Source organism: Arthrobacter sp. zg-Y238 (assembly GCF_024385525.1).
Classification (GTDB): domain Bacteria; phylum Actinomycetota; class Actinomycetes; order Actinomycetales; family Micrococcaceae; genus Arthrobacter_B; species Arthrobacter_B jinronghuae.
On the sequence record NZ_JANFLU010000010.1, the window covers coordinates 396,659 to 454,329 of the forward strand.

The window sequence follows — 57,671 nt, forward strand, 5'->3', positions numbered from 1 at the left end:
ATCTGTCGCTTCAGGCTGAGATTCAAGATCGAGAGGCCGATACGGCCCGTAGGCCGGAGCTCCCGGCGCAGCAGCAGAGCACCCCGCAGCCCGTTTCGGTCTAGAGATCTCTCAGCCTTCCCCGGGCATTGTTTTCCGGCTGTAACAGCAGCCTCTGAACACAAAACGTCCCGGCACCCAACGCGTATGCGTCGAGTGCCGGGACGGCTTAGTTATTGGCGCGGGCCTAGCGGCGTACCTGGTTGCCCTTGCCGCGGCCGGCAACACCCTCGGCGACGCCGATCAGCAGGACGGCGGCGACAACGGACACGATGAAGCCAAGGATGTTGAGCTCCCAAATGTCGCCGGTGCCCAGCAGGCTGGCGATGACTCCGCCGATGACGGAGCCGACGAGGCCGAGAAGGAGGGTCGCAACAATTCCCAGGTTCTGCCGGCCCGGCTTGATCAGCCGCGCGAGGGCTCCGATAACAAGCCCTGCAATGATGAATCCGATCATGGTTCTGGTCCCTTCGTAGCGGTACATGCAACGGGGGCGGGAACTCCCGCAAATCCGTTCTGCCATCAATCTTAGACAAGACCCACCGGATTTCCTAAGCGTACTGTCTATTTCCGCCCGGCGTCCGGCTATTCGAAGACAGGCACCCCGTTGCGCACCAGTCGCCAGTTGTTCTCCGCGAAATCAGCCGGATCCACCGTCCCCTGGGCCACCACATAGTCGATGAGCAGCTGGCGGATTTCCGTCTGCTGGTTCACCAGCACCGGAGCCGTGGAAATGTGCGGGAAGTTCCCGCCGCCGGACTGCCGGTAGTTGTTGGTTGCCACGGCAAACCGTTGGGCCGGATCCACCGGCGCCCCGTTGAAGCTCAGATTGACGATGCGCTCCCCCACCGGACGGCTGATGTCGATGTCATAGTCGACGCCGGACATCATGTCGTAGTTGTAGTCGGGGGTGCCGTCTGCGTTGGTCAGCGCGGCGGGATCCACCGGTACGCCGGGGGCGGTCTGGGTGAAGTACTTCGCCGAGTACTCCAGGTACTCCTTGACCTGGGCGCCGGTCAGCTCCACGCCGAACAGAGTGTTCGGGAAGACGTACAAACCGGCCAGGTCGCGGATGGTGACCGGACCGGCGGGAATTTCCGCTGTGCGGCTGAAGGGTGCCACCAACGAGAGCACCGGCAGGTCGGCGTTGGGGCCGCCGTCGAGCGCCCGGTCCACGGCCTGGGCCTGGACGAAATTCACGAAGTCCATCACGGCCGTGTCGCGGTACCGGGACTCCTCCGCGGGCATCGACTCGGTGGCATTGCCGACGGGCGTGTTCACGTAGTCGATCACCCGCTGATGCTGTTCGGCCACCAGCTTGGACACCACGGGGTCCGCCTCGACAGTGTTGGCGTTCAACAGGGACGCCGACGCCGACGTCACGTCCCACTGCCCCCGCACCTTCGTCAATTCGAAGTCCATTACGGACAGGCGCATACCCCAGTTCAGCGGCTCGGTCAGCAGCACCTTCTCACCGGTGGTCTTGTTGGCCACGAAGCGTTCCGGGATTTCCTGATGGGCATGCCCCACCAGAATGGCGTCAATGCCGGGCACGGTTTCCGCCAGCTGGGTGGAGGCGTTTTCCAGCGGCAGATCGTCGCCGTAGGAGGAGGTGCCGGAGGTTCCGGAGTGCGAGCTGACCACCACGACGTCGGCACCGCGGGCCTTCATCTCCGGGACGTATTTCTGTGCCTGCTCCACAATGCCCGGAAATTCCAGCTTGCCGTCAACGTTGTTCTTGTCCCAGATGGCCACTCCGGGATTGGTGAGCCCCAGGATCCCGACCTTCACGGGTTTGTTGCCCTTGGTTTTGACCGTCTTGATGATGTACGGGGTGAAGGCAGGTTTGTCCGTTGCTGTGTCCACCGCGTTTGCGCCGAGCAGCGGGAAGTTCAGCTGGCCTTCAAACTCGCGCAGCAATTCGAGGCCGTAGTTGAATTCATGGTTACCCAGCGCCGCGGCGTCGTAGTCCATCGAATTCATTGCCGCCGCCATGGGATGGATTTCCCCGGTTTCGGTAATCGGTTCCGTGTTGGCGAAATAGTCGGTCAGGGAGGTGCCCTGGATGGTGTCGCCTGCATCTATCAGCATGGTGGATTCCACACCGCGGTCTGCGCGGACCGAGTCCACCAGCGTGGAGACCTTAGCCAATCCGACGTCGTTGTGGGCGGCGTCGTCGTATTCGCCGTCCTTGAAATAGTCCCAGTTCTCGACATAGCCATGCATGTCGGAGGTTCCCATAACCGTGACACTGGTTTTCTGGTCCTTGCCGGCATGCTCCGGCGGCGCCGCTGCTGCAGGTGTCATCGACACGAGTGTAACTGCCACGGCCGCGGTGACTGCGGTGGCAGCACCCCGGCGACGGGCGAATGAATGCATCAAATTAAACAACTCCTCATAGTGCGTACAAATGTCCCCTTAGGCACCGTTACAGGCAAAAGCTCCATTCTGGAAGACCCCGGTGTTCTGTTGCTTCGTCCTTGGGTCGTTAATCCGCTGCTGGGGCGTCGTCCCAGAGTTCTTCGCCGTCGGCGTCGAAATGGCCGGATGGAGTGAGGCCCAGGTGGCGGGCGACGGAGGATGAGGCGGTGTTTTCCGGATGGATGGATGCCGTGATCCGGACCGGCGGTTGTCGGCGGCGCAGCCAGGTGACCATGGCGCGGGCGGCCTCGGTGGCAGCACCCCTCCCCTGGAACGCCTCGCCCACCACCCACGCGACGTCCGACGTCGGCCCGTCCGCCTCCACTGTGGCCTGGACAAATCCAATGCTTCTGCCCTGTTCACGGATAATCCAGTTGAGCCAGGTTTCACGGCCGTCCGGCGACGATCCAACCGATTGGGCGGCATACCGGTTCGCCAGCTCCTGCGCTGTCGGTGCCTGGCCGCCGATGTATTTGTAGATGGCAGTACCGGCCAGCACCTTCGTCATTTCTGCTGCGTGGTGCACACCCAAAGGCTCCAGCGTAAAGCGATCAGTGGTAATCAGCTCGGCCCGGAGCATACCCGTCATCGCCTCCGCCTAAAGAATCCGCTGGAAGAGCAGATGGTCCCGCCACTCTCCGGCAATTCGGAGGTAGTCCGGCGCCATGCCGATCCGCTCAAACCCGGAGCGGGCCAGGACTTTCTGCGACGCAGCGTTGTCCAGCAGGGTGGCCGCCTGGACCCGGTGCAGCCCCAGCCCGCTTCGGCTAAGTTCGACGACGGCCTCCACCGCCGCGGTGCCGATCCCCCGTCCGGCATAGTCGCCGTCGACCCAGTAGCCGAGGTTGCCCGACTGGAAGGAACCCCCGACGATCCCAGTGAGCGTAATGGTGCCGACGATCCGCTCGTGATGGACCAGGACCCAGGGAACCTCCGTACCCGCGGCATGCTGGACCAGCTTGGACCTCAAGACCGTACGTTGGCCGGCCGGGGTGAAGAACGTGTCCTCCCTGAGCGGTTCAAAGGGCGCCAGATAACTCCGGTTCCGCTGATAGGCAGCGGCGAGTTCTTCGGCATCGGACAGATCCGCAACCCGGAGCTGAATACCGTGCAGTAACTGTGGGGCGGGAAGAGGTTCGCTAAGCACACTTCAGCGTAGCTCGCGTGTTCCCGGTCACTGTGTAAAGCGCATACGGCCGCGCGTCGACTCTGGATTCCGGCCGGCAGGACTACCCGGACGCCGGGCGTAGGCGCCGTCCGGATCCAGGTCCGGGTCGAAGGGCTACTTCTGCGTCCACGGTGTGCCGCCCTCCGGCCAACGGGAGCGGTACAGTTTCCAACGCGGCCAACTCGCAGGTTGGTGTGGAAAGGTGGCCCAATGAACAGAACGGAACGGATTCCAGCGTGGCTGCGCCGCACCGGCATTGAGGTGGCCGGATGGTCTCTGGTGGTTCTGGGCGTGGCTGCCCTGGTGCTCCCCGGACCAGGGCTGCTCATGGTGGTTGCCGGTCTCGCTGTCCTGTCCCTGCGTTATGCGTGGGCCCACCGCTGGCTGCATCCGGTGAAAGAGCGTGCTTTCCGTGCGGCCGCACAGGGGGTGCAGACCACGCCGCGGATATTCGTAGCTGTCAGCGGCGGGCTGGCAGTCATGGCCGCCGGCGTGATCTGGGGGCTCTGGCGGCAGGTACCGCACTGGTGGCCGCTGGGGGATTCCTGGTGGCTGCCCGGCGGGTGGGTAACAGGCGGAACCCTGATTGCGTCGGGCGTCCTCGGCCTGGCCCTGATTGTTTACAGCTATGTGCGCTTCCGCCATTCGGGGTCATCCCGCAAGTAGGCCATCGGCAGGAAAACAGCCGTACACGCCAGATTACTCTTGTCCGAGCCTTCTCCGTCCGCCATGCTCTCCCCCCGGAACTACAGGGGCAGACCCGCAGTACGTGGCGGGAACCGCCACCACAGCGTTTGGGGGCAACGAATGGACATCGGCACTTTGAATGCGCCGGACGGGCTGGACTTGGCCGACCCGTCGCCATCCGGCGGAGACGGGCGGGAGGGGCTCCGCGTACTGCAGCGCGTGGTGCTCCCGGCCGCGAGGGACATTGGTGCCCTGTCGTTGTACATCGATCCGGATACCGGAGGCGGCGGCGGATCTTCGACCCAAGCAGGACGCACCGCACCGGTCGGCTGGATCCATCCCGATGACATCCTGGGCCGCTCGTCCGTTCGTGTGCGGGCCGGGGAGCGGTTGTCCTTCGGCTCCTACTTCAATGCCTTTCCTGCCAGTTACTGGCGGCGGTGGACGACGGTCGAAGCCGTTATCCTGCAGGTCCGGACAGAAGGTTCCGGCTTCGTCCTGCTCTACTGCTCCAACGACGTCGGGTCTCCCCGGCGCTTGGAAATCAGGCAGGTACACGGCAGCCAGCACTCTGTCTTCGAGATTCCGCTCACCGCGTTCGGTGACGGCGGCTGGTGCTGGTTCGATCTAGTGGCCGGGGGCAGCGGCATGGAACTTGCCTCGGCGAGGTGGTGCGCGGCGTCGGACGTTCCTGCGGGCAAGGCAACGTTGGGGATCACCACTTTCAACCGTGCCGAATACTGCCTCGACACAATAGGTGCCATCGAGGCTGATCCCGAGGTCCGGAAAGCCATCCATGAACTGATCGTGGTTGACCAGGGAAACAGGAAGGTCCAAGACCAGGCCGGATACCCGGACCTGGCCCGGGCGATGGGCGGGCAGCTGCGGGTCATCAATCAGGGCAACCTGGGCGGCTCGGGCGGTTTTGCCCGGGTCATGAGCGAAACGGCGCAGTCCGGGACCTCGATATACGCAATCCTCCTCGACGACGACATTGTCCTCGAGCCCGAGGGCATCCTGCGGGCCATTGCCTTCGCGGACCTCTGCCGCATCCCCACGATCGTCGGCGGACACATGTTCGACATGTACAACAAGTCCGTCTTGAATGCCTTCGCGGAGATGGTGGACCCCTACCGGTTCCTCTGGGGTCCCGGCAAGGGTCTGGGCCCCCATGACTTCGCGGTCTCCGGACTGCGTTCATCCTCGATCCTGCACCGGCGCTGGGATGCAGATTACAACGGCTGGTGGATGTGCCTGATCCCGGTCCGGATCATCCACGAAGCCGGGCTGCCCCTTCCGATCTTCATCAAGTGGGACGACGCCGAATACTCGCTGCGGGCCCGCAAGCTCGGCTTCCCCACGGTGTCCCTGCCCGGGGCGGCGGTATGGCACGTTTCCTGGGCGGACAAAGACGATGCCGTGGACTGGCAGGCATATTTCCACGAGCGGAACCGCCTGATCGCAGCCCTCCTCCACTCACCGTATGCCAAGGGCGGCCGCGTCCTGCGGGAAAGCCTCGACACCGACTTCCGGCACTTGTTTTCCATGCAGTACTACCCCGAAACGATTCGGCTCATGGCACTTCGGGATGTCCTGCAGGGACCCGCCGGACTGCATGCAGCACTGAAGAACACCCTCCCCCGGCTGCAGGCGCTGCGGGCGGACTATTCCGATGCCGTACTCGACCACGAACCTGGTGCCCTTCCGTCGGGACACACCGGCAAGGGACTCTCCAAGCCGCTGGGCCGGCGGTCCGGTGACGCGCCCCGATGGGGGGCATGGACTCTCAAAGCGGCACTTAAACACACGGCGCAGCCGGTGAGCCGGCGGATGGTGGCCGCCGTATCCCATCAAGACAGCAAATGGTGGACCCTGTCCAGGCTCGACGAAGCGGTGGTCACCAACGCGGAAGGTACCGGAGCCGCCCGCTACCAACGGGATCCCCGTCAAGTCCGGAAGATGCTGGCCGAAACGGCGGCATTGAAGGCAAGGCTCCTGGCCGAGTGGGAGTCGTTGCGTGCCGCTTACCGCGAGGCGCTCCCGGGCATCACCTCGATGGAGGCCTGGGAGGGGACATTCCGGGCAGATTGATCGCTTGCCTGCGGCCTGAACCTTCGCGCGCCGTCTATTTGGGCAGGGAGCCAGGTTCAACGGAACTGCGCCAGCGACTTCGTGCAGGCGACCGGGAGCGCGGCCAGCCCGGCCAGCAGTGCCCACACCCAGAGCACCGGCCCGGTGCCCGCTGCAGCTGCCGCCATCCCCGCAAGCAGTGCAGCCACGGGCATCACGCCGAGGGTCAGCGTCCGTTGTGCAGCACCCACCGTAGCCAGCTCATTCTGCGGGACCGTCCGGGGCAGCACTTCCGTCCCTGCGACGCCGGACAGGGCCACGAGGAAGCCCCAGGCCAGGGTCGAACCCGCCAGCCACACCAGATCCGGCCCGGGAAGGATCGAGCAGAAGACTGCCAGCAGGACCGCGGGCACCGACACCAGGGCGGCACCGGCCCTGAGCGCTCTGAGCCCCATCCGGCCGCTGAGGTACGGCGCGGCCGCAGCACCGGAAACTGCTCCGAAAGCGGACAGAACGCCCAGTGCCGCAAAGGCCGACGGCGCAACGGCCAGGTCGCGCAGCAGATAGACCGGCAGGACGGTGTTGCCGACCATGGCGCCGGCATTCGTCAGGCAGGCGGACAGGGTCAATGCCCGCAGCGCCGGGGTGCAGCGCAGCGTGGCGAATCCACGGCGGGCCCGGCCACGTGCAGGGCGCCCGGGAACCGGTGCAGCCGCAGGCAACCGGATTCCGTGTTGAAGCAGCCAGGACGAGGCGTAGGCGGCAGCTCCGGTGAGGAGCAGCACCGGCATCCCCAGCAGGCCCAGAACGGTGCCCGCGGCAGCAGCGCCGCCGGCCGTCGTCGTCTGGTTGACCATGGCCAGCCGGGAATAGGCCCGCTTCATTCCCTGCGGTCCGGACACCGCCGGCACAACGGTGGAATGGGCGGTGGTGAAGAGGAGGTCCGAAATGCCGATCAGCACGGCCGCGGCGAACAGCCCGGTTCCGGAGAGCCACCCCTGCCAGACACCGCCGGCGAGGAACAGCAGGACACCGCACCGCAGCAGGGAAGCCGCACCCATCGCAAGCAGTGGTTTGCCGATGCGGTCCACGATCACTCCGGCGCTCACGCCCAGCAGCAGGAAGGCTGCAATTCCGGTGGCGTTGAGAATACCCACGAAGCCCGGTCCCAGTCCCAGCACCGCAACCGCGAGGATGGGCAGGACCGTGCGGGTCAGGGCGTCAGCGAACCCCTCCGCCGCGGCGGTGGACGCGAGGAAACGGAAAGAACGTCCGCCCCGGATCCGGACCGCCGCCGATTCCGGAAGTTGTGCAGTTGCCACGCGGCTCCCCCTCGATGTTGTCAGGTAATGCCTGACATCCTGTCAGGGGTTACCTGACAGCACAAGAGGATCGGTGCGACGGATCGCTGGCTAGACTGGGGCCATGCCTTCTGAGCTGAGCGGCACGGACCGTGATCACCGGGGAAACGCGCCCTTCATGTGTTCGTTCTGTCTGCGGCCGCGGCAGGAAACCGGAGTATTGGCGGCGGCCCCCACTGCCGCCATCTGCCGGGACTGCGCGGAAGGGGCCCTGAAACTGCTGGAAGCCCCCCGCCCGGCGGATCCCGATCCGCTTCCTGCCACTCCCTGGGAGGCGCTGAGCAATGACGAGTTATTGGAACGGCTCCCCCGGGTGGCGCAGGCACGGGACCAAGTGGAGGAGCATCTTCGACGCTGGGTGACAGCGGCCCGGGATAGGAACATCAGCTGGGCCGTCATCGGCGCATCGCTGGGGATGTCGCGCCAATCCGCATGGGAGCGTTTCCGCACCACGCCTTAGGTCCGCGTTCCACACGGGCCTAAGGCGTGGTGCTGCCCGGCACGGGCCGGCTTACGGGAGCAGCTTGAGCGCCGCCGACAGGTAGGGTGCCGTCCGGCTGGCGTCGCACGCCGCGACGTCGTCGGCAGTGCCGGCGCAGATGATCCGGCCGCCTTCCTCGCCGCCGGAGGGGCCCATGTCGATGACCCAGTCCGCGGACGCCACCACATTCATGGAGTGCTCCACCACCACCACGGTGTTGCCGGCGTCGACCAGCCGGTTGAGCTGGCGCAGCAGCAGCTGGACGTCCTGCGGGTGCAGGCCGGTGGTGGGCTCGTCGAGCAGGAACAGCGTGTGGCCGCGGCGGGCGCGCTGCAGTTCGGTGGCGAGCTTGATCCGCTGGGCTTCGCCGCCGGAGAGTTCGGTGGCGGGCTGGCCCAGGCGCAGGTAGCCCAGGCCGACGTCGAGCAGCGTCCGCAGGCTCCGGGCTGCGGCGGGCACGTCAGCCAGGAACTCGGCGGCGGTTTCCACCCGCATCGCCAGCACGTCGGCGATGCTCTTGCCGCGGTAGGTGACCTGCAGGGTTTCCTCGTTGTAGCGGGCGCCGTGGCAGACCGGGCAGGGACCGTAGGTGCCGGGCAGGAACAGCAGCTCGACTGCGAGGAAGCCTTCGCCCTGGCAGGTCTCGCAGCGTCCTCCCGCTACGTTGAAGGAAAAGCGTCCGGCGTTGTAGCCGCGGGCGCGGGCTTCCTCGGTGCCGGCGTAAAGTTTCCGCACCGCGTCGAAGAGGCCGGTGTAGGTGGCCAGGTTGGAGCGCGGGGTGCGGCCGATGGGCCGCTGGTCCACCCGCACCAGCCGGTCCAGGTGCTCCAGTCCGGCGATGCTGCGCACGTGCGCCCCCGGATCCTGTTCTTCCGGAGCCTCCGGGTCCTCGGGTTCGGTCGGCACGCCGTTGACCTGGCGGCCCACTGTTTCGGCCAGGACCTGGCTGACCAGGGTGGATTTGCCGGAACCCGAAACACCGGTAACCGCGGTGAACACGCCCAGCGGAACCTCGGCGTCCAGGCCCTGCAGGTTGTGCCGGGTGATTCCCTTCAGGCTCAGCCACTGGTCCGGAGTGCGGCGGGCCGGCTTTGCGGTTTCGGCCTCCCCGAACAGGAAGGGACGTGTGGCGCTCTCCTCAACTTCTGCCAGTCCGTCCACGGGGCCGCTGTAGAGCACGGTTCCGCCGCCGTCGCCGGCCTGCGGACCTACATCCACAATCCATTCGGCGCTGCGCACCACGTCCATGTTGTGCTCGACGACGAACACCGAGTTCCCGGCATCCTTGAGTTCCTGCAGCACGGTCAGCAGCGGCTCGGCGTCCGCCGGGTGCAGTCCAGCGGAGGGTTCGTCCAGGACATAGATGACCCCGAAAAGACCCGAGCGCAGCTGGGTGGCGATCCGCAGGCGCTGCATTTCACCGGGTGAAAGGGTGGGGGTGGCGCGGGAGAGGCTGAGATAACCGAGGCCCAGGCCGATCAGCACCTCCAACCGGCCCAGCAGGTCCCGGGTGATGGTCACGGCAACTTCGGTGTCTTCATTGGAGGCCGCAGCACGGGAGGCGGTGCCCGCGGACTTCAGTTCCGCCGTCGGCCGGATGATTTCGGCCAGCTCCGCCAGCGTGGCGCCGTTCAACTCGGCAATGTTCCGGCCGGCGAACGTAACGGCGAGCGCCTCGGGACGCAGGCCCGCTCCGCCGCAGACCGGGCAGGGACCGGACACCATGTAGGCCAGGACCCGTTCGCGCATCTGGGCGCTGCCGGAATCCGCCAGGGTGTGCATCACGTAGCTCTTGGCGCTCCAGAACCGCCCCTTGTACGGTTTGGCCACACGGTCGCGCTGCGGGGTGATCATCACCACCGGCTGTTCTTCGGTGAACAGGATCCAGTCGCGGTCCTTCTTCGGCAGCCGGTTCCAGGGCACGTCGACGTCGTAGCCGAGCTGGATGAGGATGTCCCGCAGGTTCTTGCCCTGCCAGGCGCCGGGCCAGGCAGCAATCGCGCCGTCCCGGATGCTGAGGTTGGGGTCCGGAACCAGGGAGTCCTCGGTGACGGTGTGCGCAATGCCCAGTCCGGAGCACTCCCGGCAGGCACCGGCCGCCGTGTTGGGCGAGAAGGCGTCAGAGTCGAGGCTGCCGGGTTCGGCGTTTGCCGGATAGGTGCCGCCGCGGGAGAACAGCATGCGCATGGAGTTGGAGAGCGTGGTGAGGGTGCCGACGGTAGAGCGCGAGCTGGGCGCTCCGCGGCGCTGCTGCAGGGCGACGGCGGGCGGCAGCCCGGCGATTTCCTCGACCTTGGGGTTATGCCCCTGGGCAAGCAGGCGGCGCGCATAGGGGGCCACCGACTCGAAGTAGCGCCGCTGCGCCTCGGCGTAGATGGTGCCGAAGGCCAGGGAGGACTTACCCGAACCTGAAACGCCGGTGAAGGCGACAATCGCGTCGCGCGGGATGTCGACGTCGACATTGCGCAGGTTGTTCTCCTGCGCTCCGCGCACGCGCACCATGCCGCTGGCGTCGCTGGAGGAGTTCTGGCTGGCTGCTGGAATAGGGGTGCTCACCATTCGACATTACCGAGCCTCGTGCCGGGGTTCGAATCGGGAGCCGCCCGGCTATCGGAGTTCCGCTCAGGGCGCACGCACCGGCCCCGAAGCGTTGCCGCGGCAGCTTAGGCGGCGCGGGTATGCTCTCCGGTTAGTACGAAAAGTCCGGATGGTGTTCCGGGCGCAGACGCGATTCCATTGGGGGAACCATGAGCAATAGCCAGCAGTCACCCGAGCCGTGGCACGCGCCGATCGGCGGCCAGCACCCCGGCCAGCAGCAGCCGTACCCGGGCGCATCCGCGTACCCTGGGCAGCAGCAGTACACCGGCCAACAGTCGTATCCCGGACCTCCCCCGTACCCGGGCCAGCAGCAGTACCCCGGCCAACAGCCGTATCCCCAGCCGGTGCGGCAGACGGGTAAACGTGTTATCAGCATGGTTCTACTGGTTATCGGCTATGTGCTGGGTGGACTGATCCTGCTGTCCGTGCCCTCGGTCCTGCTCGGGGTGTTAGCAGACGCCCGGACGGAAAGCCCCGGTTATACGCTGGGTGGGATCATCGGCACACTGATTATCCCCTGCGCCTTCGCAGCCCTCGTGACCTTCATGCACCGCTGGCGCTCACGGATCAAGCGCGACGAGCTCCGACAGCCGAAATACTGACGAGTCAGTACCTTGCGACCGGCGAGCAATTCCCGGCCGCCGTCAATACCCTGCCGTAGCGGCCCAGCAGTTCGTCGCCGGCAAGCCGTGCCGCCGGCGAGACCGCATCCAGCGTCAGGAACCCGTGAACGAGCCCGGCATGCGGCACATACTCGACATCGGCTCCTGCCGCCCTGAGCCTCCCGGCCAGCAGCTCCCCTTCGTCCCGGAGCGGATCATGCTCAGCGGTGGCAAGGACGGTGCGTGCCCGCATGCCCGGTCCGGGGAGGGGGAAGCCATGGACGGGACTGAATTCCGCAAGGGTCTTGGGTGAAGCGTTCGGAACCCACTGCGAAATGTAGAAAGCCAGGTCCCGGACCGATAGACCCCATCCTTCTCCCTTCCCCCGGATACCGGGAGCACTGAGAGTCAGGTCCGCATTCGGATAGGCCAGGAAGAGGACGGCCGGCCCGGCGGACGTGCCTGCCAGCCTGCGCGCGGCGAGGAACGCGATAAGCCCGCCCGCACTGTCCCCAGCCAATCCGACGCCGGGCAGTACCGCTCCGAGCTCCTCCGGAACCCGCCCCGCCCGTCCCCCGGCCGCCCACGCCAGCACCAACGCGACGTCGTCCACCGCCGCCGGGGCCGGATGCTCGGGTGCCAGCCGGTAGTCCACCGCCAGGACCGCTGTTCCGGCCAGCAGCACCAGCCGCCGGCACAGGCGGTCGTGCGCTTCCAGTCCCCCGAACACGAAGCCGCCTCCATGGACAAAGACCGTCAAGGGCTGGGCCGCCGCACCGGACCGGTACAGCCGGGCGGGCACCGGCACGGATCCGGGAATCTCCAGGTCCCTTACCTCGACCACCTCGGGTCCGGCCGGACGCTCCCTCGGCGCGCGCAGCTGCCGGATCTGCTCCAGGGATGCGTCCACCTGCGCAGCACCCCGGATCTCCTGCAGCCAGGCGGCCAGAGCGGGGTCGGCTACGGAATCCATCGGGCCAACGTAACACCGGGTTTCTCGAACGGCGGTATGTGGGTAGGGTCGATTCGGGACCGGCGTGATCCACGCCATAACGGATCAGTCCACGGCTGTCCGTCAGCATCCTTGCAGCCTATGTTACTCATGAGTAACATAGGCTCGGACGTTGTTCCGTTTCATATCTCAAAGAGGAGTAAGTACGTGAGCCCACAAAGCCGATCACGGCAGATCAGGGACGTAGTTTTCGTTGACGGAGTGCGGACCCCGTTCGGCAAAGCAGGCGAAAAAGGTATCTACGCCGGCATGCGGGCTGATGACCTGGTGGTCAAGTGCATCCGCGAACTGATGCGCCGCAACCCCTCCCTTCCTCCGGAACGCATCGACGAAGTTGCCATTGCAGCCACCACCCAGTCCGGTGACCAGGGCATGACCATCGGGCGCACCGCCGCGCTCCTGGCCGGCCTGCCGCGCACCGTCCCGGGCTTCGCCATTGACCGCATGTGCGCCGGCGCCATGACGGCCGTGACCACCACCGCGTCCGGCATCGGCTTCGGCGCCTACGACGTCGTCATTGCCGGCGGCGTAGAGCACATGGGCAACCACCCGATGGGTAAGGACGCCGATCCGAACCCGCGCTTCATGACCGAGCGGCTGGTGGACCCCGCCGCCCTGAACATGGGCAACACTGCGGAGAACCTGCATGACCGCTTCCCGCACATCACCAAGGACCGCACCGACGCGTACGCCGCCGCCAGCCAGGAGAAGCTTGCCAAGGCCTACGCCGGCAACTCCATCCAGCCGGACCTGGTTCCCGTCGCCACGAAGAAACCCGGCACCGGCTGGACCCTGAACACCGTGGACGAACCGCCGCGCCCGGGCACCACCGTGGAAGACCTCGCCGCCCTGCGCACCCCGTTCCGTGCCCACGGCCGGGTCACCGCCGGCAACGCCGCCGGCCTGAACGACGGCGCCACCACCGCCCTGCTGGCCTCCGCGGAAGCTGCCGAAGAACTCGGCTTGGGCGTCAAGATGCGCCTGGTCGGCTACGCCTTCGCCGGCGTCGAGCCCGAGGTCATGGGCTACGGTCCGGTCCCCGCCACCGAAAAGGTGCTGGAGCAGACCGGCCTGTCCATCGAGGACATCGGCCTGTTCGAGATCAACGAGGCCTTCGCCATCCAGGTGCTGGCCTTCCTGGACCACTTCGGCATCGCCGACGACGATCCCCGCGTGAACCGCTACGGCGGCGCCATCGCCGTCGGCCACCCGCTGGCCTCCTCGGGCGTGCGCCTGATGAACCAGCTGGCCCGCCAGTTCGAGGAAGACCCGAGCGTGCGTTACGGCATGACAACCATGTGCATCGGCCTGGGCATGGGCGCGACCGTGATCTGGGAAAACCCGAACCACCCCGAATACAACACCGATTCCACGGAGGCCACGAAGTAATGTCTGCTCCTGACTACCAGCGCCTCGCGGGACTGTTCCCCACCGAGGTTGTCACCCACTCCTACGTCTCCGACATCCAGCTGCCGGGCAACCAGGGCACCTTCGCCCTGATCACCCTGGACAACGACGTCGACCACTCACGTCCCACCACACTCGGCCCGAACACCCTGCTTGAGCTGGGCGCGAAGCTGGACGAGCTCAAGGCCCGTGCGGACAAGGGCGAGATTGTCGGTGTCGGTGTCACCGGCAAGCCGTTCTACCTCGTCGCCGGCGCCGACCTGTCGGCCGTGAAGTCCATCTCCGAATATGAAGACGGCGCGGCCATGGCCCACCTGGGCCACGACGTCTACGCCAAGCTCGGCAACCTGGGCGTGCCCAGCTTCGCCTTCATCAACGGCGTTGCCCTCGGCGGCGGCCTGGAGATCGCCCTGCAGTCCGATTACCGTACGGTCTCCACCGGCGCCGGCGCACTGTCGCTGCCGGAGGCCTTCATCGGTCTGGTTCCCGGCTGGGGCGGCGTCTACCTGCTGCCGCGCCTGATCGGACCCGAGAACGCCGTGAAGGTGATGATCGAGAACCCGCTCAGCAACAACCGCACCCTCTCCGGGGCGGCCGCCTACAAGCTGGGCATTGCCGACGCCCTGTTCGAGCCGGCGGACTTCCTCGAGCAGTCACTGGCCTGGGCCTCCCGCGTGATCAGCGGCGAGGAGCAGGTTTCCCGGCCCAACGCCGTCGAACCCGCCGACGCCGGGGACGCGTGGGATGCCGCCGTCGCCAAGGGACGTGCCTTTGTGGAGGCCAAGACCTCCAACGCAGCCCCCGCACCGGCGCTGGTCCTGGACCTGCTCGAAGCCGGCAAGACCTGGACACGGGAGGAATCCCGCGAGGCCGAGTGCAATGCCCTGGCCGAACTGATGCAGACCCCGCAGTTCCGCTCCACCGTCTATGCGTTCCTGGACCTGGTCCAGAAGCGCGGCAAGCGCCCCGCCGGTGCACCGGACAAGAAGCTGGCCCGCCCGGTCACCAAGGTGGGCGTGGTCGGCGCAGGCCTGATGGCCAGCCAGCTCGCCCTGCTCTTCGCCCGCCAGCTCAAGGTGCCCGTGGTCATGACGGACATCGACCAGGCGCGCGTGGACAAGGGCGTGGGCTACGTGCACGCCGAGGTGGACAAGCTCCTGGCCAAGAAGCGCATCTCCCCCGACGCCGCCAACCGCACCAAGGGCCTGGTCACGGGTTCGGTCTCGAAGGAGGCGTTCTCCGACGCCGACTTCGTCATCGAGGCTGTCTTCGAAGAACTCTCCGTGAAGAAGCAGGTGTTCGCCGAGGTGGAGGCCGTGGTCTCCCCCGAATGCATCCTGGCCACCAACACCTCCTCGCTCTCCGTGACGGAAATGGCCGCGGACCTGCAGCACCCCGAGCGCGTAGTCGGCTTCCACTTCTTCAACCCGGTCGCCGTCATGCCGTTGCTGGAAATCGTGCGCGCACCCAAGACCGACGACGCCGTGCTGGCCACCGCCTTTGTCCTGGCCAAGCAGCTGAAGAAAACCGCCGTGCTGGTCAAGGATGCCGCCGCCTTCGTGGTGAACCGCATCCTGGGCCGCATGTTCGGCGAGATCACCATGGTCTTCGACGAGGGCACCGACGCCGCCACCGCGGACAACGCGCTGCGCCCGATGGGCCTGCCGATGTCGCCGTTCACCCTGCTCGCCCTCGTGGGCCTGCCGGTGGGACAGCATGTGCAGGAATCGCTGCACTCGGCCTTCGGTGAGCGCTTCTGGCTCTCGAAGAACTCGCAGAAGCTCATCGACGCCGGCATCAAGTCCCTGTGGCAGAAGGACGAGGACGGCAACGCCTACATCCCCGAGGAAACCTTGGCGATGCTGGACTTCGGCACCACGCCTTCCACCTCCGAGGAAGTCCTGCGCCGCACGCAGGATGCCCTGGCCGAGGAAATCGGACTCATGCTCGAAGAGGGCGTCGTCGCAGCTCCGGAGGACATCGACCTGTGCATGATCCTCGGAGCCGGCTGGCCGATGCACCTGGGCGGCATCACGCCGTACCTGGACCGTGTCGGTGCGTCCGAGCGCGTGAACGGCAAGAAGTTCCATGAGGCGGCTGCTGCCTAGCCTGTAGCCCTAGGTATCGCCCGCGCCGGGCGGACCGGAACGGCGGCAACGAAAATCCTCGCTGGCAGGGCTCGCAAGGATTGTTAAAGCCGCCTAACCCGGTCCGTCCGGCGCTTTTGCGTGTCCGTCACGGTGCAGTTCAGGTGGTCTCTGGTGAGGAGTAGTCGCCGCGCCAGCTCCCTAGATGAGTCAGGACCGCAAGGCTCCCCCTCTACTGGAGCTTGTGGCTTGGGACGTCACTGATTCTCCGTTGGTTGCAAACACCAAAACCACCAATGAGCCATACCCGACCGCGGTTCGAAGTATCGGAACGGTAGACTCTGAGCCTGGGTAGTCCACGGTCGTTGCCCTATAGATCGGGTTCCACCCCAAGCCATGGTGGCGTTTGCGCCCCCGGATGGACGTATGCGTCCACGCTACGTCACCTACGGCGTGGCCCCAGCCTGAGACTGCCTACCCTGCGGTCAGCGATAAGCAGTAGTCAAGGCGTAGTCAAGGAGCTGCACCGCCAATGGCTTCCGGCATACATCGGGATGTGTGGGTGGTGAAGTGTTTCCGGCTGGTCTTGGTGACCACCAGTGCGAATACTCATCTCCGGCCGAAGCCATCCCGTCACCGAAGGAGGTCAACTCGCGCTGAATCGACCGCAGCCGACGAGAAACAGAGCACCGTATCTATGGGTGTCCGTCTCTACCTATAAAGTCGGTTCCTCGTGTCTCTGGTCAGGGTGCAGCTCCGGCACTAGCCTTTTCTGCATGGAAGCAGGTTGGGAGCGCGACCATATTCGGCAAATGGTCGCCGTGATGCTGAGTACGTTCGTTACTCTCTGGCTGCTCCTCCTGTTGCCGTTCGATGAGCCCTGGAACTGGCTGATGGTGTGCCTTGTCCTTGCGCTTACTGCCGCTTCCCTCAGGATGCTGGCACAGCTCGTCCGCCGGAGGCGGGAGGAGTATTGGCATGAACGGGAAAAGGAGAACTAGATGTCTTTCCAGGCCTACCTCGACGCCGTTGAAGAAAAAACAGGACTAACGCCCCGCCAGCTCGTGGATATCGCCGCAACGAAAGGATTCAGCGGTGGAAACGTCAAGGCCGGCGAGATCCTCGAATGGCTCAAGACCGATTACGGAATCGGACGCGGTCACGGGATGGCACTCGTCCACGTCATCAAAAACGGTGCCCAAATAGATCAGAAACATGTCGGCACCACGGGAACGCACCGGGACGACTCAGAAACCCTCTGGCTCGACGGCAAGGCAACCAACCCCGCCTGAGCCTCGGTACCGACCCACCCAGGATTGCGTCCCATTAGAGCGGCAAATCTTCGCTCGTATGTTTGACTATTGCGCGTGAGCACACGTATGAACTCCGGGACGTTACTGACGGTCGGTGTTATTTGCCTGATGCTGACGGGTTTTTCTACATTCGCGGCGTTCGCATACGAATTCGAAATGGATCCCGATCACAGCGCCTGCTATTACCGGCGGCAGATCCCACGGCGCCAGTGGGTGTTGGCAGCCTCATTGGTACTACCGGCCGTCGCTGCCGCGGCGGGCACGGTGGCTTTGATCCTCCGCCCTCGGCAACGGGAAAGAATCGCCCCGTCCCTGACGGTCGTGGCGGCGGCAGGTCTGGCCATCTGGATCAATTGGGCCATCGGCATAGATGCGATAGAACACTCACAGCGGCTTGCCGGTACTCCTCCTGCGCCGCGGTTCTGCCCGGAGGACCTGGAGGGTCCGGGTTCAGCGGCTTTAATAATCCCGGCGAGCTGAAGCGAGCAAGGGATTTTCGTTGCCGCCGTTCCGGACCCTCCGGACCACCCAAGGTGACGAGAGGAACTTAGAACAAAGCAACCTTCGGCGTCTTCGGGAAGATCCGGTCCAGTTCTTCCAGGTCCTTCTCGGACGGCTCCCAGGACACGGCGTCGGCATTCTGCTGCACCTGCTCCACCTTGGTGGCACCGGCGATTACGGAGGCCACCGACGGCTGGGCGGCAAGCCAGGAGAAGGCCACCTGCACCTCGGTGAGGCCGCGATCGGCTGCGAACCGGCCAAACTCCCCAAGCTGCCCGAAGTCCGCGTTCTCCAGGAGGTTGGTCCGGGAGTGCGTCAGCCGGCTGCCTTCGGGAGCCTTGCCGCTGCTGTACTTGCCCGTGAGCAGGCCGTTGGCCAGTGGGAAGTAGGGCAGCACGCCCAATCCGTAGGCTTCAGCGGCCGGAGTGACCTCCAGCTCGGCCCGGCGGTCCAGCAGGTTGTAATGGTTCTGTGAGGAGATGAACGGTGTGAAGCCGCCCATCCGGGCCACAAACTCCGCTTCGGCAATCTGCCATCCCGCTCGGTTGGAGTGTCCGATGTACCGGACCTTGCCGCTGGTCACCAGGTCATCAAGGGCCGCGAGGGTCTCCTCGATGGGTGTCAGCGGGTCCGGGGTGTGGAATTGGTAGAGGTCAATCCAGTCCGTGTTCAGGCGGCGCAGGGAAGCCTCAGCAGCCTTGACGATGTACCGCCGGGATCCCCGGGCACCGAAGTCTGCGCCGTTGACGCCCTTCATGTCCATGCCGAATTTGGTTGCCACCACCACGTCGTCCCGGCGGTTGCCCAGCGCCTTGCCCAGCATTTCCTCGCTGAGCCCCGGGGTACGCCCGTAGGCGTCAGCCACATCAAAAAGCGTGATGCCGGCGTCGACGGCGGCATTGACGACGGCGTCGGTGCCCTCCTGCGATTCCGTGGGCGTCCCCGGACGGCCCAGATTGTTGCAGCCCAGTCCGACCGTGGAGACGGTCAGGCCGGAATTTCCGAGTCTGTTATATGAAGTCATGCAAACTACGGTACTCCCGTGAACCGCTCTCCTTGTGCGTCCCTTGACCCCTGCGGTTTGGGGGAAATCCCTGCGGTTTGTCCGGATCCCTGCTCCGCGCGGCGCGGGAACCCGGACAAACCGCAGGGAATCGGACAGAATGCAGGGATTCGGGCTCCAGCTGGAACTCACGGCATCCGAATCGCTGCGGTTTAGGAAAAATCCTGCCGGTTTGGGAAATTCCAACCGCTGCGCAGCGGAGGCTTTTCCCAAACCGGCAGCAAACTCCCGGACCGGCTGCAGAACGCGCTAGCCCAGGAACGTGTCCAGGCTGTTGTTGGGGCCCGGCGCCTTGTCCGTTTCCAGGATGTACTGGATGGGGATGGCTCCGGTGGGAAGGAGTCCGGTGTAGACCTGCTCGCTGCGCCGGCGCTCGGCCTCGATCCCCTCGCCCTGGACCGCTGCGGAGAACGCCTGCACGGCCAGCGGCTCGGTCCCCTGCTGCTCGCTCCAAATAATGTACATACCGTACAGGTCCGCTACTGGTGTTGCTTCATCATCCATGTCGCCCACCGTGCACTCGGCAAGAAAGCGGGCGATGTCCGACGGCATGTGGTGTTCCATACCTTCGACCCTATCCCCTGCACGCCCCGTGGTGCACTCCCAGGCGGTGTTCAGTTACGGGTTTGCTGGAGGTAATCCTCGAACCCCAGCGGGGCAATACCGGTGAGCCGTTCAATGTCCGGGCTGGCCGGTGCCAGCTGGCCCGCAGCAATGGCCTGGTAGCTGCTGGCCCATGCCTCCGCCTGCCATCGGGCGGCGCCGCTCTTCATTCGGGAGGCCACGGCCTCGTCATAGGTTTCCGCCTGGTAGCTCACGGGCGTTCCGGTCACCCGGGACAGGATGCCGGCAACCTCTGCCATGCTCAGCTCGGCGGGGCCGGTCAGGGTGTAGGCACGGTTCCGGTGCTGCTCCGGTGACAACAGGATCTTCACGGCAGTGCGGGCAACGTCCCTCCGCGCCACCGGGGCGAAACTCCCCTCTCCCGCCGGACCGCGCATGACGCCGTCGGGCTGGACAAAGGTCGGAAGCACGTCCTGGTACAGGCAGTCGCGCAGGAACGTGTGCTCCAGGCCCTGTCTGGAGGCGATGTACTCCTCCGTGGCGGCATGGTCACGGGCCAGTGTGAAGACGGCGTCGGGCGCCGCACCCATGAAGGACGTGTAGACAATGTGCTGCACGCCGGCATCGACGGCCGCGTCCACAAAGGTGCAGTGGTCCTCCACCCGGTGCGGGCTCTCTGCGGCCGACACCATGAACAGGGTGTGCACGCCGCGCAGGGCACTGACCGCCTGCGGCCGGTCCAGGTAGGACGCCGCGAAAACGGGGGTATTCGGCAGCTCAGGCAGCCGGGCGGTGTGCCGCGCGAGCAGCCGCTGCCGGACCCCGGCCTCGGCCAGCATCCGGGCAACCGCTCCGCCCAGGGCACCGGTGGCTCCTGTAACGGCGAGGGCAGGAACATTATCCGCCATGGCTTACACCCCTTCAGAGAGTCGTCCGGCCGCCCGGACCCTGCGCGGCTACTGGATCTTCGGTACCTGCCCCGTCGGCATTTCGGAGCCCGGCAGCGGCCGGGCAAACGGCACCTTCGTGCCGAGGACCTGGGCGACGACGTCGTTGGCAATCTGCCGGGCGGTCAGCCCGACCCGCTCCAGCACCTCGCTGCGGCTGCCGTGGTCCAGGAACTCGGCCGGCAGCCCGACCTCGTTCAATGCGGTGTCCACGCCCGCGGCCCGCATTTCCTGCCGGATCCGCGAGCCCACCCCGCCGGCCCGGACGCCGTCTTCGATCACAATGACAATCCGGTGGTCGGCGGCAATGCGGATGATGGACCGCGGCACGGGCAGCACCCAGCGCGGATCCACGACGGTGGAACTGATGCCCTGCGCGCCGAGCCTGTCGGCGACGTCGAGGGCCATATCCGCCATGGCGCCCACGCTGACGATCAGGACGTCATTGGAGCTGTCCCCGGTGGGGCGCCGGGCCAGGATGTCCACGCCGTCGGAGGTCCGCTCCACGGCATCGATATCGCTTCCCACGGTGCCCTTGGAGAAGCGCACCACGCTGGGGGCATCGGAGATGGCCACGGCTTCGCGCAGCTCCTCCTTCAGCCGGGTGGCGTCGCGCGGCGCAGCCAGGTGCAGCCCGGGGACAATCTGCAGCATGGACATGTCCCACATGCCATGGTGGCTGGCGCCGTCCGGGCCCGTGACGCCGGCCCGGTCCAGGACGATGGTCACGCCGGCCTTGTGCAGGGCGACGTCCATCAGCAGCTGGTCGAACGCACGGTTCAGGAAGGTCGCGTACAGCGCCACCACCGGGTGCAGGCCGCCGAAGGCCATGCCTGCGGCAGAGGTGAGGGCGTGCTGTTCGGCGATGCCGACGTCGAACACCCGGTCCGGATGCCGCTCGGCAAAACGGTGCAGGCCCACCGGGATAAGCATGGCACCGGTGATTCCGACGATATCGGTGCGTTCGTCCGCAATCTCGGCGATCTCCGTGGCGAATACGGACGTCCAGGACTCCTTGCCGCCCGGCTCCACGGGGGCACCCGTTTCCGGGTCGATGATCCCGACCGCGTGGAACTGGTCCGCCTCGTGGGCGCGGGCCGGAGCGTAGCCGCGGCCCTTCTCGGTCATGGCGTGCACAATGACCGGACCGGCGTAGTTCTTGGCCTTGTGCAGGGCGCGTTCGACGGCGTCAAGGTCGTGGCCGTCGATGGGTCCCACATACTTCATGCCGAGGTCCTCGAAGAGGCCCTGCGGAGTCCACCAGTCCTTGATGCCCTTCTTAGCGGCGTGCAGGCTTCGGTAGGCGAACCGACCTGCAGGACCGCCCTTCTGCAGGCGGTCGCGCCACCAGCCGAGGGTGTTCTCATAGGCGTGGTGCGTGCGCACCGCATCAATGGTGGGCCGCAGGGACGCCAGGTAGTCGGCGAGGCCGCCGATGGTCGGGGCGTAGGAGCGGCCGTTGTCATTGACCACAATCACTACACGGCGGCGCTGGTCCGCGGCAATGTTGTTCAGGGCTTCCCAGGCCATGCCGCCGGTCAGGGCGCCGTCGCCCACCATGACCACGGTGTAGCGGTCGCCTTCGCCGCTGAGCTGCCGGGCACGGGAGATGCCGTCCGCCCAGGAGAGCGAGGAGGAGGCGTGGGAGCTTTCCACGATGTCGTGGACCGACTCGGCACGCGAGGGATAACCGGACATGCCGCCCTGCTGGCGCAGCGTGGCGAAGTCCTGGCGGCCGGTGAGGATCTTGTGCACGTAGGACTGGTGCCCGGTGTCGAAGACAATGCTGTCCCGCGGGGAATCAAAGACCCGGTGGATGCCCATGGTCAGTTCCACCACGCCCAGGTTCGGGCCGAGGTGCCCGCCGGTCTGCGCGACGTTCGTGATCAGAAATGAACGGATCTCTTCAGCAAGCCGCTTCAGCTGTGTCAGCGAAAGCCTGCTGAGGTCCCGAGGATCCCGGATTGTTTCCAGAAGTCCCAACAGGGGTGCCTCCCTTGAGTCGTATCGGCGGCACTGCACGCCGTCGCAATGGGTTAACTCTAACGCGCGGCGTGCGCTCCGCGGTTCCTACCCAACGCTTCAGGGCCCCGTTTCCCCTTCTCCGCCCTCTGGACGGATCGGGGAAACGGGGCCCTGAACGTGGTGCGTTTACTGCTACTTAGCGGAGATCTGACGCAGTACGTACTGCAGGATGCCGCCGTTGCGGTAGTAGTCGGCTTCACCCGGAGTATCGATGCGGAGGACCGCGTCGAACGTGATGGCTTCGCCGTTTTCGGGGGTGGCCGTGACCTTGACGGTCTTGGGCGTGGTCCCGTTGTTCAGTTCGGTGACGCCTTCAACGGAGAAGGTTTCCGTACCGGTCAGGCCCAGGGACTCGGCATTGACGCCGGCCGGGTACTGCAGCGGAAGGACGCCCATGCCGATGAGGTTGGAGCGGTGGATACGCTCGTAGCTCTCGGCAACAACTGCCTTCACGCCCAGCAGCGCGGTGCCCTTGGCGGCCCAGTCACGTGAGGAACCGGAGCCGTATTCCTTGCCGGCCAGGACAACCAGCGGAGTGCCGGCGGCCTGGTAGTTCATCGCGGCATCGTAAACGGCAGCCTGCGGTGCGTCGGCCTGGCTGAAGTCACGGGTGAAACCGCCTTCAACGCCGTCGAGCAGCTGGTTCTTGATGCGGATGTTGGCGAAGGTGCCGCGGATCATGACTTCGTGGTTGCCACGGCGCGAGCCGTAGGAGTTGAAGTCCTTGCGGGCCACACCGTGCTCCAGCAGGTACTTGCCTGCCGGGGTGTCGGACTTGAAGGAACCGGCCGGGGAGATGTGGTCGGTGGTGACCGAATCGCCCAGCTTCAGCAGGACGCGTGCGCCCTCAATGTCGGAGACGGGCTCCGGCTCAGCCTTCATGCCCTCGAAGTACGGGGGCTTCCGGACGTACGTGGACTCCGCATCCCACTCGAAGGTTGCACCTTCGGGAGTGGGCAGGGACTTCCAGCGCTCGTCGCCTTCGAAGATGGTGTTGTAGCTGTCGCTGAACATCTTCTGGTCGATGGAGGCATCGATGATCTGCTGGACCTCGACCGGGTTCGGCCAGATGTCCTTCAGGAAGATGTCGTTGCCGGCTTCGTCCTGGCCCAGCGGGTCATTCTCGAAGTCGAAGTCCATGGTGCCGGCCAGGGCGTAGGCGACTACCAGCGGCGGTGAGGCCAGGTAGTTCATCTTCACGTCCGGGTTGATGCGGCCTTCGAAGTTGCGGTTGCCCGAAAGCACTGCGGTGACCGCCAGGTCGGCTTCGTTGATCGCCTCGGAGATTTCCTCTTCGAGGGGACCGGAGTTGCCGATGCAGGTGGCGCAGCCGTAACCGACCACGAAGAAGCCGAGCTTCTCGAGGTACGGGATCAGGCCGGACTTCTCGTAGTAGTCGGTGACAACCTTCGAGCCCGGGGCCACGGAGGTCTTGACCCACGGCTTGGACGCCAGGCCCTTGTCCACCGCGTTGCGGGCCAGCACGGCGGCGGCCATCATCACGGAGGGGTTGGACGTGTTGGTGCAGGAGGTGATCGAGGCGATCGTTACTGCACCGTGGTCCAGCTCGAAGCTGCGGCCGTCGGCCATGGTGACCGGCACGGAGTTGGTGGCACGCTCGGCGGGAGCATCCGCCTCGGCAACCAGGTCGTGGTCGTGGTCTTCGACCGTCGTGGCGTTGGCGTTGAACGAGGGTGCGTCGGAAGCCGGGAAGGTCTCTTCCAGCGTCTCGTCGACGGTGCCGTTCTCGGCCTCTACGGTCTCGTGGACGTAGTTCTTGAGGTCGTTACGGAACTGCGTCTTGGCGTTGGTCAGTTCCACGCGGTCCTGCGGACGCTTCGGGCCGGCGATGGAGGAAACCACGGTGGACAGGTCCAGTTCCAGGTACTCGGAGTACTTGATTTCCTTGGACGGGTCGTGCCAGAGGCCCTGTTCCTTGGCGTAGGCCTCAACGAGGGCTACGTTCTCCTCGGACCGGCCGGTGAGGCGCAGGTATTCCAGCGTCACGTCGTCGATCGGGAAGATCGCCGCAGTGGAACCGAATTCGGGGCTCATGTTGCCGATGGTGGCACGGTTGGCGAGCGGAACAGCGCCAACACCTTCGCCGTAGAACTCTACGAACTTGCCGACCACACCGTGCTTGCGCAGCATTTCGGTGATCGTCAGGACGACGTCGGTGGCCGTTGCGCCGGCGGGGATCTCACCGGTCAGCTTGAAGCCGACGACGCGCGGGATCAGCATGGAGACGGGCTGGCCGAGCATTGCTGCTTCGGCTTCAATGCCGCCAACGCCCCAGCCGAGCACGCCCAGGCCGTTGACCATGGTGGTGTGGGAGTCGGTGCCGACGCAGGTGTCGGGGTAGGCACGCAGGACGCCGTCAACTTCGCGGGTCATAACCGTGCGGGCCAGGTATTCGATGTTGACCTGGTGCACAATGCCCATTCCCGGGGGAACGACCTTGAAGTCATCGAACGCCGTCTGGCCCCAGCGGAGGAACTGGTACCGCTCGCCGTTGCGCTGGTATTCGATCTCCATGTTGCGCTCGAGGGCGCCGGAGTTGCCGAAGGCATCGATCTGCACGGAGTGGTCAATGACCATTTCGGCAGGTGCCAGCGGGTTCACACGCTTGGGGTCGCCGCCGAGATCGGCAACTGCCTCGCGCATGGTAGCCAAGTCAACGATGCAGGGTACGCCGGTGAAGTCCTGCATGATCACCCGGGCAGGGGTGAACTGGATTTCGGTGCTGGGCTCTGCGTCTGCGTCCCACTGCGCCAGGGCACGTACATGGTCTGCCGTGATGTTTGCACCGTCTTCGGTGCGGAGCAGGTTCTCCAGCAGGACCTTGAGGCTGAACGGAAGGCTCTGGGCGCCTTCGACGGAATTCAGCCGGAAAATTTCATACTCGGAACCTTTGACGTCTAAGACGCCCTTGGATCCGAAGCTGTCCACATTAGTCATAACAGGACTCCTCTCGCCACCTTGTTATCTTTGTCCAGGTCACAACTGCCCGCCAGTTAGGTTTCCCTAAAAAGTCGGGCAAAGGGGGCGGCATGGAAACCGGTGGTTCATTTCCTGCCGACACAGGCCCCCTGCCTGGGCAACGACTCCCCCGAAAGTCGAAACTTCCGGAGAACTCCCCCATAAAGGCGCAGTACTGGACAACTGCATCCCATCCTAGCCTTTACAGGGGCGCCCGGAGGAGATATGGGCCACGACGCGTCGTGACCGGCGTCGCCGACGGCTTTTCCGGCGCCGGCGACGGAACCGCTAGCGCTTGCGCAGGACGGCGAAGGACTCCATGTGGTGGGTATGCGGGTACAGGTCGAACACCCGCAGGCTGTCCATTTCCCAGCCGGCGGCCCGGAAATAGCCCAGGTCACGGGAGAACGACGCCGGGTCGCAGGACACGTAGCCGACCACCCGGGGCGCGGCGGCGTCGATCTGCTGCACCACCGCTTTCCCGGCTCCGACGCGCGGCGGGTCCAGGAGCACGACGTCGAGGTCCCCCGGATCCTGGAGCATCTTGTCCACCCGGCCCTGGCTAATCTGCACCTGGGGCGCGGCGAAGAGGTTCTTTCGGGCGTCACGGCTGGCACCCGGGGATCCTTCGACCGAGAGCACCCGGCCGGATTCCCCTGCAGCCGCCGCCAGCGGAGCGGTGAACAGTCCGGCACCGGCATAAAGGTCGGCCACGGATTCCCCGGACTGCACCTGAAGGCCATCAAGCACGGCCGCCGCCAGCGTCTGCGGCGCGGAACGGTGGATCTGCCAGAACCCTGCCCCGGTGACCCGGTAATCGTGGCCCAGCACCGTTTCCTGCACCCAGGTGCGTCCCTTCAGCCGGGTGAGTTCGTGGCTCTCCGGGTTCCAAGCGGCCACGGACACGCCGTCGGGCAGGTTGCCGGCAATCCGCGCGGGGATCCGCGGGTGGGTTCCCGCCGCGGGGATCAGGAGGACCAGGGGCTGTCCGCCGGCGGCCGGAGCGGCTACCTCCACACGGTCAATGCCGGTGAAGTCCGTCTCCCACAGCCGCAGTGCGTTAATGGACTCGGAGGCCAGGGGCATGGCTTCGACCGGAATGAGTTCATCTGAGCGGTGGGCATGCATGGCCAGCCGGCCGCTGGGCGCCACCGAGAAACTGACCCGGGTACGCCAGCCCAGTCCGTCGGCGCTTTCCTCGAGTGCGGGTTCGACCTCCGGGACCAGGTCGGTGCCGCCGAGCCGGCGCAGCTGCTCGGCGAAGACCTCCGCCTTCAGCCGGCGCTGGACCGGCAGATCAATGTGGCCGAACTCAGCGCCGCCCACGGGCAGCTTCCCCCGTGCCGCCGCGCGCAGCGCGTCTGCTTCCTTCCAGAAATGCTCCCGGCGTCCCTCTGCTGCCTCGAGGACCTCGACGACGTCGGCCCGCCAGAATTTGGCGTCCTCGCCCGATTCCGTGAGCCGGACCCGGACCCGCTCCCCCGGAAGGCCGTGCCGGACAAAGACGACCCGCCCTTCATGCCGGGCAACGAAGTGGCCGCCGTGGGCCGGGGCGCCGATGGTGAGTTCAATAGACATGGGGTTGCTGTACTTCCTTCATGGAGCCTAAAAGTCCATCTCACCACGGGAGCCGGGCGCGGTGCTATTTGGACCGCCGTCGGGACTAAGCTGGCGTTGATTGATTTTATTGCGCGGACAGCTGCGCGGCAGCCTTCTGCGGCGCGCAGTTCGCCATAAACCGAAACCGAGGTAGGGCAGTTGGCCCATTACGTGATCATGGGGTGCGGGCGCGTAGGCGTCAGCCTCGCCCATACCCTGGACAATGCCGGCCATTCGGTCGCCATCATCGACCAGGACGAGCGGGCGTTCCGCCGGCTGCGGCAGACCTTCACGGGACGCAAGGTGACCGGCGTCGGCTTTGACCGCGAGACGCTCAAAGCTGCGGGCATCGAAGAGGCCTATGCATTCGCCGCCGTTTCCAGCGGTGACAACTCGAACATCCTGGCCACCCGCGTGGCGCGTGAGACCTTCCATGTAGGGCACGTCGTCGCGCGCATCTACGATCCGGGACGCGCGGAGATCTACCAGCGCCTCGGCATCCCCACGGTCGCGGCCGTTCGGTGGAGCGCCGACCAGGTGCTGCGCAGGATCCTGCCCGAGCAGAGCATCAACGGCGACTTCCGCGAGTCCTCCGGCCGGCTGATCCTGGGTGAGCTGTCCCTGCATGAGGGCTGGCTGGGCCGGTCGCTGGTCAGCATCGAGACCGCCGCCGGTGTCCGGATTGCCTATGTCACCCGGTTCGGGGAAGGGATCCTGCCGCGCCAGGACAGCAGCTACCAGGAGGGTGATGTCCTGCACGCAATGATGTCAGTCGACCGGACCGCGGAAATCAGCAAGATCCTGTCCAAGGAACCAGCCAAGGAGTCCCTGTGAAAGTTGTGATTGCCGGCGCCGGCAGCGTGGGCTCGTCCATCGCCAAGGAACTGCTCTCCCACGGCCATGACGTGCTGCTGATTGATGAGAAGCCTGAGTGCGTGGGCCGCAGCGGCCTGCGCGGAGCCCGGTGGCTGATCGGCGATGCCTGCGAGTTGACCACGCTGAAGGATGCGCGGCTGGAGGAAGCCGACGTCGTCGTTTCCGCCACCGGCGATGACAAGGTCAACCTTGTGGTCTCGCTGCTGGCCAAGAGCGAATTCGGCGTGGCTCGGACCGTAGGCCGCGTGAACAATCCGAAGAACGACTGGATGTTCGACGATTCGTGGGGTGTTGACGTGGCAGTGAACACGCCCCGCCTCATGACCGCCCTGGTCGAAGAAGCCGTGGAAATCGGCGACCTGGTCCGGCTGCTCAGCCTGCAGACCGGTGTGTCCTCCATGGTGGAGTTCACCGTTCCCTCCGATTCGCACCTCACGGGCCGGACCCTGGGATCAATCGACTGGCCGCTGGATGCCACCGTGGTTGCGATCCTGCGCGACGACGCACCCATCACGCCGAGCAACGACGACGTCGTGGAGCCGGGTGACGAGCTGTTCTTCATCACCACGATTGCAGCCGAAGACGAACTGCGGGCAGTCCTATCCCCGGCTGCGGCCGCGGCAGCCGCACACGCCCGTCAGGAATCCCTGGACGCCGGGTCGGACGCTGCGGAGTCTCCCGCAGCAGAGCCGGGCCCGCTCGCGGCTTCGGGGGCCACGACGGCCGAGGGACGGGAGACCACCCACGCCAGCCAGAGTCCCAGCGCATAGAGCGGCACGCCCATAGCCAGGCGCATGGTGCCCAGCGCGGCAACATTGTCCGCCAGGAACAGGGGCAGCTGGACGGCCAGCCGGAGGGCGAAGACTGCCACGATGATCCAACTGGCCCAGGTGTAGGCCTTCAACCGGACCGGCGATGTGCGCCAATCCAGGTTTTCGCCGCGGATCATCCCGAACAGCAGTCCGGCCACCGGCCATTTCACGGCGATGGAGATCAGGAACGCCAGGATGTAGGCGCCGTTGAGGTAGAACCCGGGGACGAAGTACGTTGCGCCGTCACCGCTGCGCAGCGCCACGAAGGCACAGATGGCGACGCCTGCCACACCCGTCAGGGACTGCATCAACGGGCGCCGCTGGAGAAGGTTGGCTACTGAAAACACGGCTGCGGCGGCTACGGCCGCACCCAGTGAGAGGTTCAGCTCCACCCCCACGGTGTAGAGCAGGGTGAAGAGAAGCCCGGGAACAATCGCCTCGGCCAGTCCCCGGACGCCGCCGACGGACTTGAGCACATCGATCTGCCCGTCGTCGCGGCGCTCCACCCCGGCGCGGGCCGCATATTGTCCGGCGAGCTGGTTCAGGTCCGGCTGGCCCTCGTCCGGCTGCTTGGGTGTGCTCATGCGTCGGCCTCCGGGCGTCCAATGATTTCGTATCGCGGATTGAAGATGGTGGGGCGTCCGTCCACATCGGACACCATGCCCTCGAACGCCAGGTACGTTCCGGCTTCGATCCCGGGCACCCGTCGCTGGCCTACCCAGACCAGGCGCACCTTGGCCCGGGAAGCCAGGGGGTTTTCGCGGTAAGCGGCCATCGAGTCCTCTACCACTGCGGTAAACCGCGGCGGGTCGTTGGCCGGCACCACGGTGATGGCCGAAACGTAGCCGCGGCAATACGCCCGGCCACGCTCCGGGAGGGATTTGATGCTCACGCAGTGCGTGGAAGCGGTAACGGCGGGCACTGGTTAGCCGATCGTCGTGATTTCCGGGCCGCGCTCGGGTGCGGCGGGCTTAGCGGCACCCTTGTTGGCACGCGGGAGCGGGGAAGCATCGCGGGGCAGGCGCAGCTGCAGCAGGTCGCGCGGCGGCAGGGGCTGCTCGCCCCGGACCACCACTACGTTGCGGAAGACTTCCTCGAGGGGGCCGGCGGCTTCGGGATTCATGGCTGCCGGGCCGCCGAAGACGCCGCGAAGGAACCAGCGGGGACCGTCGACGCCGACAAAGCGGGCCACCCGGTACCCCTTGGAGCCGTCCTGTGCCTGCGCAGGCACCCGGGCCAGCAGCTCGGTTCCGAACGTACCGGAGAGTTCATCCACGGTGCCGCCCTGTGATCCCACCGACTTGCCGATCTGTTCCCGGATGTCGTCCCAGAGGGTCTCCGACCGCGGTGCGGCGAAGGCCTGCAGCTGAAGGCTGGATCCCTCCAGGTCCAGCGTCACGGCAACCACGCGCTGGGTCTTTTCCTCAACTTCCAGGCGCAGCTGCAGCCCCTGGGACGCGGCGATCCGGAGCGCTCCGAGATCAACGTAGCCTTCCTCGGAGGGACGCTCGCTGAGGTCGTAGGGGCCGCCTGCCGCCGGAGCCTGCACGGCGTCACTGCCGGCGTCGGCGTTTGCCGTGTCCGTATCGGTTGCGGATGTGTTCTCCGCTGCTGCCCCGGCGGTTTCCTCTGCCTTGGTTTTCTTACGCCGCCCAAATGCCATAACCGAAGTTCCTTCTCTCTTGTCTGCAAGTTCTTAGTACGGCCGCTGTCCGCGGTCCGGGTGCGGGTCAGGCGGGAACGGCGGTGAATCCTCCGGTGGACCCGAACCCGCCGGCTCCCCGGACGGAATCCGGGAGCTCATCGACGGGAACAAACTCGGCCGTTTCCACGCGCTGGATCACCAGCTGGGCAATCCGGTCGCCGCGCCGCAGCGTCACCGGCTGCGTGAGGTCGGTGTTGATCAGGGTGACGGAGATTTCTCCGCGGTACCCGGCGTCCACGGTCCCGGGCGCGTTGACGATGCTGATGCCGTGCTTGGTGGCGAGCCCGGACCTGGGATGGACAAAAGCTGCATAGCCGAAAGGCAGGGCCAGCGAAACACCGGTGGGAATGAGCTGCCGCTCCCCCGGGGCGAGGGTGAAATCGATCCGGGAGCGAAGGTCGGCTCCGGCGTCGCCGGGGTGCGCGTACGACGGCGGTTCCAGCCCGTCGTCGAGCATTTTCAGCTGTACCTTCAGCGTGGTCCCTGCACCTTGCACCAGTTTCTCCGGTTTCAATAGATTTCCAACAACAGCAGCCGGGGGCGGCTGCGGGGGCGGTGGAAGCATCCGGGAGGCAGAGACGTTCGCCCCGGCCCCCGGGCCAACCACCACACTTTAGCGCGTTTTCCTGTGCGGTCGCCGGGCATTTGCCCACCGGCACGGCGCGGGATGAAATGCCCCGCCAAAGGTGAAAAGCTGGGGGTATGTCATCCCCTTCTGCAAAGAGCCCTTCGTCAAAGAGCTCCGCCGGCACCGTCCTGTACTCCGAACGCCTCACACCTTCCTTCGGGATCTGGTTCGTCGCCGCCCTCCTCTCCGCAGCCTGCATCCTTGTTTTTGTCCCGATCAGCCTGGGGGCCGGCATCACCGGCGCCGTAGTCGCCGCGGTCATTTTTGCAGTGCTCCTGGTGATCTCGACCCCCCAGATCCGGGTGACCCCCGAAACCCTGCAGGTTGGGCGGGCGCAGATCGAGCGCCGCTTCATCGGCAAGGTCGAGGCCTTCCGCGGCGAAGACGCCACGATGCAGCGCGGGCCCGCGCTGAACGCTACGTCCTACATGTGCATCCGCGGCTGGATCTCCCCTGTGGTCCGCATTGAAATTACGGATCCGGCGGACCGCACGCCGTACTGGCTGACCTCCACGCGCCGTCCGGAAAAGCTGGTCGAAGCACTCACCTCCGGGCGCTGAATCAGCCCTCGCAGTCCACGCAGTAAAACATGCCGTTCTTTTCCAGGGCTATCTGTGAGCGGTGGCGAACCAGGAAGCATGAGGCGCAGGTGAACTCATCAGCCTGCGCCGGAAGGACCCGGACCAGCAGTTCCTCGCCGGAAAGGTCCGCCCCGGGGAGCTCAAAGGCGTCCGCCGCCTCAGCCTCGTCCTCGTCCACGAGGGCTGACGGCACAGCCGTGCGGCGCGTCTTGAGCTCCTCTATCGACTCTTCGCCGGCGTCTTCCTCGGTCTTGCGCGGGGCGTCATAATCTGTCGCCATAGTGTCTTATCTCGCCGTCCGTTTGTATGGTGTTCGCTGCTGCCTGAGCCCCGGGTTGGACCGGCTCCCCGGACCCGCGTCGGTGACTCGGAGATATCAACGCCACGGATACCTGTTTTGTGCCCGTAAAGCAGAGATTTTTACCCACATGGGGTGAAAAAGCGAACCGGCTGCCGCTCGGGACACGCGCTCCCGCGCCGGGCCGTCCATCCTGCACCCTTTCCAAATGCGCCACACCCGGGCAAAGCTTAGGTTTTCGGCGCCGGGGATGGCATTGTTTCAAGAAGGAATTGCTATCGGGTGGAGGACTTTTTGATGCAGGATCTACGGCTGGTGGGTGTCCATGAAGGTGGCGAACATCTGCTGTTAAGCGGCAAGGGCGGGGAAACCTTCCGTCTCCGGATTGATGAAGCCCTCCGGGTAGCGGCATCGCGCCCCGCACACCGGTCCGCACCGCAGGTTGCTCCGGCGGCCGGCACCACCATGACTCCGCGGGATATCCAGGCCCGCATCCGATCCGGCGCCAGCGCCGAAGAGGTTGCCGAACTTTCCGGCCACGACCTCGCGCACATCCGACGCTATGAAGGTCCCGTGCTCGCCGAGCGTGAATACGTTGCGCGGCAGGCGCAGGGCGTCGAGGTTGCCGCACCCATGTCCGCCACCCACGACGGTTACCGCAGCGCCTTCGGCGAGAATCCGGTTAACCTCGGCGACATGGTGCTGCACCGCCTGCGGTCCTTCGGCGTGGACCCCGATTCGGTCGAGTGGGACGCGTGGCGCCGCCCGGATGGAACCTGGGAAGTGGTGGCCCGCTTCGAGCTCACCGAGAAGTCCCGGGTCGCCATCGGCGAGGAACCGCCCGCCCGCTGGATCTTCAGCCCGCTGCGCAAGAGCGTTACGAACACCAACCGCTGGGCGCAGGTCCTGAGCGAACTGGAACCGCTGGACACTCCCGTGCCCACCCGCCGCCTGGCCGCCGTCGCGGACCGTGTCTTCGATTTCGAAGCAGAAGGCGGTGCGTCCTCCGACGACACCGACGACATTCTCGAAGTCCTGCGGTCGCGGCGCGGCCAGCGGCTGGGCAGCGATGAAGACGGCGACGACGCGCTGGCAACACTGCTGTCCAAGGGCAGCGTCCCCGCGGCGCACCCGCGGGAAGGCAGCCCCGACACGGAGGACGACGAGAGCAATGCCAAGCGGCCGCGTACCGGCCGCCTGACCCTGGCGCCTTCGGTCGAGTCCGCAGACAGCGACGATCCGGTGGATCCCGTGGCCCTTCCCGGCAGCGTTACCCAGACCCGGGAAATCAGTGTCCTGGCGCGGCCCTTCCGCCGGCGTGCAACCCGGGAACCTGCCGCAGGCGGTATCGACGAGAAAACGCCCAACCCGCCTGCGGAAGCAGAGACCGCTGTTCCGGATGAGGCACCGGCGGAACCCTCCGCCCGCAAAAACGCCGGACGAGACTTCCCGTGGGACCGCCTGCCCAGCGGGGGCAAGGGCCAGCAGCCGGAGGAATCCGACGCCGATAAGGGCAAGGACGACAGTGCCCAGGAGCGGCGCGCCATCAAGCCCAAGCGGTCCTCGGTCCCGTCCTGGGACGAGATTGTCTTCGGCACCAAGGGCGACTAGTCCCGGATAACATCCGCGACCGCCATCCTTGGCGCCGGCCGGGCCGGAAGCACGCTTGCCCGTGACGGTGACCGGCGCGCGTTGGCCCAGGGCGGCGTCGCCTAGGGTCGGAACGTTTCCGGCTTCGTCTCCACACAACACACCGACGCCGATTCTGCTGCGTCTGCGAGGGCGGCTGCCTGCTGCGCGGTGACCCGGCGCATGTAGTGCCGGCGGCAGAGCGTTTCATAGCCGATGACAGGGGCGGCTTCGGTTCCCGTCGGGGACCCGGCGCCGCCGGCTGCAAGCAGCTCGTCGGCGTCAAACAACGGTTGATCGTCGAACAAGGGACGGTCCTCGAACAAGGGCTCGTCCGCAAACAGAGGCAGCTCCGCTTCGGCGGAAACGGCCGGAGCCGGAGTGCGGGACTCGACGTCGCCAACCACCACCTGGTCCCCCTCCGTTACCATCACGCCGTCCACGGTCCGGGCGTTATGGGTAGCGCGGCGGCCGCACCAGCACAGGGCGCGGACCTGCAGGACCTCCATGCGGTCCGCCAACTCGACCAGGCGCTGCGACCCCGGGAACAACCGGGTCCGGAAGTCGGACGTGATGCCGAAGGCGAACACGTCAATATCCATCTCGTCCACGATGGAGGCCAGCTGCTCGACCTGTGCGGCGCTGTAGAACTGTGCCTCGTCGCAGATGAGGTAGTCCACGTTGTGCCCTGTACCCCGGCAGTGCAGCACCTCGGCCCAGAAGTCCGTGTCGTCACGCACCTCGACTGCCGGCGTCTGCAGTCCGAGGCGGCTGGAGATCATGGACTCCCCCGCCCGGTCATTGCGGCTGAACAGGATCCCGCCGCGGCCGCGGGCGCTGTGGTTGTAATCCATCTGGAGCGCGAGCGTCGATTTGCCGCAGTCCATGGTGCCTGAGAAAAAGACCAGTTCCGCCATGGCTACTTTGCTCCCTGCACCGTAGTGCGCTTGCGTGTTTCAGGCTGTGCCAGGACCAGGAGGGGGACTTCGCACTCCGCCTTGGTGAGCGACCCGTGCTGGCCGGTGACCTCCAGCGCCGAGGCAGCCACCCGGCGCGTGTCGAACAGGGCGATCGGCTCGCGGGCGGCGATCATGAGGTCGCCGATACGGGGCAGGACAGCGGCATCCACGTCGGATCCGAAATAGCCTGCACGCACTGCTTCCTCGCGGGTGAAAATCCATGCCCGGGTCCCGTAGGCGGTCTGCCACGCGGCTTTGAGCCGGCCAAGCGCATCATTGCCCGCGTCAGGTTCCAGATACAGATGGACCATGCGCGGCTCCCCTGCCGTGTGCCGGACGCCGTCGATCAGTTCCGGCTGGGTACTGAAATCGAACCGCTGGGAAGCAGCTACGTCGACCATGCCGTGGTCTGCGGTCAACACCACCAGGGTGCCGGCAGGCACCCTGGCCACGAGCCGCTTCAGGGCGCTGTCGAGTTCTTCCAGCTCGTTGCCCCACTCGGGGGAAGCTGCACCGTACCGGTGCCCCGCCTTGTCCAGTTCATTCCAGTAGAGGTACATCAGCATGCGGTCCGCGCCTGCCAGTGCGTCGACAGCTGCCGATACACGGGCGTGTACCCCGGTTGCCGGGATGAACGTGCCGCCCCGGAGCGCGGCGCGGGTCAGTGCGGAGTCGGCAAAGCGGGGCAGGCTGACCGTGGCCACCGGGATATGCTCGGCGGCAGTCTCCAGGATGGTGGGATAGGGCTGCCACTGCAGCGGGTCCACTCCCGGATCCCAGGAACCGAGCATGTTTACTACTTTGTCCTGGTTCGGGTCCAGGACGTCGTAGCCCACGAGTCCGTGCCGGCCGGGAGGAAGCCCCGTGCCCAGGGATGCCAGCGAGGCAACCGTGGTGGTGGGGAAGGAAGCGCTCAGGGTGCGGGCCTTGGGCAGGAATCCCTTCAGGAAGGGGGCGTGCCCGCCGCGCTTCTTAAGCAGGGACAGTCCCAGCCCGTCCACCATCACTACGCAGACACGCCGGGCTGCCGGAAGGGACAGCAGGTTTACATAGCCGGGAACGCCCAGCACGGCGGCGGCGCTGGACAGCACGTCCGCTACGGAACGGGTTCCGTAGGCCGGTGCGGCGGGCAGGAGGTCGGGAGCAGCGGGGTTTGATGCCACGGTGCTAGCGCTGCGGGTGGGCGCGGTTGAAGCGTCCGCCGATGCCGGGCATGCGCTGGCGCGGGTCGCCGCCGTCCATCGGGCGGGGAACCGCCGTGGTATCGGTGTTCACCTTACGCAGGGCGCGGGCAAAGGCCTTGGCGTTCTGAACCGCCTGGGCGCCGTCGGCTTCCGCACTGACGCGCAGCACAATGTCTTCCTGTGCGATGGTGCCGGTGTAGCCGTGGTCCGCATCGCACTGGGGGTCCGCACAGCCGGCGGGACCCATGTCCAGGCGCTGTCCGCCGGACCAGGCAATGGCGAGGGTCATCTCCCGCGCCGGGTCCGACGGCTTGTAGTTCTGCGGCTGGGCGTACATGTAGCCCAGCACCACGGAACGGATCTGCGTTACCGGTACGGATTCGGTGGAGACCTGCGCCATCATCTGCTCGCCTGCCTCGTCCAGCTGCTGGTCATCCACGTGGGTGATAACGAGCATGTCTTCGGTCAACACCAGGACCGTGATGTGGCGGTGCACCTCGGTACGCTCAAAATGCGTTTCAAGGTGGATCAGATGGGACAGCGGTTCGCGGCCGTCGAGGGCATCGTGGACCACGTCGGCCAAAAGCGTCGGGTAGAAGCCTGCCCGTTCCATGGATGCGTCAAGGCTGCGGCGTTCAGCGGAAAGTAACGGCGACATGCTTCCAGTTTCCCCCAGACCGCCCCTTCATGCCTAAATGGCGCGCGGGTGGTGGAAAAGATCAGTCCCGCATTGCGCGCCGGGCACTGTCGGTGCGGCGCTGCGGGTTGCCCAGCCGGACGTCGGCGCTCAGCACGGTGACCCCGTCGGCGGAGACCAGAACCGGGTTGATCTCGATCAGCGCGATCTGCGGATGCTCATCCTTCAGGACGGCCAGCCGGGCGATGAGGTCCTCCAGCGCGGCGATGTCGGCTTCGGGCAGTCCCTGATAGCCGAAGAGCTTGGCAGCTGAACGCGGTGCCCGCACCAGGTCGGCAATGTCGCGGTCCGTCAGCGGCGGAACGCCGTGCGCCCAGTCGTCCAGCAGGCTGGTGGCGTCACCGGCAAGTCCGAAGGAAATCACCGGTCCCAGCAGCGGATCCTCGATGGCGCGGATGCGGCAGCCCTGCCCGCTGTTGGCCATGGACTGCACTTCCATTTCGAATTCGCCGTAGCGGCGCAGCGCCTGGTGCATTTGCTCGATGTTGGTTCGCAGCGCCTCCGGCGTGGCAATGTTCAGCCGTACCCCGCCAAGGTCCAGGCGGTGGCGCAGATGCCCTTCGCGGGTCTTGACCGCCACCGGCCAGCCAAGCTGTTCGGCGGCGGCCACTGCCTCATCCGGTGTGGAAAAACTGACGGCGGGCAGCACGGAAATGCCGTAGAACTCCAGGAGCCTTGCCGTCTGCTCCGGGTCCAGCCGGGTCAGGGCGTCACCTTCCACCCGGTCCATGAGTGAATCGAGGTAGGCCGACGCTGCCTCGGTATCGACACCGGCAGGCTCCACGAAACTGCCGTGGTCCCGCTGCGCCCACTCGGTGTAGCGCACCACGGAGGCCAGGGCGGTGACCGCTGCTCCGGGGCTGCTGAAGCAGGGCAACCCGCCGCCTGCAACATCGGGGTCCGCCGCAAGCAGTCCCTCAACATGCGCCCTGGGATCCACGATCCCGGTAAAGGCAGCGACCAGGGGCTTGCCGGTCTCCTGCACGCATTCCGCCAGAACGGCGGCTATCGCTTCCGTCCTCAGCCCGGGCGCCGGGAGAATCGCGACGACGCCGGCGTCCACCGAATCGTCCGACAGCACCTCGGTGACCGTCCGGCGCAGCTGCGGCAGTGCCACGCTCATCCCGGTGTCCAGGGCCAGTTCCGCCTCGAGGCGGGTGATGTCCAGGTCCAGGCCGGTGCAGGCATCGGCCAGGACACGGCCCAGGGCCACCGAATTGCTGAAGACAGCCACCCGGCGGCCGCGCGGCAGCGGCTGGCTGACAGCGATCTGCGCCACGTCGATCAGCTGCTCGTTGGTGGTCACCCGGATGACGCCGGACTGGCGGAGCATCGCGTCCAGGGCACCCGGAGGGGCCTGCGTGGTGCGCACGGCGTGGCCGGGCGGAAGCTGGAGGCCGGTCACGTCCGACTTGGCGACGATCACGGGTTTGGTGCGCGCCAGCCTGCGCGCCAGGCGGGAGAACTTACGCGGGTTCCCCACCGATTCCAGGTACATCGCGACAACCTTGGTGTCGGCGTCGTCCTCCCAGTACTGCATGGCGTCATTGCCGGAGACGTCGGCCCGGTTGCCGGCGGAGATGGTGGACGACAGTCCCAGCGCGCGCCGCTGGGCAGTGGCGTAGAGCAGGACGCCGATGGCGGCGGACTGGCTGAAGAGCCCCAGTCCCCCGCGCCGGGGCAGGGCCGGTGCCATGGAAGCATTCAGGGACACATCCGGCCGGGTATTGATCAGGCCCAGCGACGCCGGCCCGACCACCCGCATGCCGTGGGCCCGTGCGCGTCGGACCAGGGCACGTTGCCGGGCCAGCCCCTCCGGGCCCTTCGGCCCGAAACCGGCGGTGACCACCAGCAGGGCCTTCACCCCGGCGGCAGCGCATTCATCCGCCACCTCCAGGACCTGTTCGTAGGGCACGGCAATGACGGCCAGCTGGACCGTTTCCGGCACTTCGGAGATCCGGCTGTAGGAAATCATGCCGGCCAGTTCGAAGGCTTCCGGATTGATGGCGTACACGGATCCCTTGAAGCCGCCCTCGATGATGTGCTCGAGCAGCTGGTAGCCCACCGAGCCCCATTCCCGGCTGGCCCCGATGACGGCGATGGACGACGGCGAGAGCAGGTCCGCCACGCTGCGGGCCTCGGCGCGGTGTTCCCGTGCTTCCATGACTGCCAGCGATTTCTCCGTCGGGTCGATGTTGAAGTCCAGGGCGATCACGCCGTCGTCGAAGTGCCGGCTTACCTCGTAGCCGGCGTCGGCGAAGACGCCGATCATTTTGCGGTTCTCGGGAAGGACTTCCGCGGAGAAGCGGCGGATGCCGTTTTCGCGGGCCGCGGCGGCCAGGTGCTCCAGCAGGATGGACCCCAGTCCGCGGCCCTGGTGGCCGTCCGCTATGTTGAAGGCAACCTCGGCTTCGGTGGGATCGTCGAGCCGGTCGTAGCGGCCGATGCCGATGATTTCATCACCGATGGTGATGACGAACGCCACCCGGTCCCGGTAGTCGACGTTGGTGAAGCGCTCCAGCTCCTTGTTGGTGAGCTTGGCCTTATAGGTGAAGAACCGCAGGTAGATGGAACTCTGCGACTGCCGCATGTGGAAGGCCTGCAGTGCGTCCGCGTCGGAGGGGGAAACGGGGCGCAGATGGCCGGTCCCCCCGTCCCGCAACACGACGTCGGCTTCCCAATATTCGGGGTAATGTCCCTGCTCCACCATAGAATCAGAGTAGTGGGCAAACTTCCCCATAGTCATCCACCCGCTCTGTACAGCGTGGCTTCCCACCGCGTGGATTGTGTACGGCGCGGAACACCTGTCCCCTAACACTGCAAGGATTCGACAACAGCATGGCCCGGCGCCAACCCGTCTCCAAATCCGTACCCGGCGAAAAGATCGCCGAGAACATCATCGAGATAGATGTCACCACCGAGATGGAGGGCTCCTTCCTCGAATACGCCTACTCGGTGATCTATTCGCGTGCCCTCCCCGACGCACGCGACGGCCTGAAGCCTGTCCAGCGGCGCATCCTGTACATGATGTCGGACATGGGGCTGCGCCCGGACCGCGGACATGTGAAGTCCGCCCGCGTGGTGGGCGAGGTGATGGGCAAGCTGCACCCGCACGGAGACACGGCCATTTACGACGCCATGGTGCGCATGGCGCAGGACTGGGCGCTGCGCCTGCCCCTGATCGACGGCCACGGCAACTTCGGTTCGCTCGACGACGGTCCTGCCGCCGCCCGTTACACGGAAGCCCGGCTGGCGGCCCCGGCCCTGACCCTGACGGATCACCTGGACGAAGACGTAGTGGACTTTGTCCCGAACTACGACAACCAGCTCCAGCAGCCCGAAGTCCTGCCCGCGGCCTTCCCCAACCTGCTGGTCAACGGCGCCACGGGTATTGCCGTGGGCATGGCCACAAACATGGCGCCGCACAACCTCGGCGAGGTTATTGCCGCCACCCAGCACCTGATCGCCAACCCGGACGCCGGGCTGGACGAGCTGATGCGCTTCATCCCCGGACCGGACCTGCCCACGGGCGGACGGATCGTCGGGCTCGACGGCATCCGCGATGCCTACGCCACCGGCCGCGGTTCCTTCAAGACCCGCGCCAAGGTGGAAGTGGAGCAGCTCACCGCGCGCCGCACCGGCCTGGTGGTCACCGAGCTGCCCTACATGGTCGGCCCGGAAAAGGTCATTGAAAAAATCAAGGACGCCGTGACGTCCAAGAAGCTGCAGGGCATCTCCGACATTGTGGACCTCACCGACCGCAGCCACGGCCTGCGCCTGGTGATCGAGCTGAAGAACGGGTTCAACCCCAACGCCGTGCTCGCCCAGCTGTACAAGTTCACGCCCATGGAGGATTCCTTCGGCATCAACAACGTCACCCTGGTGGACGGCCAGCCCCGGACCCTGGGCCTGGTTGAGCTGCTGCAGGTCTACGTTGCGCACCGTCTCGGTGTGGTCCGCCGCCGCACCGCCTACCGGCTTCGCCGGAAGCAGGACCGGCTGCACCTGGTCGAGGGCCTGCTGATCGCCATTGTGGACATTGACGAGGTCATCCAGATCATCCGGTCCTCGGATGAAACGGCCCAGGCCCGGGAACGGCTGATGGCCGTCTACGACCTGACCGAAGTCCAGGCCAGCCACATCCTCGAGCTGCGCCTGCGGCAGCTGACCAAGTACTCCCGCATCGAACTCGAAAAGGAGCAGGACGAGCTGCGGAAGGCCATCGAGGAACTCGAGGCGATTCTCGGCTCCGAGCAGCGGCTGCGCTCCCTGGTCTCGGATGAACTGGGCGAAGTGGCGGCAAAATACGCGACGCCGCGGCGTACGGTTCTGCTCGAATCGGAGGCCGCTTCACCCCTGAAGGGTGCGGCAGTGACCGCTGCCGCCGGCGTCGCAGGCAAGGGCGCCAAGGCGGTCCTTCCGCTGGAGATCCCGGACGATCCCTGCTGGGCCATCCTGTCCGCCTCCGGCCAGGTGGCACGGACCTCGGACCAGGAACCGCTCGCCGAAGGAGGGCAGCGGGTGCGCCACGACGTGTTCCGATCGGTGGTGAAGACCACCGCCCGCGGTGAGATCGGGGCGCTGACCTCCTCCGGCCGGATGATCCGGATCTCCGTCCTTGACCTGCCTGCACTGCCCTCGACCGCCGGCCTGCCGAACCTTGCCGGCGGCGTGCCCGTCAAGGAATTCATGACCCTGGGCAAGGGCGAAAAGCTGGTGGGGCTCGTCCCGTTGAACGCCGTGGTGGCCATCGGCACCCGCAACGGCGTGGTGAAGCGGGTCAATCCGGATTACCCGCTGAACCGCGATGACTGGGAAGCCATCACGCTCAAGCCCAAGGACGAGGTCATCGGGGTGTCCGTAGCCGCGGACGAGACGGATGAACTGGTCTTTATCACCCGGTCGGCGCAGCTGCTGCACTTCCCTGCCTCCGCGGTCCGCGCCCAGGGCCGTACGGCAAGCGGCGTGGCCGGGATCAAGCTGGCAGCCGACGACGCCGCGGTGTTCTTCGGCGCCGTGGCTGCGGAGGATCCCGACGCCGTCGTCGTCACCGTTTCAACCACCACCGAGGCCCTGCCGGGCACACCCGGCGGCTCGGTGAAGGTGACACCGTTTGCCGAATACCCTGCCAAGGGCCGGGCAACTGCCGGCGTCCGGGCACACCGCTTCCTGAAGGGCGAAGATTCGCTGTCCGTGGCCTGGGCCGGACACGGCCCCGCGAAGGCATCCGCAGCCAACGGAGTGGCGCGGGCCCTGCCCACCGAACACGGCCGGCGGGACGGCTCCGGCGTACCCCTGGCCAACGCGGTGGACGCCGTAGGACCAAGCCAGGGCTGACATCAGGCATTAACAAAAAACGGGCGGGCCCGGGAGCTGAATGCTCCCCGGCCGGCCCGTTTTTTAGTGCGCGGCTGTCTTCCTATTTGCTTCCTAATTTGCCGAAGCTGCGCAGCCGCAGTGAATTGCCGACCACCAGCACCGAGCTCGCCGCCATCGCAGCCCCCGCAATCATGGGGTTGAGCAGTCCGGAGGCTGCCACCGGGATGCCCACCGCGTTGTAGAAGAACGCCCAGAACAGGTTGGTCTTGATGGTCGCCAGCGTCCGCCGGGAAAGTTCGACGGCGGTGGCCACCTGTCCCAGGCTGCTGCCCATCACGGTCAGGTCCGCCGCTTCCATGGCGACGTCGGTGCCGGATCCCATGGCTATGCCCAGATCCGCCTGGGCCAGTGCCGCGGCGTCGTTCACGCCGTCCCCGGCCATGGCCACCGTGCGTCCCTGTGCCTGGAGCCGTCGGACGGCGTCGACCTTCCCTTCGGGACGGACATCGGCAAGCACGTCCTCCGCCGGAATTCCGACCTGTTCCGCGACCTGCGCGGCCACCACCGCGTTGTCGCCAGTCAGCAGCACCGGATGCAGGCCCAGGCTGCGGAACCGTGCAATGGCCTCCGCGGAGCCCTCCTTGACGGTGTCCTGCAGGCTGATGATTCCGGCGGCCCGGCGATCCACCGCCACCAGGACGGCAGTGGCGCCGGCCTCCTGCTCTTCCCGCAGTGCGGCGTAGGCAGCGTCCGGCAGGTCTATCCCGTTTTCGTCCAGCCAGGCCGGGCGTCCGGCCACTATGCGGTGTCCGTCCACGGTGCCGCGGACTCCCCCGCCCGGTGCCGAATCGAAGTCGGTGACCGGTACGGTGCCGGGGCCGGTACGTGCGGAGGCGGCGATGGCACGGGCAATCGGGTGCTCCCCGGCGTCCTCAACGGAGCCGGCCAGGCGCAGCAGGTCTTCAGTCGTGAGGTCTGCTGAAGCAGTGTCCAGCAGCCGGATCCGGGCCACGGACAGCCGGCCCGAGGTGATGGTGCCGGTCTTGTCCAGCACAATGGTGTCCACTGTTCGGGTGTCCTCCAGTACTTGGGCGCCCTTGATGAGGATGCCCAGCTGCGCGCCGCGGCCGGTTCCGGTCAGCAGGCCCACCGGGGTGGCGAGGCCGAGGGCGCACGGGCAGGCGATCACCAGCACGGTCACGGCGGCGGTGAAGGCGGCCTGCAGGTCGCCGACGAGAAGCATCCACAACACGAACGTCAGGACCGCGATCGCGAGGACCACCGGAACGAAGACGGCACTGATCCGGTCCGCCAGCCGGGCGATCGGCGCCTTGGAGGACTGCGCATCGCTGACGAGGCGGCCCATCTGCGCCAGGGTGGTCTCGCTGCCTACCCGGGTGGCCCGCACCAGCAGGCGTCCGGAGGTGTTGATGGTGGCGCCCGTGACCGGGCTGTTGACATCCACCTCCACCGGCAGCGACTCGCCGGTGATGAGGGAAGCATCCACCGCGGACCGGCCCTCCAGGACCACGCCGTCAGCTGGGATCTTTTCTCCGGGCCGGACAACAAATACGTCGCCGACTTCCAGCCGGTCCGCGGGGACGCGGACCTCCTGCCCGTCCCGCAGCACGGTTGCGTCCTTGGCACCGAGGTTCAGCAGTGCCTTGAGCGCATCCGTTGCCTTGGTTTTGGCGTTGGCCTCCAGGTAGCGGCCCAGCAGCAGGAAGGTGACCACCACGGAGGCGACCTCGAAGTACAGGTGCGGGTCCGATCCCATGCCCGGATCCGCGGTAAGTCCCGGATCGACGGCCAGCTGGCCCAGCGAGAACAGGTACGCAGCCACAACGCCGATGGAGACCAGGGTGTCCATGGTGGAGGCAAGGTGCCGGGCATTGACGGCCGCGGCCCGGTGGAAGGGCCACGCGGACCAGGTCACCACGGGCAGCGCGAGCAGCGCCACCACCCATCCCCAGTTCGGGAATGCCAGTGCCGGAACCATGGAAATGAGCAGGACCGGAACGCTGAGGACAGCTGCCAGGATCAGCCGGGGACGCAGCTGTGCCGCTGTTCCGCCGTGGGACATGTGGTCTTCACCGGACATGTGCCCTTCGTGGATGGAAGGCCGGGCAGGCTGCCGGGTTTTCAACCGGGCGGTGTAGCCCGCCGCATTCACGGCGTCCACAATCTCCTGGTCGGTGACCGCTGCAGGGGCGGTGACCCGCGCGCTTTCCAGCGGCAGGTTGACTGCGGCCTCGACACCGTCGATCTTTCCGAGCCTGCGCTCCACCCGCGCCACGCAGGAAGCGCACGTCATGCCCTGGATCTCAAGTTCGACTGCCCTGGTTGCCGCTTGTTCGCGAGTGTCCATGATGCTTTCCTTTTCCTACTTCCTGCCCGCAGTGTCCGCTTCGTTGCGCTTTGTGCGGCTGCTACGCGTCGGCGCCCACCACCAGGTAACCGGCTTCAGCAACCGCTTCGCCCAGTTCGGCGGGGCTGAGGCTTCGGTTCGCTGTGACAGTAGCGGTTGAAATGCCGCCCGCGTTCAGGTCCACGGAGACCTTATCGACGCCGTCGAGTGCCTCCAGTTCCTCAGTCACGGACGCGACGCAGTGGCCGCAGGTCATGCCGGAGATGTTCAGTGTGGTGGTTTCCATGCGAATCTTCTTCCTTTGGATGGGTGGGTGGACCGGGTGCCGGTCCTAGCGGAGCAGCCGGCCGATGGCGTCGGCCGCCTCCTGGACCTTTGCGGTGACAAGCTCGGGGTTGCCGGTTCGTTCGGACTCCTGCGCGGCGTCTACCAGGCAGTGGGACATGTGGTCCTGGACCAGCCCGAGGCTGACCGCGTGCAACGCCTTGTTGATGGCGGCGACCTGCGTGAGGATGTCGATGCAGTATTTGTCCTCCTCGACCATGCGCGCGATTCCCCGCACCTGGCCCTCGATCCGGCGCAGCCGGCGGAGGTAGGCGTCCTTATCCGACGCGTAACCGTGCGGCCCGTCGTGGGTCTCCACGGTTTCCGGAACGTTCTGCGTCACTGCGTCCATTGCCTCTGCTCCTGTCCTTGACTGTCTCCAACCTATACCCTGCCGGGGTATCGATTCAAGTACCCCTAGGGGGTATTTATTCCCGACTGGCGGCGTCCTGCCAGTAAGGTGGAATCCGTGGCACACAGTGAACTCTCGACAGCAAGCCAGGATTACCTGAAGGTCATTTGGACCGCGCAGGAATGGACGGATGAACCCCTGACGGTGTCCGCGCTGTCCGTCCACATGGGCTTCTCGCCGTCGTCGGTCTCCGAGGCGGTCAAGAAACTGACCGGCCAGGGCCTGCTGACCCACGCACGCTACGGGTCGATTGCCCTGACGGACGCGGGCGAGAAGGCTGCCGTGGGCATGGTCCGCAGGCACCGGCTGATCGAGACTTTCCTGGTGGAGTACCTGGGTTACCGCTGGGACGAAGTGCACGACGAAGCCGAACACCTTGAGCACGCCGTATCGGACAAGATGGTGGATGCCCTGGCGGCCCGCCTCGGCAATCCCGTGCGTGACCCGCACGGCGACCCGATCCCGGCCCCCGACGGCAGTTTTCCCGTGCTGAATGCACGGCGGCTGAGCCGGTGCGAACCCGGCTCCCGCGGCACGGTGGCCCGCGTCTCCGACAATGAACCCGAACTGCTGCGCTACCTCGCCGGGCTGGGGCTTCATCTGGACACCATGGTGTCCGTGGTGCAGCGCCAGCCATATGCCGGCACGCTGACCATCGAGGCAGGCGGCCGGACGCTGGACCTGGGCCTGCCCGCGGCGGAAGCCATCTGGATCCTCGAGGTTCCGGACACCGCCCCCGCAGACCGGTAGCGCGCTCTTCCCTTAGAACCCTGCTACAACACCGGCTTGTCGAAGACCACTTCCCGGTGCGTGGGCTTGTAGCCCAGGCTTTCGTACAGGCCCAGGGCCCCGGACGGGTTCTCCGTGTCCACGCCGAGCCCGGCGTTGTCCATGCCGCCCTGCCGGAACCGGCGCATTGCTTCACGCAGCATCGCCGGAGCCAGTTTCCGTCCCCGCCAGTCCCGCCGCACGCCCAGGAGCATGGTGTAACCCTCTTTGTAGCCGTGGATGTCCTCGCTCTCCGGATCGAAGCTCGCCAGTTGGTAGGCGGCAACCTCCCCGGAGGCGGCGTCCACCACGGCAAAGCTCCATTTCGGCCGGAACTGCGGATGGTCCACAGCGAATCCCCAGCGTTCCTTGTTCCGCGGCTCGCTGCCCCAGTGGTCCTTGAACGCTTCGTTGTGCGCCCGGCGTACGGCGTCCGAAATCTCCGCATTGAAGGTCCGGAACTCCATGCCCTCCGGCAGCACCGCGTCGGGCAGGTCCCCGGCCAGCGGCCGGCTCATCTCGGTGAAGTACCGGACCACCTCTGCACCCTCGGACTGCAGCAGTGCCACCTGGAAGGCGTTGGATTCCTCGGCGTAAGTGCGCAGCACCCCGTGTTTCCGGTGTTCGGTGAGCAGCCGCTGGCGCAGGCGGGTTTCCTGCCAGCGGTAGACCTTCGACCCGATGCCCCGGCGCCGCCACTGCGGGTCCACCCCGCCGAAGCCCGAGCCGGTCTCCGATCCGGGGTTCAAGGCGATCCGGCCGTAGGCCCGGGCCGCACCGGTTTTATCCAGCCCGATCAGCGTGTCCTGCGCGGGATCGCCGGACTTGGTTTCCAGCGCCTGCTCCAGGTCCCTGCGGTCCTCCACCCATCCCGGTCTGTCCGCCGCCGCTATCCTGCGGATCAGGGCGTACCAGGCGTCGACGTCGTCGGCTCCGATAGAGCGCCAGCGCAGGCCGGTTTCCGACCCGGGGAACAGGGGTGGGGAAGGCGTCTGCATCCATCCACCCTAGGACAACAGCACCGCTCCCAGTGAGACCTCCCGCTCGCACCACGCAGCATCGGCCGGATTATGGGTCACGACCACTACGGCCTTGCCTTGCAGGCCGGACTTCAGGTCGGCCATCAGCTGCGCTCCCGCCTCGGCATCAAGGTGGGCGGTGGGCTCATCCAGGAGGACGACGTCGGCCGCCGCGAGCAGCGCACGGGCCACGGCAAGCCGCTGGCGCTGGCCGCCGGAGAGGAAATGCCCGCCGGCACCGATGGCTGTATCCAGGCCGTCGGGCAGCGTGTCGAACAGCGGCCCCAGGCCAACAGCCCGGAGGGAGGCGATCATTTCCGTTTCCGTCGGGGCAAGGGTCCGGTCACGGGCGAGGAGCAGGTTCCCGCGGAGGGTCGAGTCGAACAGGTGCGCCTCCTGCGGGCACCACGCCATCCGCCGCGCTGCCTGCGGGACCGACTGCGCAGGAACGCCGTTGATCAGATAGGTGCCGCTCCGTGGCGGCAGGAAGCCGAGCAGCACGCCGAGCAGGGTGGACTTGCCGCTGCCGGACGGACCGGTGACGGCCACCCACTCCCCTGCGGATACCAAGAGGTCCACGCCGGTCAACACATCTGCGGAAGCGCCGGGATAGCGGTACCGGATGTTATCCAGTTCCAGTACCTGGACCTTGCCGAAGCTCTTCCGGGCAGCGGTTTCCGCGGCGGTGTCATCGGGTGCGACGTCTTCAGTGCCCAGATCCGGCAGCACCTTGTCTCCGAGGGTGCGCCATGCGGAGAACTGCTGGATGGAGCCGTTGACTGCGACAAAAGGCTCAATCAGCGCCAGCTGCACCAGAACCACCACCGCGGCCACCGTGGCCGGCGCGCCCTGCGAAGCGGTGATCATGTACAGCGCTGCAAGGGAGCAGGCCAGGGCGGTGATCGCATTCGCCAGCCCCTGGGCCCAGGCACTGCGGCGGACAGCCTGAGCCGCAGCTGCCTCGAACTGCTCCTGACGGGCCAGGACCGGCCCCGAGCTCGAGTTGGCTTCCAGGTCGGAGGCCGCCGTGAGCAGGCGTGCCATGGAAGACATGGACCGGGCCTGCAGGTTCACGGTGGCTGCACGGGCCGCCGAATCCGCGAACAGGGCCAGCAGCGGAGCGATGACCATCCCCACCACGGTGAGCGCCACCTGTACCGCCAGGCCTTCCGGGACCAGCAGCCACGTCACGATGCAGGCGCCGACGGCGGTCAGCAGGCCGGTCAGTGGTGCGAAGACCACCCGGGGCGCGATGTCCCGCAGCTCGTCCACGTCACCCACCAGGCGTTCGAGCGCACCCGAACCCCGCGCCACTCGGCGCCAGCCTTCGGGGCGCTGCAGCAGTCCGTTCCAGAGCCGGACCCGCAGCGTGTTGGTGGCCCGGAACACCGCGTCATGCAGGGAGAGGCGCTCCAGGTAGCGCAGCAACGCCCGGCCGATGCCAAAGAACCGCACCCCCACGATCGCCATGAGCAAGTACAGGATCGGCGGCTGCTCCGCGGCACGCACAATCAGCCAGGCGGACAGGGCCGTCAGCGCGACGGCGAACATGGTGGCGCCCGTGCCCAGCACCAGGGCCAGGACAAACTGCCTGCTCCACGGCTTCAGCACCAGGAGGTTCTTCCACAGCGGTTGATGGCCGGAGGCCGGCTCCGCTGCGGTGTCTGCTGCAGGGCCTGCGGCTGGGCTGCCGGCTGCCGAACCGGCGAACGGGCCGGGACCGGCGTCGGCAGCTGCCGGACCAACGTCCGCCGGAACCGTCACCGGGGCGCTGCGGGCAGCGGCTGCCAGGGATGCCGCATGCCTGCCCTTGACGCCTTCCCGGGCCGGACTTCCGCCCGCCCCTGCTTCAACCGGAATCACGGCGTCGGCGATGGCTGCGGTGGCGGCGTCGTGGGCCACCAGCAGCACGGTGGTCCGTCCCCGCAGCGCGGCGAGGGCTGCACGGACAGCCGAGGCGCTTCGCGGATCTAGGTGTGCGGTCGGTTCATCCGCCAGCAGGATCCGGACGTCGGGATCCGCTTCGACGCGGGCCAGTGCCCGCGCCACGGCCACCCGGCGCTGTTCGCCCGGGCTCAGGTCGGCGGTCGCGGAATCCAGGAGGTGCCCGGCGTCGATGCGTTCCAGTGCGCGCCGGGCTGCGGTGCGGCCCGGGTTGTCCAGGCTGTCCGGGCTTTCGGCACTGCCGGCACCGTACACAGGGAAGCCAGCGTAGAGGGCTATCTCCTGGGCAACGGTGTCCTCGACGAGTACCGGATGCTGCGGTATCCAGGCCTGCGTTTTGCGGCTGATCCCCTGTACGGTGCCGGCCAGCCGGGTGTCCCCGCCGTTCCGGCGGAGCCCGGCCAGGACTTCCAGCACGGAGGTTTTTCCTGCCCCGCTGGAACCGGTCAGGGCGGCAATGGCACCTGCCGGCACGGTGAAGCTCAGGTTCTCCACTGCAGGGTGCGGCCGCCCTTCGTACGCGACGGTCAGATCCCTGACCACGAGCGCCGATCCGGGGGTTTCCGGAGCGGCGGCTGCGTCCCCCGCCAGCGGCACGGCCGCCGGGGCGTCCAGCACAGCGTTGGTCCGGTTCAGTGCTTCGAGGCCGTCCTCGCTGGCGTGGTGGGCGGCGCCCAGGTCACGCAGCGGCTGATAGCACTCGGGTGCAAGAATCAGGGCCAGCAGCCCCAGTTCCAGCGGCATGCCCCCGTGCACCAGCCGGACGCCGATGAATACCGCCACCAGGGCCACCGAGATAGTGGCAATGAGTTCCAGCGCCAGCGAGGACATAAACGCCACCCGCAGGGTCGCCAGCGTTGTGGTGCGGTAGCGGTCGGCGACGTCGCGCAGTGCCCGGGTCTGCGCACGGGCACGGCCGAGGCCCACCAGCACGGGCAGGCCCTTGGCCAGCTCCAGCATGTTGTCCGAGAGTCGGTTCAGCGCGTCCACCGCGGCGGCCGTCTTGTCCTCGGTGTGCAGGCCGATCAGAATCATAAAGACCGGGATGAGGGGTACGGTCAGCACGATCGTGACGGCGCTGATCCAGTCCGCGGCGAGGATCCGGGCACCCACGAGCAGGGGTACGACGGCGCAGGTCACCAATGCGGGCAGGTACTTGGAGTAGTAGTTGTCCAGCCCGTCCAACCCGCGGGTCAGCAGGACGCTCAGCGCGCCGCTGCCCATCCCCGGGACGGTGCCGCCGTCGGCCAGTACCCGCACGGACAGCTGCCGGCGCAGTTCGTCTTTCACCCCGGCCGCCGCACGCTGGGCCACGGTATCCTGGCCCCATACGGCCACGGACCGCAGCACGGCGCCGGCTATGCCGAGCAGGAACACCCGGTTCCAGTCGGGGCCGCCCTCGGCCAGTCCCGCGATGCCGCCGGCTACGGCGTCGGCCAGCAGCACCAGCCCCGCGGCCTTGATGGCTGCGAGCAGCCCGAGGAGGTACAGCGCCCGGCGGCTCGTGGCACTGACGGGCAGTACGGGCTTCACTGGTTCTTGAAACTGTGGGGGGCGGGGATGGCCTCGGTGGTGACCCGCTTACGGAACACCCAGTAGGTCCAGCCCTGGTACAGCACCACTACCGGCAGGCCGAAGAGGGCCACCCAGCTCATGACCTTCAGGGCGTACGGGGAGGCGGAGGCGTTGTCCACCGTAAGGTTCCAGGCGGCATCCAGCGTGGAGGGCAGCACCACGGGGTACATGGAGGCGAAGATGGTCGCCGCGCCGGCCACGAGGAAGATGCCAAGGCTGATGAAGCTCAGGCCGTCGCGGCCCCGGCGTGCGTAGATCCAGGCCAGCAGGGCGCCCACCACCGCAATCACCAGCAGGGGCAGGGTCTGCACCTTGGCGTTCATGAACTGCACGATGATGGCCCATGCCGCCAGGGGCAGGATGCCCACGGGCAGCCAGCGCATCACGATGCGCCGGGCGCGGTCACGGATCTGTCCGTCGGTCTTGAGCATCAGGAAAACGCAGGCATGAACCAGGCAGAAGGCCACCACTGCCACGCCGCCCAGCACCGCATACGGGGTCAGCCAGGCAAATGCGCCGCCCACGCGGTCGCCGTTCTCATTCAGCGGCAGGCCCGTGGTGGTCAGCCCGAGGGCGGCGCCTACGCCGAAGGCAGCAGCGAAGGAGCCGAGGGCCATGCCCCAGTCCCAGCGGTTGCGCCAGCTGTCACTGTCATGCTTGCCGCGGTACTCGATGGATACGGCCCGGAAGATGAGCCCCAGCAGCACCAGGACCAGCGGAAGGTACAGGGCGGAGAACAACGAGGCGTACCACATCGGGAAGGCCGCAAAAGTCATTGCACCGACCGTGATCAGCCATACTTCGTTGCCGTCCCACACCGGACCGATGGTGTTCAGCAGTACCCGGCGGTCTTTTTCATCGCGGGCCATCAGCTTCATAAGCATGCCCACGCCCAGGTCGAAGCCCTCCAGGAAAAGGTACCCGACCCACAGGAAGGCAATCACGATAAACCAGAACAGCGGTAGCGACATTACGTTCAGAGCTCCAGAAGTGCCGGTGTGCGGCAGATTGCAGGGTGGTCGGACAGTATCCGGAGGGCGCCCGCACGCGCAGTTGCCCTCCGGAGAATCTCAGTAGGCAAAGTCGAGGACATCGTCCTTCTTCTTTCCGGGGGTGCCGTCCGGATCGCCGCCGGGGGAATTCATCCCGCCCGTGGCACCGTCGTCGCCGCCCAGGAGGTCCGGCATCGCGGCCGGGACGCCGCCGCGGACGAACTTGAACAGCAGCATCACCTCCACGATCAGCAGGGCCAGGTACACCACGGTGAAGGTGATGACGGAGAACAGCAGCTCCCCCATGCTCACCCCGGGCGAGACCGCTGCCGCGGTGAACATAAACACGCCGTCGGAACCGGTGGGGTTCGGAGCCACCACAAACGGCTGGCGGCCCATTTCGGTGAAGATCCAGCCTGCGGAGTTGGCACCGAACGGCGCCAGGATGCCGAAGACGGCCAGGCGCATGAGCCACTTGGATTCGGGGACCGTGCCCTTGCGGACCGCCCAGAGAGCGTAGGCGGAGGCAATGGCGGCGATGCTGCCGAAGCCGATCATGATGCGGAAACCCCAGTAGGTGACGGCGAAGTTCGGGGTGTAGTCAATTTCCGCACCGGAGTTGGTGCCGTACATCTCGTCAGCGGGCAGATGCGTACCGTAATCGTCCTGGTACTGCTCCAGCAGGGTGTTCACGCCCCGGATTTCGGTATCGAAGTCCCCGTTGGCGAGGAAGGACAGCATGCCCGGGATTTCGACCAGGGTATCCACGTCTTCACAGTTCTCCGCGCCCGGGTCGCCGATGGACAGGACGGAGAAGCCGGTGCCGTCATGGCACGCTGCCTCCGCCGCAGCCATCTTCATGGGCTGCTGCTCAAACATCAGCTTGCCCTGCAGGTCGCCGCTGACCGCGACGCCGGCAAAGGAGATCATGGCGACGACGGCACCAATGCGCAGGGAACGCAGCCACACGGAATGGTCGGTTTTGTCGCGGCCGATTTCCGGCCGCTCGCCCACCACCACGTTGCCCTTGGCATCCACGGTGTCGATGCCGTCCCGGCGCCGCTTCCAGAGGTGGTACCAGGCGATGCCGATCAGGAACCCGCCGGCCACGGCGAAGGCGCCGAAGATGGTGTGCGGGAAGGCGACGAGAAGGGTGTTGTTGGTCAGGACGGCCCAGATGTCGTTCATGACCGGGCGGCCGTCCACCATTTCCACGCCCACGGGGTGCTGCATCCAGGAGTTGGCAGCAAGGATGAAGTACGCCGAGAGCATGGAGGCCAGTGTGGTGATCCACAGGCAGGCCAAGTGGACCTTCTTCGGCAGTCGTTTCCAGCCGAAGATCCAGAGTCCAAGGAACACCGATTCGGTGAAGAAGGCCAGCAGGGATTCCAGCGCCAGCGGGGCGCCGAAGACGTCGCCGACGAACCGGCTGTATTCACTCCACGCCATCCCGAACTGGAACTCCTGGACCAGGCCCGTGGCCAGGCCGAGGATGAAGTTGATGAGGAACAGTTTGCCCCAGAACTTCGTCATTCGAAGGTACTGCTCTTTGCCGGTGCGCACCCAGGCTGTCTGCATGGCTGCCACCACGATCCCCAGCCCAATGGTCAGCGGGACCATGAGGAAGTGGTAGACGGTCGTGATGCCGAACTGCCACCGGGCGATATCCAGTGCTTCCACGCTTACATGTCCTTCAACTTGAGGAACGAGTTCTACACGCCGTAGAATTCCTTACTTCTACACAGCGTAGAACAACTTCGCCAGGATTTCTACGTGATGTAGAACAAACGGGCGAAACGCGGTACATTAGTAAGTCTGGACCCGATACGGGGTCAGCCGAGGTCTCGATCGAAAAAGGATGCACATGGCAACGCTCGGTGAGCTGGAACGCGCAATGATGGATCTCCTGTGGGAATCAAACGACGCAGCAACCGCCAATGAACTCCGGGAGAAACTGGCGCAGCGCGAGGATTCCGCCGACAGCAAGGGCCTGGCTGTCACCACCGTGCTGACCGTCCTGTCACGGCTGGAAAAGAAGTCACTGGTCGAGCGTGAACGCGACATCCGCCCGCACCGCTACCGCGCCGTGACCAGCCGCGCCGAACACACGGCCGAACTCATGCATGAAGCCCTCGGTACTGCCAATGACCGCGAAGCAGTGCTGGCCCGGTTCGTCGGTTCCGTCTCGGACACAGAGGCCGAAATGCTGCGCAGGCTCCTCGGCGCCTAGGCACCGGCACCTGCGGTGTTCTGGGCCTCCTACGCATTGGCGGCGCTGGCGATCGTGCTGGCGTGGCCCGTTCCCATTCTTCTCTCGCGGGCAAAGTGGCCCGCCCGCTCGCCTTTCACCGCCATGGTCCTGTGGCAGGCCATAGCCCTTGCGGGCGGCCTGTCCATGATCGGCGCCATGCTTACCTGGGGCCTGGAGCCGCTCGGGGACAATCTCCTGGCCGGGCTGCACGGTTTGTGGCGGATTCTTCTGGAAGGCGCTCCGGCCAGCACCCTCGGACTGGTCCATGTTTTCGCCCTCAGCGCCGCAATGCTGCTGAGCGCCCATCTGGTGTTCACCCTGCTGCTGACGTACTACCGGATCCTCCGCGGCCGGCACCGGCACCGGGACATGCTCAACCTGCTCAGCTCCCCCTCCGCTGACACGCCCGCCACCCTGGTCATCCAGCATCCAACCCCGGTGGCCTACTGCCTGCCCGGCGGTGCACGGTCCGTCACCGTCCTCTCTGACGGACTGTTGAACATGCTCTCCAAGGATGAGCTTTCCGCGGTGCTTACCCACGAACGTGCCCATCTGGCCCAGCACCACCACCTGCTGCTGTGGGCCTTCGCGGCCTGGCGTGCCGCCCTGCCGTGGCTGCCGACATCGATGCTGGCCCAGCACGCGGTCAATGAGCTGATCGAGATGCTTGCAGACGACGAGGCGCTGCGGGAGGTGGACCGGATGACACTCGTCCGTGCCGTGGCAATCGTCGGATCAGGGTCCCCCGCCGCACCCGGGGCACCGAAGCCCCCGGCCGAACAGCAGGCGCGCCTGAGCGCGGCGTCCCCGCTGGCTTTGGGTGCACCGGAGGGGTCAGAGCCGCTCGGTATTGCCGGCAGGCTCAGCCGGTTACTCACGCCGCAGCCGCCCCTGCCCCGCTGGCAGCAGTGGAGCGTACTGTGCCTCTCAGCCCTGCTGCTGGCGGTACCGACCACCCTGCTGATCGCCCCGGGGCTGCTGGATTAGGCCGGGACCCGTCTCGGTGGTGTGCGGGCCCGGCCCCATCGGACGTGGTCCCCGCTAGGCGTCGATCCGGTCCGGGCTAGGCGTCGATCCGGACCGGGCTAGGCGTCGATCCGGTCCCGGTCCAGCATGGCCGCCCCGGCGATAATAAAGTCCTTGCGCGGTGCCACGTCGCTGCCCATCAGCAGCTCGAACGCCTGCTCGGCCGCAGCTGCCTCGGAAATCCGGACCCGCCGCAGGGTGCGGTGCCGGGGGTCCATGGTGGTTTCGGCCAGCTGGCCCGCGTCCATTTCGCCCAGGCCCTTGTAGCGCTGGATCGGTTCCTTGTAGCGCTTGCCTTCCTTTTCCAGACGGGCAAGGACCTGGTGCAGTTCCTTTTCGCTGTAGGTGTAGACCATCTCATTGCTCTTGGAGCCGGCATTGATGACCTCCACCCGGTGCAGCGGTGGAACGGCCGCATAGACGCGTCCGGCGTCCACCAGCGGGCGCATGTAGCGGAAGAACAGCGTGAGCAGCAGGGTCCGGATGTGCGCGCCGTCGACGTCTGCATCGGTCATGAAAATGACCTTGCCGTACCGGGCGGCGTCGAGCTGGAAGCTGCGGCCGGAGCCGGCACCCACCACCTGGATCAGCGCTGCACACTCGGCATTGGACAGCATGTCCGCCACGGACGCCTTCTGCACGTTCAGGATTTTGCCGCGGATGGGCAGCAGCGCCTGGTAGTCCGAGGACCGGGCCAGTTTCGCCGTGCCGAGGGCGCTGTCGCCTTCCACGATGAACAGTTCAGAGCGTTCCTGGTCATCAATCCGGCAGTCCGCCAGCTTGGCCGGCATGGTGGAGGTTTCCAGCGCGTTCTTCCGGCGCTGGGTCTCCTTGTGCACGCGGGCGGAGATCCGGGACTTCATCTCCGCCACCACCTTTTCCAGCAGCTGTGAAGACTGCGCCTTGTCGGCGCGCGCCGTGGAGTTCAGCCGGGCGGTGATTTCCTTCTCCACCACCTTGCTCACGATGGCCCTTACGGCGGAGGTGCCGAGGATTTCCTTGGTCTGGCCCTCAAACTGCGGCTCGGCGAGGCGGACCGTCAGCACGGCGGTGAGCCCCGCGAAAACGTCGTCCTTTTCGATCTTGTCGTTGCCGGCCTTCAGCTTGCGGGCATTGGCTTCAATGACCTTGCGGAAGGTCTTCAGCAGGCCCTGCTCGAAGCCGGTCTGGTGCGTTCCGCCCTTGGGGGTGGCGATGATGTTCACGAACGAGCGGATATTGGTCTCGTACCCGATGCCCCAGCGCAGGGCGATATCCACCTCGGCCTCGCGTTCGATCTCGGTGATCCGGCTGTGCCCGCTTTCATCGAGTACGGGCACGGATTCCTTGAACTTGCCGGAGCCGTGCAGGCGCCAGATATCCGTGACCGCTGCGTCGGCGGCCAGGTAGTCGACGAACTCGGCGATCCCGCCGTCGTGGTGGAAGACTTCCTCCACGGGGCCGTTCTCGCCCGGGGTTCCGGGCAGGCGCCGTTCATCGCGCAGGGTGATGCGCAGTCCAGGGACCAGGAAGGACGTCTGGCGGGCGCGGGCCTGCAGCTCGCTGTAGGAGAATTTGGCATCCGGCGTGAATATCTGCCGGTCGGCCCAGTACCGGATGCGGGTGCCCGTGACACCGCGCTTGGCCTTGCCGACCACTTCAAGCCGTGAGCTGGCCAGGAACGGAGAGAACTTGGCCTCGGGGCCGGGCTTTTTGCCCGTGTCGTCGAAGTGGCCGGGCTCGCCGCGGCGGAAGGCCATCTGGTACGTCTTCCCGGCCCGGTCCACCTGCACGTCGAGGCGGGAGGACAGGGCGTTGACCACGCTGGCACCGACGCCGTGCAGGCCGCCGGAGGCCGCGTAGGACCCGCCGCCGAACTTTCCGCCGGCGTGGAGCTTGGTGAAAACGACTTCGACGCCGGAGAGTCCGGTTTTCGGTTCGATATCCACCGGGATACCTCGGCCGTCGTCGTGGATCTCCACGGAACCGTCCGGATGAAGAATGATCTTGATACTCTGCCCAAAACCGGCCAGGGCTTCATCGACGGAGTTGTCGATGATTTCCCAAAGACAGTGCATCAGGCCACGGGAGTCGGTGGACCCGATGTACATGCCGGGACGCTTGCGGACGGCCTCCAGTCCTTCCAGGACGGACAGGTGCCGGGCAGTGTAATCAGAACTAGGGGGCGCCACGTGCGTTGAAACTCCTTGGTGTCGGCTGTTTTGCCGGTAGAGATATCCGGGAACAATCAGGGACTCCTACAAGGTTAATCCCCGGCGGTGACACTTCCGCCCAACGACTCAGTTGCGTGAGTTTGCCCACGGGGACCGCGCCGAAGGGTACGCGTAGAGCGAAAGGCGGGCCAACCTGCAAGGGACGGGGTGTCAAAGGTGGTTATATGAAGTATCAACACCCTTGAGGAGGCAACTCATGACAGCAGCAGTAGCAACCCGTGAGCTGAACAGCCTGGACCGCTGCGATCGTTGCGGCGCACAGGCATACGTACGTGCCGTACTGGAATCCTCCGGTGGGGAACTGCTTTTCTGCGGGCACCACGCCCGGGCGGTGGAGGCAAACCTTCGTCCGCTCACCTCGGAATGGCAGGATGAAACCTCGCGCCTGAACGAGAAGGCGCCGGTCTCTGCAGAGTAAACAGGCAGTCGCCTTGTTCGGTCAGCGATGCCACGGAGTAATGTCCGCGTAGACGCGGCGTACCAAGCTTGAAGAAGTCCCCTTCCGAGTCGGAAGGGGACTTCTTTTTTGTCCAGCTGCATCTTGTTCCGCCGGTGCGTGCCCCACGCAAACGGCACCCCGTCCGCGGATCGGGGTGCCGTTGGTGAAGCGGGTTGCCGGCTGACCGGCAGGTGCTTAATCCAGGTAGTCCCGCAGGACCTGCGACCGCGACGGGTGGCGCAGCTTGGACATGGTCTTGGATTCGATCTGGCGGATCCGTTCACGGGTCACGCCGTAAACCTTGCCGATTTCGTCCAGCGTCTTCGGCTGGCCGTCGGTGAGGCCGAAACGCATGGCAACCACGCCGGCTTCGCGCTCAGACAGCGTGTCCAGCACTGAGTGCAGCTGCTCCTGCAGCAGGGTGAAGCTGACCGCATCGGCGGGAACCACGGCTTCGGAGTCCTCAATGAGGTCGCCGAATTCGGAGTCGCCGTCTTCACCCAGCGGGGTGTGCAGGGAGATCGGCTCACGGCCGTACTTCTGCACCTCCACGACCTTTTCAGGGGTCATGTCCAGTTCCAGCGCCAGCTCTTCCGGAGCAGGCTCGCGGCCCAGGTCCTGGAGCATCTGGCGCTGTACACGGGCCAGCTTGTTGATGACTTCCACCATGTGCACCGGGATGCGGATGGTGCGGGCCTGGTCTGCCATGGCGCGGGTGATCGCCTGGC

Annotated in this window: 49 protein-coding genes and 1 pseudogene (2 of these 50 running past the window's edge); 19 read left to right on the top strand and 31 right to left on the bottom strand. The window is 66.3% G+C overall.

The window, feature by feature from the left end; all coding sequences use genetic code 11:
• Window positions 1–104, top strand: the 3' end of a protein-coding gene (locus NNX38_RS10885) for a hypothetical protein (protein WP_255798000.1). It extends 139 nt beyond the left edge of the window; only the last 104 of its 243 coding nucleotides appear in the window; the start codon falls outside the window, past its left edge; its stop codon occupies window positions 102–104.
• A gap of 122 nt (window positions 105–226) precedes the next feature.
• Here NNX38_RS10885 and NNX38_RS10890 read toward each other — a convergent pair whose 3' ends face one another.
• The 4 genes from NNX38_RS10890 to NNX38_RS10905 form a co-directional block, all read right to left on the bottom strand.
• Entirely contained in the window at window positions 227–496 is a 270-nt protein-coding gene (locus NNX38_RS10890) for a GlsB/YeaQ/YmgE family stress response membrane protein (protein ID WP_255798001.1), read from the bottom strand.
• Window positions 497–624: 128 nt separating this feature from the next.
• Window positions 625–2,346 (bottom strand): bifunctional UDP-sugar hydrolase/5'-nucleotidase, encoded by a 1,722-nt coding sequence (locus NNX38_RS10895; RefSeq protein WP_255798002.1) that lies wholly within the window; start codon window positions 2,344–2,346, stop codon window positions 625–627.
• Window positions 2,347–2,527: 181 nt separating this feature from the next.
• Window positions 2,528–3,049: a GNAT family N-acetyltransferase gene (locus tag NNX38_RS10900; protein ID WP_255798003.1), complete on the bottom strand. Its 522-nt coding sequence runs from the start codon at window positions 3,047–3,049 to the stop codon at window positions 2,528–2,530.
• A gap of 9 nt (window positions 3,050–3,058) precedes the next feature.
• Window positions 3,059–3,607 (bottom strand): GNAT family N-acetyltransferase, encoded by a 549-nt coding sequence (locus NNX38_RS10905; protein WP_255798004.1) that lies wholly within the window; start codon window positions 3,605–3,607, stop codon window positions 3,059–3,061.
• Between the two features lie 231 nt (window positions 3,608–3,838).
• On the opposite strand from NNX38_RS10905, the gene NNX38_RS10910 reads away from it, so the two are divergent.
• On the top strand, window positions 3,839–4,294 hold the full coding sequence (locus tag NNX38_RS10910; RefSeq protein WP_255798005.1) for a PGPGW domain-containing protein: 456 nt from the start codon (window positions 3,839–3,841) through the stop codon (window positions 4,292–4,294).
• A 141-nt stretch (window positions 4,295–4,435) separates the two neighbouring features.
• Window positions 4,436–6,406, top strand: coding sequence for a glycosyltransferase (locus NNX38_RS10915; protein ID WP_255798006.1), 1,971 nt, complete (start codon window positions 4,436–4,438; stop codon window positions 6,404–6,406).
• Window positions 6,407–6,462: 56 nt separating this feature from the next.
• On the opposite strand, the gene NNX38_RS10920 is transcribed toward NNX38_RS10915, so the two are convergent.
• Window positions 6,463–7,707, bottom strand: a complete 1,245-nt coding sequence (locus tag NNX38_RS10920) for an MFS transporter (RefSeq protein WP_255798007.1) — start codon at window positions 7,705–7,707, stop codon at window positions 6,463–6,465.
• Between the two features lie 103 nt (window positions 7,708–7,810).
• On the opposite strand from NNX38_RS10920, the gene NNX38_RS10925 reads away from it, so the two are divergent.
• Complete coding sequence (locus NNX38_RS10925) at window positions 7,811–8,206, top strand: ClpX C4-type zinc finger protein (protein ID WP_255798008.1); 396 nt, start codon at window positions 7,811–7,813, stop codon at window positions 8,204–8,206.
• A gap of 51 nt (window positions 8,207–8,257) precedes the next feature.
• Here the strand turns inward: NNX38_RS10925 and uvrA are convergent, their stop codons facing one another.
• Window positions 8,258–10,729 carry an excinuclease ABC subunit UvrA gene (gene uvrA / locus NNX38_RS10930; RefSeq protein WP_255798173.1) on the bottom strand — a complete coding sequence of 824 codons (2,472 nt, stop codon included), beginning with the start codon at window positions 10,727–10,729 and terminating at the stop codon, window positions 8,258–8,260.
• Between the two features lie 245 nt (window positions 10,730–10,974).
• Between uvrA and NNX38_RS10935 the strand changes: the two genes are divergently transcribed.
• On the top strand, window positions 10,975–11,427 hold the full coding sequence (locus tag NNX38_RS10935; RefSeq protein ID WP_255798009.1) for a hypothetical protein: 453 nt from the start codon (window positions 10,975–10,977) through the stop codon (window positions 11,425–11,427).
• A 4-nt stretch (window positions 11,428–11,431) separates the two neighbouring features.
• Here the strand turns inward: NNX38_RS10935 and NNX38_RS10940 are convergent, their stop codons facing one another.
• Window positions 11,432–12,400 (bottom strand): alpha/beta hydrolase fold domain-containing protein, encoded by a 969-nt coding sequence (locus NNX38_RS10940; RefSeq protein ID WP_255798011.1) that lies wholly within the window; start codon window positions 12,398–12,400, stop codon window positions 11,432–11,434.
• A gap of 186 nt (window positions 12,401–12,586) precedes the next feature.
• Here NNX38_RS10940 and NNX38_RS10945 point away from each other — a divergent pair, with 186 nt between their 5' ends.
• From NNX38_RS10945 to NNX38_RS10965, 5 genes are all read left to right on the top strand, one after another.
• Entirely contained in the window at window positions 12,587–13,828 is a 1,242-nt protein-coding gene (locus NNX38_RS10945; RefSeq protein WP_255798012.1) for an acetyl-CoA C-acyltransferase, read from the top strand.
• Window positions 13,828–15,954, top strand: a complete 2,127-nt coding sequence (locus NNX38_RS10950; RefSeq protein WP_255798013.1) for a 3-hydroxyacyl-CoA dehydrogenase NAD-binding domain-containing protein — start codon at window positions 13,828–13,830, stop codon at window positions 15,952–15,954. Before NNX38_RS10945 ends, NNX38_RS10950 begins: the two co-directional genes overlap by 1 nt.
• A gap of 755 nt (window positions 15,955–16,709) precedes the next feature.
• Window positions 16,710–16,934 carry a hypothetical protein gene (locus NNX38_RS10955; RefSeq protein ID WP_255798014.1) on the top strand — a complete coding sequence of 75 codons (225 nt, stop codon included), beginning with the start codon at window positions 16,710–16,712 and terminating at the stop codon, window positions 16,932–16,934.
• Entirely contained in the window at window positions 16,935–17,225 is a 291-nt protein-coding gene (locus NNX38_RS10960) for a DUF4287 domain-containing protein (protein ID WP_255798015.1), read from the top strand.
• A 75-nt stretch (window positions 17,226–17,300) separates the two neighbouring features.
• Window positions 17,301–17,726, top strand: a complete 426-nt coding sequence (locus tag NNX38_RS10965; RefSeq protein ID WP_255798016.1) for a hypothetical protein — start codon at window positions 17,301–17,303, stop codon at window positions 17,724–17,726.
• Window positions 17,727–17,793: 67 nt separating this feature from the next.
• Here the strand turns inward: NNX38_RS10965 and NNX38_RS10970 are convergent, their stop codons facing one another.
• The 6 genes from NNX38_RS10970 to NNX38_RS10995 all read right to left on the bottom strand — a co-directional run bounded on the left by NNX38_RS10970 (window position 17,794) and on the right by NNX38_RS10995 (window position 26,903).
• Window positions 17,794–18,771 carry an aldo/keto reductase gene (locus tag NNX38_RS10970; RefSeq protein WP_255798017.1) on the bottom strand — a complete coding sequence of 326 codons (978 nt, stop codon included), beginning with the start codon at window positions 18,769–18,771 and terminating at the stop codon, window positions 17,794–17,796.
• 288 nt (window positions 18,772–19,059) lie between these two features.
• Window positions 19,060–19,374 carry a hypothetical protein gene (locus NNX38_RS10975; RefSeq protein ID WP_255798018.1) on the bottom strand — a complete coding sequence of 105 codons (315 nt, stop codon included), beginning with the start codon at window positions 19,372–19,374 and terminating at the stop codon, window positions 19,060–19,062.
• A gap of 50 nt (window positions 19,375–19,424) precedes the next feature.
• Window positions 19,425–20,282 carry an SDR family oxidoreductase gene (locus tag NNX38_RS10980; protein ID WP_255798019.1) on the bottom strand — a complete coding sequence of 286 codons (858 nt, stop codon included), beginning with the start codon at window positions 20,280–20,282 and terminating at the stop codon, window positions 19,425–19,427.
• Between the two features lie 48 nt (window positions 20,283–20,330).
• The gene (gene dxs / locus NNX38_RS10985; RefSeq protein ID WP_255798020.1) at window positions 20,331–22,304 is read right to left on the bottom strand and encodes a 1-deoxy-D-xylulose-5-phosphate synthase; all 1,974 of its coding nucleotides are present in this window, start codon (window positions 22,302–22,304) and stop codon (window positions 20,331–20,333) included.
• A 174-nt stretch (window positions 22,305–22,478) separates the two neighbouring features.
• Window positions 22,479–25,304 carry an aconitate hydratase gene (locus NNX38_RS10990; RefSeq protein WP_255798021.1) on the bottom strand — a complete coding sequence of 942 codons (2,826 nt, stop codon included), beginning with the start codon at window positions 25,302–25,304 and terminating at the stop codon, window positions 22,479–22,481.
• 309 nt (window positions 25,305–25,613) lie between these two features.
• Window positions 25,614–26,903, bottom strand: coding sequence for a class I SAM-dependent RNA methyltransferase (locus NNX38_RS10995; protein WP_255798022.1), 1,290 nt, complete (start codon window positions 26,901–26,903; stop codon window positions 25,614–25,616).
• 180 nt (window positions 26,904–27,083) lie between these two features.
• On the opposite strand from NNX38_RS10995, the gene NNX38_RS11000 reads away from it, so the two are divergent.
• Together NNX38_RS11000 and NNX38_RS11005 are read left to right on the top strand one after the other, a co-directional pair.
• Complete coding sequence (locus NNX38_RS11000; RefSeq protein ID WP_229952211.1) at window positions 27,084–27,758, top strand: TrkA family potassium uptake protein; 675 nt, start codon at window positions 27,084–27,086, stop codon at window positions 27,756–27,758.
• Window positions 27,755–28,570, top strand: a complete 816-nt coding sequence (locus NNX38_RS11005) for a TrkA family potassium uptake protein (RefSeq protein WP_255798023.1) — start codon at window positions 27,755–27,757, stop codon at window positions 28,568–28,570. The genes NNX38_RS11000 and NNX38_RS11005 overlap by 4 nt, the downstream gene beginning before the upstream one ends.
• A gap of 17 nt (window positions 28,571–28,587) precedes the next feature.
• Here NNX38_RS11005 and NNX38_RS11010 read toward each other — a convergent pair.
• From NNX38_RS11010 to dut, 4 genes and pseudogenes are all read right to left on the bottom strand, one after another.
• Window positions 28,588–29,196 (bottom strand): annotated as a pseudogene (locus NNX38_RS11010) (DUF3159 domain-containing protein); the annotation flags it as partial.
• Window positions 29,193–29,504, bottom strand: coding sequence for a hypothetical protein (locus NNX38_RS11015; RefSeq protein ID WP_255798024.1), 312 nt, complete (start codon window positions 29,502–29,504; stop codon window positions 29,193–29,195). The pseudogene NNX38_RS11010 and the gene NNX38_RS11015, both read right to left, overlap by 4 nt.
• Window positions 29,505–29,537: 33 nt before the next feature.
• Window positions 29,538–30,275, bottom strand: a complete 738-nt coding sequence (locus NNX38_RS11020; protein WP_255798025.1) for a DUF3710 domain-containing protein — start codon at window positions 30,273–30,275, stop codon at window positions 29,538–29,540.
• A gap of 67 nt (window positions 30,276–30,342) precedes the next feature.
• Window positions 30,343–30,831: a dUTP diphosphatase gene (dut, locus tag NNX38_RS11025; RefSeq protein ID WP_255798026.1), complete on the bottom strand. Its 489-nt coding sequence runs from the start codon at window positions 30,829–30,831 to the stop codon at window positions 30,343–30,345.
• 188 nt (window positions 30,832–31,019) lie between these two features.
• Between dut and NNX38_RS11030 the strand changes: the two genes are divergently transcribed.
• Window positions 31,020–31,505 (top strand): DUF3093 domain-containing protein, encoded by a 486-nt coding sequence (locus tag NNX38_RS11030; protein ID WP_255798027.1) that lies wholly within the window; start codon window positions 31,020–31,022, stop codon window positions 31,503–31,505.
• Between the two features lies 1 nt (window position 31,506).
• On the opposite strand, the gene NNX38_RS11035 is transcribed toward NNX38_RS11030, so the two are convergent.
• Window positions 31,507–31,806: a DUF4193 domain-containing protein gene (locus NNX38_RS11035; RefSeq protein WP_255798028.1), complete on the bottom strand. Its 300-nt coding sequence runs from the start codon at window positions 31,804–31,806 to the stop codon at window positions 31,507–31,509.
• 315 nt (window positions 31,807–32,121) lie between these two features.
• Here NNX38_RS11035 and sepH point away from each other — a divergent pair, with 315 nt between their 5' ends.
• A complete protein-coding gene (gene sepH, locus NNX38_RS11040; RefSeq protein ID WP_255798029.1) occupies window positions 32,122–33,435 on the top strand; it encodes a septation protein SepH in 1,314 nt (437 codons plus the stop codon).
• Between the two features lie 101 nt (window positions 33,436–33,536).
• Here sepH and NNX38_RS11045 read toward each other — a convergent pair whose 3' ends face one another.
• From NNX38_RS11045 to NNX38_RS11060, 4 genes are all read right to left on the bottom strand, one after another.
• Window positions 33,537–34,370: a thymidine kinase gene (locus NNX38_RS11045; RefSeq protein ID WP_255798030.1), complete on the bottom strand. Its 834-nt coding sequence runs from the start codon at window positions 34,368–34,370 to the stop codon at window positions 33,537–33,539.
• Window positions 34,371–34,372: 2 nt separating this feature from the next.
• Window positions 34,373–35,575: a nucleotide pyrophosphatase/phosphodiesterase family protein gene (locus tag NNX38_RS11050; protein ID WP_255798031.1), complete on the bottom strand. Its 1,203-nt coding sequence runs from the start codon at window positions 35,573–35,575 to the stop codon at window positions 34,373–34,375.
• A 4-nt stretch (window positions 35,576–35,579) separates the two neighbouring features.
• Window positions 35,580–36,254 (bottom strand): DUF5998 family protein, encoded by a 675-nt coding sequence (locus NNX38_RS11055; RefSeq protein WP_229952220.1) that lies wholly within the window; start codon window positions 36,252–36,254, stop codon window positions 35,580–35,582.
• Between the two features lie 61 nt (window positions 36,255–36,315).
• Complete coding sequence (locus NNX38_RS11060) at window positions 36,316–39,003, bottom strand: GNAT family N-acetyltransferase (protein ID WP_255798032.1); 2,688 nt, start codon at window positions 39,001–39,003, stop codon at window positions 36,316–36,318.
• Between the two features lie 128 nt (window positions 39,004–39,131).
• On the opposite strand from NNX38_RS11060, the gene NNX38_RS11065 reads away from it, so the two are divergent.
• Window positions 39,132–41,630: a DNA topoisomerase (ATP-hydrolyzing) subunit A gene (locus tag NNX38_RS11065; RefSeq protein WP_255798033.1), complete on the top strand. Its 2,499-nt coding sequence runs from the start codon at window positions 39,132–39,134 to the stop codon at window positions 41,628–41,630.
• A gap of 82 nt (window positions 41,631–41,712) precedes the next feature.
• On the opposite strand, the gene NNX38_RS11070 is transcribed toward NNX38_RS11065, so the two are convergent.
• From NNX38_RS11070 to NNX38_RS11080, 3 genes are all read right to left on the bottom strand, one after another.
• Window positions 41,713–43,980, bottom strand: a complete 2,268-nt coding sequence (locus NNX38_RS11070) for a cation-translocating P-type ATPase (RefSeq protein WP_255798034.1) — start codon at window positions 43,978–43,980, stop codon at window positions 41,713–41,715.
• Window positions 43,981–44,041: 61 nt separating this feature from the next.
• A complete protein-coding gene (locus NNX38_RS11075) occupies window positions 44,042–44,266 on the bottom strand; it encodes a heavy-metal-associated domain-containing protein (protein ID WP_255798035.1) in 225 nt (74 codons plus the stop codon).
• A 45-nt stretch (window positions 44,267–44,311) separates the two neighbouring features.
• Window positions 44,312–44,656: a metal-sensitive transcriptional regulator gene (locus NNX38_RS11080; protein ID WP_255798036.1), complete on the bottom strand. Its 345-nt coding sequence runs from the start codon at window positions 44,654–44,656 to the stop codon at window positions 44,312–44,314.
• Between the two features lie 117 nt (window positions 44,657–44,773).
• Between NNX38_RS11080 and NNX38_RS11085 the strand changes: the two genes are divergently transcribed.
• Window positions 44,774–45,466, top strand: a complete 693-nt coding sequence (locus NNX38_RS11085; protein WP_255798037.1) for a metal-dependent transcriptional regulator — start codon at window positions 44,774–44,776, stop codon at window positions 45,464–45,466.
• 23 nt (window positions 45,467–45,489) lie between these two features.
• Here NNX38_RS11085 and NNX38_RS11090 read toward each other — a convergent pair whose 3' ends face one another.
• From NNX38_RS11090 to NNX38_RS11105, 4 genes are all read right to left on the bottom strand, one after another.
• Window positions 45,490–46,482: a GNAT family N-acetyltransferase gene (locus NNX38_RS11090; protein ID WP_255798038.1), complete on the bottom strand. Its 993-nt coding sequence runs from the start codon at window positions 46,480–46,482 to the stop codon at window positions 45,490–45,492.
• Window positions 46,483–46,491: 9 nt separating this feature from the next.
• Entirely contained in the window at window positions 46,492–49,980 is a 3,489-nt protein-coding gene (cydD, locus tag NNX38_RS11095; RefSeq protein ID WP_255798039.1) for a thiol reductant ABC exporter subunit CydD, read from the bottom strand.
• On the bottom strand, window positions 49,977–50,993 hold the full coding sequence (gene cydB / locus NNX38_RS11100) for a cytochrome d ubiquinol oxidase subunit II (RefSeq protein WP_255798040.1): 1,017 nt from the start codon (window positions 50,991–50,993) through the stop codon (window positions 49,977–49,979). Before cydB ends, cydD begins: the two co-directional genes overlap by 4 nt.
• Before the next feature lie 99 nt (window positions 50,994–51,092).
• The gene (locus NNX38_RS11105; protein WP_229952230.1) at window positions 51,093–52,694 is read right to left on the bottom strand and encodes a cytochrome ubiquinol oxidase subunit I; all 1,602 of its coding nucleotides are present in this window, start codon (window positions 52,692–52,694) and stop codon (window positions 51,093–51,095) included.
• A 184-nt stretch (window positions 52,695–52,878) separates the two neighbouring features.
• On the opposite strand from NNX38_RS11105, the gene NNX38_RS11110 reads away from it, so the two are divergent.
• Window positions 52,879–53,244, top strand: coding sequence for a BlaI/MecI/CopY family transcriptional regulator (locus NNX38_RS11110; RefSeq protein ID WP_255798041.1), 366 nt, complete (start codon window positions 52,879–52,881; stop codon window positions 53,242–53,244).
• 15 nt (window positions 53,245–53,259) lie between these two features.
• Window positions 53,260–54,252 (top strand): M56 family metallopeptidase, encoded by a 993-nt coding sequence (locus NNX38_RS11115; protein WP_255798042.1) that lies wholly within the window; start codon window positions 53,260–53,262, stop codon window positions 54,250–54,252.
• Window positions 54,253–54,350: 98 nt separating this feature from the next.
• On the opposite strand, the gene NNX38_RS11120 is transcribed toward NNX38_RS11115, so the two are convergent.
• Window positions 54,351–56,462 (bottom strand): type IIA DNA topoisomerase subunit B, encoded by a 2,112-nt coding sequence (locus NNX38_RS11120; RefSeq protein WP_255798043.1) that lies wholly within the window; start codon window positions 56,460–56,462, stop codon window positions 54,351–54,353.
• Window positions 56,463–56,700: 238 nt separating this feature from the next.
• Between NNX38_RS11120 and NNX38_RS11125 the strand changes: the two genes are divergently transcribed.
• Window positions 56,701–56,922, top strand: a complete 222-nt coding sequence (locus NNX38_RS11125; RefSeq protein ID WP_146362357.1) for a hypothetical protein — start codon at window positions 56,701–56,703, stop codon at window positions 56,920–56,922.
• Window positions 56,923–57,138: 216 nt separating this feature from the next.
• Here the strand turns inward: NNX38_RS11125 and NNX38_RS11130 are convergent, their stop codons facing one another.
• Window positions 57,139–57,671: the final stretch of an RNA polymerase sigma factor gene (locus tag NNX38_RS11130; RefSeq protein WP_255798044.1), read on the bottom strand. The gene runs 751 nt beyond the window's last position; the window shows 533 of its 1,284 coding nt (coding positions 752–1,284); its start codon lies off the right edge, out of view — the gene reads right to left on this strand; its stop codon occupies window positions 57,139–57,141.

Bases quoted from the DNA above. Each gene is read 5' to 3' on its own strand.
- NNX38_RS11125 (WP_146362357.1), top strand. From the start codon at position 56,701: ATGACAGCAGCAGTAGCAACCCGTGAGCTGAACAGCCTGGACCGCTGC.
- NNX38_RS11075 (WP_255798035.1), bottom strand. From the start codon at position 44,266: ATGGAAACCACCACACTGAACATCTCCGGCATGACCTGCGGCCACTGC.
- NNX38_RS10975 (WP_255798018.1), bottom strand. From the start codon at position 19,374: ATGGAACACCACATGCCGTCGGACATCGCCCGCTTTCTTGCCGAGTGC.
- NNX38_RS11035 (WP_255798028.1), bottom strand. From the start codon at position 31,806: ATGGCGACAGATTATGACGCCCCGCGCAAGACCGAGGAAGACGCCGGC.
- NNX38_RS10990 (WP_255798021.1), bottom strand. From the start codon at position 25,304: ATGACTAATGTGGACAGCTTCGGATCCAAGGGCGTCTTAGACGTCAAA.
- NNX38_RS10960 (WP_255798015.1), top strand. From the start codon at position 16,935: ATGTCTTTCCAGGCCTACCTCGACGCCGTTGAAGAAAAAACAGGACTA.
- NNX38_RS11090 (WP_255798038.1), bottom strand. From the start codon at position 46,482: ATGCAGACGCCTTCCCCACCCCTGTTCCCCGGGTCGGAAACCGGCCTG.
- NNX38_RS10915 (WP_255798006.1), top strand. From the start codon at position 4,436: ATGGACATCGGCACTTTGAATGCGCCGGACGGGCTGGACTTGGCCGAC.
- NNX38_RS10900 (WP_255798003.1), bottom strand. From the start codon at position 3,049: ATGACGGGTATGCTCCGGGCCGAGCTGATTACCACTGATCGCTTTACG.
- NNX38_RS11080 (WP_255798036.1), bottom strand. From the start codon at position 44,656: ATGGACGCAGTGACGCAGAACGTTCCGGAAACCGTGGAGACCCACGAC.
- NNX38_RS10895 (WP_255798002.1), bottom strand. From the start codon at position 2,346: ATGACACCTGCAGCAGCGGCGCCGCCGGAGCATGCCGGCAAGGACCAG.
- NNX38_RS10910 (WP_255798005.1), top strand. From the start codon at position 3,839: ATGAACAGAACGGAACGGATTCCAGCGTGGCTGCGCCGCACCGGCATT.
- NNX38_RS10995 (WP_255798022.1), bottom strand. From the start codon at position 26,903: ATGTCTATTGAACTCACCATCGGCGCCCCGGCCCACGGCGGCCACTTC.
- NNX38_RS10935 (WP_255798009.1), top strand. From the start codon at position 10,975: ATGAGCAATAGCCAGCAGTCACCCGAGCCGTGGCACGCGCCGATCGGC.
- NNX38_RS10890 (WP_255798001.1), bottom strand. From the start codon at position 496: ATGATCGGATTCATCATTGCAGGGCTTGTTATCGGAGCCCTCGCGCGG.
- NNX38_RS10970 (WP_255798017.1), bottom strand. From the start codon at position 18,771: ATGACTTCATATAACAGACTCGGAAATTCCGGCCTGACCGTCTCCACG.
- uvrA (WP_255798173.1), bottom strand. From the start codon at position 10,729: ATGGTGCGCGTGCGCGGAGCGCAGGAGAACAACCTGCGCAATGTCGAC.
- NNX38_RS10940 (WP_255798011.1), bottom strand. From the start codon at position 12,400: ATGGATTCCGTAGCCGACCCCGCTCTGGCCGCCTGGCTGCAGGAGATC.
- NNX38_RS11020 (WP_255798025.1), bottom strand. From the start codon at position 30,275: ATGGCATTTGGGCGGCGTAAGAAAACCAAGGCAGAGGAAACCGCCGGG.
- NNX38_RS11055 (WP_229952220.1), bottom strand. From the start codon at position 36,254: ATGTCGCCGTTACTTTCCGCTGAACGCCGCAGCCTTGACGCATCCATG.
- NNX38_RS10925 (WP_255798008.1), top strand. From the start codon at position 7,811: ATGCCTTCTGAGCTGAGCGGCACGGACCGTGATCACCGGGGAAACGCG.
- sepH (WP_255798029.1), top strand. From the start codon at position 32,122: ATGCAGGATCTACGGCTGGTGGGTGTCCATGAAGGTGGCGAACATCTG.
- NNX38_RS11060 (WP_255798032.1), bottom strand. From the start codon at position 39,003: ATGGTGGAGCAGGGACATTACCCCGAATATTGGGAAGCCGACGTCGTG.
- NNX38_RS11045 (WP_255798030.1), bottom strand. From the start codon at position 34,370: ATGGCGGAACTGGTCTTTTTCTCAGGCACCATGGACTGCGGCAAATCG.
- NNX38_RS11110 (WP_255798041.1), top strand. From the start codon at position 52,879: ATGGCAACGCTCGGTGAGCTGGAACGCGCAATGATGGATCTCCTGTGG.
- cydB (WP_255798040.1), bottom strand. From the start codon at position 50,993: ATGTCGCTACCGCTGTTCTGGTTTATCGTGATTGCCTTCCTGTGGGTC.
- NNX38_RS11070 (WP_255798034.1), bottom strand. From the start codon at position 43,980: ATGGACACTCGCGAACAAGCGGCAACCAGGGCAGTCGAACTTGAGATC.
- NNX38_RS10955 (WP_255798014.1), top strand. From the start codon at position 16,710: ATGGAAGCAGGTTGGGAGCGCGACCATATTCGGCAAATGGTCGCCGTG.
- NNX38_RS11065 (WP_255798033.1), top strand. From the start codon at position 39,132: ATGGCCCGGCGCCAACCCGTCTCCAAATCCGTACCCGGCGAAAAGATC.
- NNX38_RS11030 (WP_255798027.1), top strand. From the start codon at position 31,020: ATGTCATCCCCTTCTGCAAAGAGCCCTTCGTCAAAGAGCTCCGCCGGC.
- NNX38_RS10950 (WP_255798013.1), top strand. From the start codon at position 13,828: ATGTCTGCTCCTGACTACCAGCGCCTCGCGGGACTGTTCCCCACCGAG.
- NNX38_RS10980 (WP_255798019.1), bottom strand. From the start codon at position 20,282: ATGGCGGATAATGTTCCTGCCCTCGCCGTTACAGGAGCCACCGGTGCC.